We start from the raw sequence: 57671 nt of genomic DNA on the forward strand, positions 1-57671 counted from the left end.
ATTGTACCATCGGGAGTGATGAAGTTGGCTACTTTCCCAGATGCGACTAGTTCCACCAGAGTTGCGGGTACTTCGTCGCCTGTGAGTTCGTGCAAACCCAGGATTGTGCCATAAAAATAGCGCGAGGCTTGCATATCTTTGACGTTGAGGGCAATGTGATGTACTCTACGCAGACTTCCTGGCGCAATCACACTGTTCAGGGATTGGGTGCTAGATAGCATAATCAACAAAATCTCAATATTTAGATAGAAGTTGAACTTTTTTTTAAAGTTTACTATTGCTAATAAAAATTTATCATGGCTTTTGATTATTCTTTAGACTTTAAAAATATTGATTTTCGCCAACATCCTGAACTCTATCGTGTTGGGAAGGGTGAGCAGGGTGTACTTTTAGTAGAACCATACAAATCAGAAATTCTTCCTTACTGGCGCTTCAAAACTCCTGAGATTGCTAGAGAGTCGAGTGAGAAAATTTACGAGCTTTTTCTTGATTATTTAGAGAAAGATGATTTTGTCGGCGCAGATATGGCACGGAAATTTATCCAAATGGGCTATACTCGCTCTCGCCGTTATGCTAATCATAAAAGCGGCAGGAAGTATAAACAGAATTCGGAAGATTCAGGTTCCAAAAAAGAGATTCTTCCTTATGAAGTAGACCCAGTTAAAGCGGAATCAGCAGCAATATTTAAAGCTAAGTGGGTAGAAGCAAAGACAAACGAGAAATATCAAGAGCTTTTAGCCAAACATAAACAGATGTATGAAGTAGATTAGTAACTTTCGTAGGGTACGTTACCTTGCTAACGCACCCTCCAAGATATTTTTGGTACGTTAGCAACAGGTAACGCACCTTACCAAACAGCTAATGAGTCTTTTATACTCGTGAACGAGTCTTTTATACTCGTGAATGAGTATAAAAGACTCGCTGACGAGTCTTTTATGCTCGTGAATGAGTATTTTATACTCGCCGACGAGTCTTTTATACTCGTGAATGAGTCTTTGATACTCGCTGACGAGTCTTTTATACTCGTGAATGAGTATTTTATACTCGCCGACGAGTCTTTTATACTCGTGAACGAGTCTTTGATACTCGCTGACGAGTCTTTTATACTCGTGAACGAATCTAGAGGACTGATTTCAGAAACTTTTTACATTGTCGGTGATTAATTAAGAGTAATGCGATCGCATTTCCTCACTCAGCAATCCAATAATAATCACAGTTGCCTAAGCGATCGCATCAGGTAGAGTAATATTGAAGGACTGCATAAGCTGGTTAGATTGTGAGCGAGTAATTTAAGATTAACGCGATCGCATCCTTTCTCTGGGCAATAATTGTTTATCGCCATACCTGAATCAGCATTAAATCGAAATGATAGTCATACGTCCACACGGGTAACTTCATTTCCTCTGACAAAATAGCAGTGACAGCATCGCAGAGGGTAATCCGTTGATCTGGAAAATTTGCAGCTTTTTCCACTGCTGCTGTATATTGCTCCTCTGAAGGATTAACGAAATTAACTGCTTCTCCACACTCTCTAGCAAAGCTAATCGCTTGTTCAGCTCCAAGACGATATAGCAAAAGATTATATGTTTCCAGGTAAACAGGAAAGGGAACTAGGATTATTAAATTTTCTGTATTGATCCGTTTTAGTTCAGCTTGTGAACGCTCATGATATTGGTCGTCTACATCTACAGCAGCGTACAAAGGCCCAGTGTCAGCAAATACGGCTCTCAAGGTGTGTTTGCTGGTAATGACTGTAAAAATGCTTGTTCAGCTAGAATTTTATCGTGATTTACCGATGCATCTTTAAATCCGCTTCCCTTTGGTGCAGGAGTAAGAGATAGACCTTGCTTTCGTGAAACCAAATAGCCGCGTTGGCAAAGGAAATCTTCTAAAGCAATTTCTGCAACGACATTCGCGGGTATGGAAACTTCCTGATCTTTGATATAGGCATTGAGAGCATTAGCGATCGCATCTGGCAGAGTAATATTGAAGGACTGCATAAGCTGGTTACATTGTGAGCGATTAATTTAAGATTAACGCGATCGCATCTCCCCTTCACCAAACCAACAAAAATCATACTGTGCAACAATAGCTGTAGCTTAGTCGGAGTAAAAACTTATGGACTGGCGACAGTACATTTATTCAGACCCCGAAATTCTGCTGGGTAAGCCGACTGTGAAAGGAACTCGTTTATCTGTAGAGTTCTTGTTGGGTTTGTTTGCTGTGGGATGGACAGAACAACAAGTGCTAGAAAACTATCCTACTCTTACCTCAGAAGCACTAAAGGCAGTATTCGTTTTTACGGCAGAGTGATTTGAAAAACGCTGTTGCCTGTGCGCGGCTCACAGTGGGAAAATCTTCTAGAAAGTCATCAAGGCGATCGCCTGCTTCGAGATAATCAATCAATGTTTGTACTGGTACGCGAGTTCTATAGAAAACGGGTGTACCAGAAAGGATGTCGGGAGAAGTTTGTATTAGTTCAGATTCCATATCGCATCTGGCAGTGTGATATTGAAGGATTGCATAAGCTGGTTACATTGTCGCCAATTAATTTCAGAGTAACGCGGCGATCGCATTTCCCCTTATTCCTCCACCTCAAATTGACTACAGTCAAACAACCACCCATCGCCGACAATCTCCTCTAGGCGTTGATTGAGTCGCGGGAGGAAATATTCTGGATCGTTGAGCCGTTGCTGGACATACCAATTATCAAATGCTTCCTGCGTCTCAATTCCTTGGGCATTTGCCGCACCTAATATAATTTTGAAACTATCCTCCTGAAGTTCCTCTAACTGGGGATGACTTTCACCTCGGTAGCTGCAAAAGAACATTGCCGTTGCTCCTAACACAGCTTCTAGTTCATCTCCTTGAGGCACTCTATTATATAAAACACCGATTAACTGAATGGTATCTACTAAAGGTGCTTGAATTCTCAGCGTCAACCAGATTGCTTGAGCTAGGTAAACCAAACCGTTGCTTTCATCTGCTACGCCTATATAACGGAGAACTGTAGCCATCTGCCCATAAGCCTTAACCTGTGCAAATAATTCAATTGCTTGCAGATTTAACTCTATTTGTCTGGGTATATCTCTACTTTTACCAGCAACACAACCCATATTCGCCAGATTCTCAGCGTAATTCAAAAGTCTGCTGTTGACTGAGGGCGAAGGTGAAGTTTAGGGGCATGGCTGACAGCAATAGTTTCCACAGTAACCTTCACCGTATTATCACCTTTTTCCCGAAATTATCGCCGATATTCGTCGCCGCAATCGCCGATAAGCTGGTATAAATCGCGTGATTGGCGAGATACTGCATTGATGCGATCGCGATCGTCTTCATCTAAACTAAAACTAAATACTTTGGTGTTATCTTCTATATGTTCAGATACTCCAAGTCTGGCACCAACTATCACACCGCCCACAGTTGGCCGATCTAAAATGTAACGCACTGCCACATTTGAAATGCTGACTCCATGCTTATTAGCAATTTCCTTCAGGATAGCCAGCAACTCTTGAAATAATCGCCAACCACCCCAAGCATCGATCATATTTTTATATTTTTTCAAACTAGCAGTGGACAAATCAAATCCTCGCGGTTCTGGTTTACCCAAATAGTTTTCTGATAACAAACCGCCGCACAGCGTACCATAAGTAAAAAGCTTTATGTTATGCTGCTGACAAAACTCCACCATATTAACTTCAGGACGGCGGTCAACCAGGGAAAATTGCACTTGGTTAGAAACAATTTTGATACCTACTTCAGTAATAAGCTTCAAGTTTTCCGTGTCAAAATTAGTTAAACCTAAATGCTTAATTTTACCCTCAGTCTGAAGCTCTGCCATATATTTGAGGGCATCCAGGTAATTTTTATCCTGATATTCCCACCAGTGGAATTGCATCAAATCTAACGATTGCACATTCATCCTTCTCAAGGAAATATCAATATTTTCCTCGACCAGTTTCTTGGTCATTTTGCCTGGACGAGGTACCCATTTCGTAAAAGCTTGTACTTGAGATAAAGCATCTTTCCCACGAGTATCAATTAGTTGGCAACGAAACTCACCAATAAAGTCTTCCGCAGGGCCATAATGATCTGCTAAATCCCAAGTAGTAAAACCTGCATCTAAATATTTGAACATAGTCTCAATAGCGGCTTGGGGATTGATCTGCCCGTGTGCGCCGGAGACTTGCCACATCCCATTTAATATGCGGCAGATGTTCAAATCGGGGGTAAATTGGAGACGACTAGCTGCGGGTAAGTTCATTTTCAATTTATGAGTGAGGAGTTATAAGTTAGGAGTTAAGAGTTAGGAGTGAGAAGAGTTAATAATTAGTGAGTTGACAAGGGGGTTTTACAGCCTTTTTAACTGTTCTATTTTATTATGAATGATTTAAGACTGCCAGAGCTAATAACAGCTAAAGTCTTAACTTCTAACTCCCCACTTCCAACTCCTAACTTTTTAACGCCAGCCTTTTTCAGCTTGTTCGAGAACGTAAGCAGCAACGTCTTGAATTTGCTGTTCGGTGAGACGCTCTTTGTAGGCTGACATATTATTTTTACCATTGGTAACTATAGATGTAATTGCCTCTATTGAATCCATACCATACTTTTTCAGGGCTGACTTTTTGAGATTTTTACCTCGCCTGATGATATTGCTACCGTTGATATGACAACCAGCACAATGAACGCTAAATATTTGTTCGCCGTTAACTGTGTCTGCTGCACTAACAGGCAAAGTAAAAGTACTGATTAATAACAAAAACGTTACTAATACTAATGTAAGTAGTTTCTTCCAATTAATTTCTCCAGATTTGAACATACTAGTTGTAGGCATAAGTATCAAAATCAATATTAGAGGGATTCAAAGTCAGTTGTAAATCCAGCAAAATTTGCACAATCTTCTTGAAAGGCTTCTGCATCGCTCACATCTTCAATTTTATAAGACATGATGCGCGTACCATTTGGCATTTTTTTGGAACTAATTAATTCACCTTGATATTTCGCTGCGATCGCTTTAAAATCAACACCATAGATTTTCCAGGCATCATCCGAACAAGTAATATTTACTTGCCACATATTTCACTTCCAATTACTACCACTAAATATTCATCATCTCACAAAGGGGCAACATCTTACACATCACCTCTTTGGGACTGCAATTTTATATCTAAAGGAAGTACCAAGTCAGTTTGGGCTACGCCATAATATGGATGTAGGAACATTAAGAGAAAATATTATCCCAATTAGTTAAATTATCCGAGTTGAAAATGCCTAACAATATCAAACAACAAATTCAAGCCGACTTGCAACAAGCAAAAGAAACTGGACAATTAAGAACTGAGCGGATTCGAGAAATTGTGAAATCCGCAGTTTCTCAAGTAGCTTCTGAGTTTAAACAAGGTTCTACTGAAGTTCGTAGCATTGTGAAAGATGCTGTTTCTGCTGTAATTGAAAACTTCCAAGAAAAAGGCAGCGAACTCAAAGATGAAGTGACAGCTTCCATAGAAGGAGCGTTGGAAGGGATTAATAGCAAAAGACACGAAAGTATTGCTCAAACTCAGACAGATATCAAGCGCCTACAGGCTCAACTTGACGGTGAAGAAGAACAACTCCAACAAGAGGTTGATGTAATTCTGGCAGAAATTGAAGAGACGGGTAAGGAAAAACCTGCAAGTACCAAAACTGCGATTGATTCTGCTGTCAATGCTATTAAAGATAGTGAAGAAGTCGGATTGTTAAAGAAACGTTACGCGCAACTGCAAGCGCAGCTAGCCATTGTCCGAGCTAATATGGCTGCACGCTATGGTGGGCGGAATATGGAAGTTCAAGATTATCTAGACGAGGCGAAACACTGGTATGATAAAGCTCGTCCCCAAGCAGAATCGATGGCTGTACAGGTAGAACAGAAGCGATCGCAGTTAGAAGAGCAATTAGGTGAAGCTGGTACATCTTTAGCAAGAAAAGAGCGCCAAATAAAACAAACGTTGAGGCAGTTACTCTTAACGGCGGCTGACTTGTTCAAAGATAAGCAACCTGCTGATAAAGAACGCGAGACTATTCATAAATAGACTGCTTTGGTATTTAATTGACTTAGAAAAAATAGGGTGGTAAATTCTCACCCTATTTTTTGTTGAAATAGCATTTTTCATTAGACTTATCACATGAATTAAAGTCCCTCTCCCAAGCTTGGAAGAGGGACTTTAAAATTGACTCCCCCTTCTCCCAATTTGGGAGAAGGTGTTAGGGGATGCTCCCTTTAATATTGCGTATTAGTAAATACGCCCTTCTTGATTAAGTTGTTCGTCATGCTTGGCTATAACCCAAATTGCATGAATACTACCAGGAAGCCAACCTAAAACTGTGAGCAAAATATTAATAATCAGCGTCGGGCCAACTCCAACTGTCAAGAAAACACCTAAAGGAGGAACTAACAAACCTAGAAGAAAACGAACTAATTTCATGATTTTACAACTTTGTGATTTTGTTTAATTACATTCATTTGAGGATGCCGAATTAGGAAATCCACCTTCGGAGATTTTATGTAGGTGAGAAACGTGATTTAACTGGCGTTTCTATTCGTTCTAAACTTATCTAGAAGAAGGTAATTCAGCTTGATTCTTTACATCACCACTGCTGGTTAAAAGGTTTCTTTCAACAAAGTAGTTGTTAATAAAGGTGTTCGCAAAAGTTAAAATTACTGGCCCAAGCAAGAAACCAATAATTCCGCGAACTGCGAACCCAGGAACTAGCACTGCTGCTAACCAGAAACATAAACCGTTGACAACGAGCGAAAATGCTCCAAATGAGAGAAAGTTAAGTGGTAGAGAAAGGGCAGACAGAACTGGTTTAACTGAACCGTTAATTAGACCAATTACTAAAGCAGCAATTATAGCGGCGGGGAAATTAGCAATATTAACGCCTGGAACAACGATATCAACAATCAACAAGCTCAAAGCTGTAGCTAGCGCGGTTAAAAATGGAGTCAACATTGTTTTTACCTAATAACTAGAGATTTTTTTTGCGACTTCTTATATCATCTTTAACTATTTACTAGGGTTTCACCTCCCTTGCAAGATAGAATTTCTTTCTACCATTAGGCCTATCGTTGAGAAAAATATAGCGGTTTTAAATATATTTAATGGGTTTTAATGGGCGCATCTGTACGCCTATACATTAGACATAGGAGTAAAGACATAGCAGTACTACCTCTCTATAAGGATTGTGGATAACACATATTAATTTCTGAAGATGTCTAACATATTGCAATGTTTTAAAGGGTGCGTTAAACAAACTTAACACACCCTAGAAATTTAAGATTAATTTAATGTCACAAGGCAAAAATCACTCAGGTTTTCCCGACTCAGGCTTATAGTAAAGGGCTGATTTATATAAGACTTGTTCTTGATGGGTTTCTAAAGTGCAATCAGACAAAGGGTAAGTTACACAAGTAACAACATAACCAGCCTGTATTTCACTTGGACGCAGAAATTTTTGCTCGCTTTGATCGATTTCACCACTAATAAGTTTAGCAATACACGCAGAACATTCGCCTTGTTTACACCCAGATGGTAAGCGGATACCAGCTTCTTCCGCCATATCTAGAATATATTGATCGTCTGGTACTGGAATGGTGCGATCTAATCCAAGTGTAGGATTGATAAATCGAACTTGATAAACTGCCATCTGCTGTTTCTAATTATTGTTTAACTGCTTTCATCGACAAACTAATCCGTTTGAGTTTCTCGTTGATTTCTAACACCTGCACTTTCACTACTTGTCCAACTTTGACAATTTTATTGGGATCGTCTACAAATCTATCAGCAAGTTGGGATATATGCACCAAGCCATCTTGATGTACGCCGATATCGACAAAAGCACCGAAGTTGGCGACGTTCGTCACGATTCCCTCTAGTTCCATTCCCACCTTTAAATCCCTGATTTCGTTAATTCCTTCTTTGAAGGTGGCATACTTAAACTCAGCCCGAGGATCTCTACCTGGTTTTTCAAGTTCGCTGAGGATGTCGCGCAGTGTGGGTTCGCCGACGCTATCGGTAACGTATTTTTTCAGGTTGGTCTTTTTGAGTTTTTCGGCAATTTGTGTTACCTGATTTAATGGCACATTTAGATCGGATGCGATCGCTTCTACTACAGAATAACTCTCTGGATGCACTGCTGTATTATCCAAAGGGTTATCACCGCCGCGAATCCGCAGAAAACCCGCCGCTTGTTCAAAAGCTTTTGGCCCCAACTTCGGAACTTTCAACAATTGTCGGCGATTTTTAAAGGCTCCATGCTGGTTGCGATGAGCGACAATATTATTAGCAACTGTTGCCGTAATCCCAGAGACGGAAGTTAATAGTTCTTTGGATGCGGTGTTTAAGTCTACGCCGACGTAGTTAACGCAGCTTTCTACAGTGTCATCCAATTTCTTTTTCAACAATTTCTGATCGACATCGTGTTGATATTGTCCCACACCAATAGATTTGGGATCGATTTTCACTAGTTCTGCTAAGGGGTCTTGCAAACGGCGACCGATACTAATTGCACCGCGCACGGTAACATCTAAATCGGGAAACTCTTCTAGCGCCACAATACTAGCAGAATATATAGATGCGCCAGATTCATTCACCATCACCTTAACTGGTTTGCGTTCTATATTTTGCAATACTTGCGTGACAAACTCCTCTGTCTCGCGGGACGCTGTACCGTTACCAATGGCGATTAACTCAATCTTGTATTTTTCAATTAAATTTTTGACAGTTTGTGCAGCTTTGAGTCGCTGTTCAGCCGCTTGATGGGGAAAAACCGCTTGGTATTCCAAAAATTTTCCCGTTTGGTCGAGGACAGCAACTTTACACCCAGTTCTAAATCCGGGGTCTATCGCCAGGGTTGGTTTCATCCCTGCTGGTGCAGATAGCAGTAACTCCCGCAGATTAGTTTCAAATGTCTTAATTGATTCTATGTCTGCATAAACTTTTTTCTCAGCAATAACCTCTCCCATAAGAGAGACTTTCATCAAGCGGTTGAATGCATCTTTCAGCATCGCCTGATAAAAATCTCGAATTGTCCGGACTTTGGCTTTGATTTCTTTCGACTCAAGATAGTAAAGTACCGCATCCTCATCGAAAGCAATTTCAAAGCTTAATATTTTTTCAGTTTCACCCCGACACAACGCCAGCATATTGTGTGGTGCAATATTTTTTACCTTAATTTGATAGTTACGGTACATCTCAAATTTGGTTGTACCTTCAGGATAATCATCTTTGATGCGAGAGACAAATACCCCTTCTTCTAAAAGATAGTCGCGGATATATGCGCGTAACTCAGCTTTTTCAGCTACTTCTTCCGCCAAAATATCAGCAGCACCTTTGAGTGCTTCTTCTGCTGTTTTTACTCCCTGCGTTTGTGAAATATACTTAGCCGCTTCTGACTCCAAGGATGCAATTGCAGCATTTTTGATATTTAACGACTTGATGAATTCCGCCAGTGGTTCGAGTCCTTTTTCTCTGGCGATAGTGGCGCGGGTGCGGCGTTTTGGGCGATAGGGTAGATATAAATCCTCAAGTTCGGTTTTTTGTAAGCAGGATGAGATTTTGGCTTTGAGTTCGTCTGTAAGTTTACCTTGTTGGGCGATCGCACTTAAAATAACCGATTTTCGTTCTTCTAGTTCTGTTAAATAAGTATAGCGATCGGCCAGTTCGCGTAGTTGCACTTCATTCATCTCATCGGTGCGTTCTTTGCGGTAACGTGCAATAAAGGGAATTGTTGCACCCTCCGCCAAAAGTTCCAGCGCGTTTTGCACCTGATGGGATTTGAGGTTGATTTCAGTTGCCAGTATTTGAGGAATGTTCAGCATTAGGTGTCTAAAATGAAAATGCTACTTCTAAAGGTAATATGCTAGATCCTTATCCTGGCGCAAGTCCAAAGTTTTAAGCTAATTTACCAGATGATTGTTCGCAAGAGTGTAATTGGCCAAATAGACAAAACCCAGCTACGCAAGTTTTATAACCCTTCCAATTTGCGTAGATGAATGAGAATTTGTCTAGCACAACCCAGCTTGGCTAAGTCACGAGAAGGACAAAAGTAGCATCACCCACAGGAATTGTCTGTTACTAAACACCACGCAATCTCGCGTAGCATCTCGTACCAAATTTTAAATATTGCTACGCACACTCGAACACAGAATAAGAGTTGTCAAGCTTTTGGCGCTTCATCTATTGCAATAATTATTCCAATTGGCATAAAATACAACCTTGCATAATCTTGATTTTCTATAATATTTATTTCGCTCGACTGTTGTAGCCAAAACCTTATTGGATGTAAGATTAACCACACTTCCAAAAAATTTGTTCTAAAAACACTACAACCTTTAGTTCAGAGGTTAGTAAAATGCTTTTGTTTTTCTTGATACCACTATGTACTGCTTTAGCTACAGGCTACTTGTTCAAAAAGAGTACTGATGAAATAGCATATCTTGCAGGTGTATTCGCAGCGATTAGCTTGATCTTAAGTTTAATATTAGCACCTTGGCAGATTCAGTTTGGACTATTAATCATTGTCTTCGTCATTACCAACAGACTTTTGGAAAATAATGAGTCCAAACAATAGGAAAACAACCTAGAGAAACCTCTATCCAACCAAGAAAACTTAGCGTTGTTTCTCTTTATACCATTATGTACTGTTTGAGCTACTGCCTACTTGTTCAAAAAGAGTACCAATGAAATTGCCTACTTTGGAGCTATTAGCTTGATTTTACCTCAAGGATTAATATCTTGGCACCAGTTTGGATTGTTAATCATTATTACCAACAGACTTTGATGAAAATAGTCAGTCCAAATAATAAAAAAAACCTCTACCCAGCGAAGGAAAATTGGCAGACTACTAACTCTATCTGAAATATGTGAATTTAGATGAATATTTTGTAAATAGATAAAAAATAATTCCAACCTCAATTGTCATCTAAAAATTCAGGTTGTAATTTAGTATAACGTTGTGCGATCCGGTCACCGCAAGTAGTCTTGTTCAAGTTTGAATTTTCCTTGGGTCAACTTTTGGCTTTTTAGCTTTGCATTTATCGAGTCTAATACTAACTCTTTAGTTATAGAACTTTAATACCATAAATTACTTCATAAATGTACAAATTTCCCAGGCAATAATTCCTAATAGAGGAAGATTTTTATTTTATGAAGTTTTTGTTTAAGTGTATTTGTCAGTAGATAAATTTTTGATAAAGTACAGCGATAAATTTGCAACATGCTTTTCTCATGGTATTCTAGTAAGTAATTACATGTAACAATAAATTTGGAGGAAAAAGCCTATTTAAATAAAATCACGTGGAAAAGTCAAGCCAACCTAATATTAGATGGTGTAGAAATATCTCAAATTCAATGCAATCTCAATTGAAAGTTGATTAGCCAACTTCAGTTTGCATTAGTTGTTTTGTAAAAAAGCTCCGTTTGGACATCCAGTAAAATTCCCGATAAATCTGTAAAGCGTATTACTGTAGTGTAGGTTGATTTATCTCTCTATTATTTACGCAGCTAGTCAGACTTGTATTAATTCTTGTGTTCCCATGCCCAAAAAGAGCACGTATACATACTCCATTTGAGTAAAAACCATTACTTTTATAAATCGGCTTAATTGCCAGCCAAGATTACAGATATGTCTGTGAGCCGGGATAAATTTTATCATATGTCAGTACATTAATCCACTTTTTTGGAGCAAATAGAGAATATTTCTCAATCCAGCTAGGTTTTATAGCTTGAGAATATCAATAGTATCTTCAAAAGATTTCTACAGCAGGATACCACTGATAGAAAGTTAATGAATGGATTAATCAAAAATTCTGGTAATCCATTTTGATTTAGGTGCATCTGTTAAATATGTGGGTGGAATCAGAGTTCAACATCAGCGATGTCTACGACTGGCTACATCTACGCACACTGCAAACTTTGTGTATGTTATGTATAGAGAATTTGTGACAAACTTCTCAAATTTCTCTATGTCTGCATCCACTATTAGATTATCGCGATCGCGCTGAAAATAGTGTTAAGCAAACCTGGGTAGCACAGAAAATATCTGTAATTCACAGTTAGGCAAACTCTAAATTGATTGTGCTAATTGCCAAGCAATAAACTGGTTTGGTTGGGAGTATAATCCAGTCAAGCAATTAAGCGTGTTTTACTAGCAATCATATCGAACGCCGCCATGATACAGCAACCATCCTGGAATATTGCATAGTATTTAGTTTTTAACTCTAAGGCATGAGCTTCAAAGATCATTTTGATATCAATCACTTCAACATAGCCTTTTAATTTTGTTGTCTTTACTGAAGTGTTGCCGAGATATGAAACGTTTAAAACAACTGGTTGTTTACTATCCGGTTCATACCTACTATCTTGATTAAGGCAAAGTACTATGAAATCCATGTCGCAAGGTTCAAACTTTAAAATAATCCCTTATATTATTTTATTTGTAAGTATTTTACTTAGTATCTGTGGACAACTGCTAATGAAAAATGCCATGATTTATACAAATGAAGGAGTATTTACTTGGGATTTTCTTCAAAAATTATCATTAGCTATTACTGTCTATTGTTTAGGTATAGTAAATTGGATATTGGCTCTGCGATCTGTAAAATTGAGTATTGCTTATCCACTGACAAGTTTAAATTATGTCGGGATACTTTTCGGCTCATACTACTTTTTTAATGAGGTGATTACGTTAACTCGAATAGTAGGAGTCATCACTATATTCTTGGGTGTTCTTTTAGTAGTTAACCCCATAAAAAAGCTCAAATTTAGATAATTACTTGAAAAGTTAAAAATGAGTATTTTTACTTGGCTAAATTTAATGCTTGTTGTTTTATTTGGAACAACTGCTCAACTCTCACTCAAGTATGGACTTTACATCTCTAACTCTAATAAAGGAGAAAGCGGCTCTCTCAAAAATCTCTTATTATCTCGTTATTTTTTAATTTGGTTTATCTGCTATACATTTATGACTATATTGTGGCTTTATGTATTGCGGACAATTCCTTTAAGTCAAGCCTTTCCAGTTTTAGGATTAATGTATGCATTTGTACCCATTGCTTCTCACTATCTTTTAAAAGAAGAGGTTATGTTTAGCCAATGGTTAGGGATTTCCGTTATTATAACTGGCGTAATTCTAGTTGTACATTAATCTTTTATGATTCAGATTATTAATATTAACAGTTTCCGAACATCATCCTCTAAAACATTTTCACAAAATCTAAATTTAATTTATGAATATAGGTATCGTTGGCGGAGGCATCACTGGGCTAGTATTAGCTCAACGTCTTTCACATCAAGGACATCAAGTCACTGTCTTTGATAGTAATAAGCAGCTTGGTGGACTTACTACCTATCATGATTACGGATTATTTACCTGGGATCGCTTTTATCACGTTATCCTACCTTCTGATACTCACTTAATAAATTTTCTTAGAGATATTGGTCTTGGAGATAAACTACGTTGGCATCGAAGTTTAACAGGCTTTTATGACAATAAAAAGTTTTATTCTATTAGTAATAGTATAGAATTCCTGCGTTTTCCTCTATTTGGACTTATAGGTAAAATCAGATTAGCCTTTACTCTTTTATATGGTTCGCGCCTTAATAACTGGCGGCGCTTAGAGAAGATTTTAGTTGAAGATTGGCTATTGAAACTTGGTGGTAAAAACACATACGAAAAGCTCTGGAAACCTTTGCTTTTATCCAAATTAGGAGAAAACTATAAGCGAATATCAGCAGTTTTTATTTGGGCTTATATCAAAAGACTATTTTCAGCGCGCGATTCTTCATTAAATAAAGAACAACTCGGTTATGTATCAGGCGGTTATAAAACTGTTTTTGACCATATAGAAAAATTAATTTACGCGGCTGGAGGTCATATCCACAAAGGTGTTGCGGTTGAATATATCGCACCTCATCCAGGGGGTGGAATGTGGGTAGAATATCAGGGGAAAAAAGAGCATTTTGATAAAGTCATCTTTACTGGGCCAGTTAATATCTTGCAACAGGTTGCTGCAAGGGAATTGGTGAAGGTTTCAGACACTAGTAAAACAGTAGAATACCTGGGTGTAATCTGCATGGTACTGATTACTCGTAAGCCTCTAGTTCCTTATTACGTAGTGAATATTGCCGATAAAAATATTCCTTTTACTGGAGTTATCGGTATGAGTAACTTAGTTTCTTTACAAGAGACAGCAGGGTATCACATTACATTCCTACCAAAATATATCCTTTCCACTGACCCGTTGTTAAAACAACCAGATGACGAATTACGTCCAATATTTTTCCAAGGTATACGTTTAATGTTCCCCGAACTCAAAGCAGATGACATTGTAGCGGCACATATTAATCGAGCGATTAAAGTACAGCCACTACAAGTTTTAAATTATTCCAGCCTTGTTCCCAAAGTGAGTACTGAAAACGATGATTTTTTCGTCGTCAATACCTCACAGTTGGTTAATGATAGCGTTAACAACAACGCAGTAGTTCGACAAGTCGATGAATTTCTCAAAAAATCAGCATTCCTGAATTCTTGAAATTTGAGCAATCACACTTTATTTTAAAAATCACACGAGGTCTTTATGAGTCTTTTTGTTCTTTTACCCGCATATAACGAGCAAGAATCAATTCGACCCTTGTTCAAAAAGTTTCAAACATTGCAGCAAATCTTTAATATAGAGATAGAACTGATTCTTGTTGATGATGGCAGTAGCGATAGAACTGCTCAGACTGCAATAGATGAATCTCAATCACTAGGTATATTACTAAAATTAGTCCAACATCCCAAAAATGCTGGTTTAGGTCAAGCAATTAAAACAGGTTTTACGACTTTCTTGGAAATTTCCAATGAAGGTGATTTTTTAGCTGCGATGGATTGTGATAATACTCAACCACCAGAGCTACTAATAAAAATGTATGACACTATGATAGCTGGTAGCTATGATATTGCGATCGCGTCTAGATATCGCAAAGGTTCTAAAGTCATAGGCTTATCAAAATTTAGAGAGCTGCTGAGTTACGGAGCCAGCTGGCTTTTCAGAATTGCCGCTCGTGTACCAGGCGTAAAAGACTACACTTGTGGTTACAGACTGTATAACCGTACTTTCCTCAGTAAACTGGATATGTATTATGGGGACAATCTATTCACTGAAAGTGGATTTGCTTGCATGATAGATTTACTGCTGAAAGCCAAAGCCCTCAAACCAAAAATCGTAGAAATTCCAATGGTTTTGAGATACGATGAAAAACCGACTGCTAGCAAAATGAAAATTCTTAAAACTATTACTCGAACACTAAAACTCTTGTTTAAGAATCTAGCCTCAACACAGCCAACTTCTAATTTAGGTCAGACTTTCAAACAGCAAGAAACAGTTAGAATTCCACTAAGAATGGCAAACCGTAAATAAACCTGAGAAGAAAAGTCTGGATTCTTTACTTGAGAAGAGTGTCAGTAAATATATAAATAGAATTGTATTTTATTCTACACTGATACAAAAGCGGAGCTTTGCTTGCTCCGCTTTTGTATTCTGACTTCTGAATTTTTCGTCAAATAGCTCTAAATTTCTAGTCTGTGGGCGGATTTGCCAAGGCGTTGTTAAAGGGGAGGGAAATCCACACGTTTTTCTAGCAACTGTGGCTTTTACTCATTTGTTAGACTGAACACACTAGGATTTTTCAGTCAAATCTCTGAACTACGCCAGCAGACGAGGCTACCCATGCTTACAAGTACGCTACTTCTCTCGAATCAACTTCCTACTCTTCAATATTCCTCCACACCAGAGCGTTTCGATGAAACCTGGGAAGCCCCCCTGGCTACCCTTCTGGGACTAGGACGCGCCGCTGGTGCTGACTTCATTGAATTATTTTTAGAGCGTCGCAACTATATTAGTTCTCTTGCAGAAGATGACGCTATCACGAGTATTTCACCCAGTCTGTCTACAGGCGCAGGAGTTAGGGTATTTCGTGGCAAAGCTGACTGCTACGTTAGCACTAATGACCTTTCGTTTTCCGGTTTGAAAGCAGCCTTAGAAAAAGGTCTTTCTATCTTAGGATTACAACTACCCACTGCTAAAGCTTTCATCCCCGAAATCAACCTAGAATTACTTAGAGATTACGCTACCAAAAGAGGTAAAGATGCATGGCTACCAGTGTGTAGCTCCATCCGAGAAATGGGAGAAATCCTCCTAGATGGTACAGCCCACCTGAAGCAAAAAGCTAGCCACGTCCAATCGCGCCGTGCTAGCTATTTCCGGGATTGGCAAGAAGTTTTAATCGCTGCTAGTGACGGGACTTTTGCCCGTGATATTCGCCTCACCCAATCAGTCGGATTTAACCTGTTGTGTGCTGATGGTGCTAATCGTACCTCAATTGGCGATCGCGCGGGTAATACTAGTGATGCCAACTTCTTGAGAACTTGGGATTCTCAACAAGCCGCCGAGAAAATAGCAGAATCGGCTGGAAAAATGCTCTACGCAGATTACGTGGAGTCGGGTACTTATCCCATCATTATGGCCAATCACTTTGGCGGCGTAATTTTCCACGAAGCTTGCGGACACCTGCTAGAAACCACTCAAATTGAACGTAATACCACACCCTTTGCTGACAAAAAAGGCGAAAAAATTGCCCACGAAAGTTTGACAGCCTGGGATGAAGGGCGCTCTGAAAATGCCTTCGGAACAATTGACATGGATGACGAAGGTATGCCTGCTCAAAGAACCCTTTTAATTGAAAAAGGCGTTCTGAAAAACTTTTTAGCAGATAGAACAGGTTCTGCACGCACCGGACACCCCAGAACTGGAAGTGGACGCCGCCAAAATTATACCTATGCCGCTGCTAGCCGGATGCGTAATACTTATATTGATTCTGGCGAATATAGCAATGATGAATTATTTGCCTCTGTTGATAAAGGTATTTACTGTAAAAAGATGGGTGGTGGTAGCGTTGGTGCTACAGGTCAATTTAACTTTAGTGTTGATGAAGCTTATTTAATTGAAAATGGCAAAATCACCAAACCACTGAAGGGAGCAATTCTCATCGGTGAAGCTAAGGAAATTATGAATAAAATTTCCATGTGTTCCCAAGATTTGGAGATTGCACCAGGCTTTTGTGGCTCAGTCAGTGGCAGTATTTACACCACAGTCGGACAACCCCACATCAAGGTTGATTCTATTACCGTTGGTGGAAGATAAGAATTTTAGATTTAGATTTTGGATTTTGAATATTGTAATTCAAAATCCAAAATGCTCAAGTTACCTGATTGTTCCGTTAGTTCAATCTAAAATCTAAAATCCAAAATTGCTTGAGTATTCCTTCAGTCAGAACTGTATGAGAGAAGTACAAGCAATAACATCCAAAATCTAATTATTCAAAATAGAATCGCTTCCAATCCAAAATCTAAAATCCAAAATCCCAAATTGACTATGCCGAATATCAATGAAATTGCAAATTCTGCTAAGGATAATGCTGATAAACTTGGCATTAAAAAATTTGACATTTATGGCTCAACAGTAGATGACACTAGCGTGCAAGTAGACCAAGGTGAGCCGAAACAAGTTAAAGCTTCAAACCGCTCTGGTGTTACTGTTCGTGTTTGGAATGAAGATAATACAATGGGTGTGACCAGCACCACAGATGTAGACCCCAAGGGACTGGAATTAGCTTTGAAAACTGCTTACGAAGCCAGTTTCTTTGGTGTTAAAGAGAATGTTCCTGATTTTAGTCCAGAGGCGACTGTTCCGATTCCAAGTAAAACCCTGCATAAAGCACCTCAAGCACCTGTTGCTGAACTTATAGAAAAATTGTTGGTAGCTGAAAAAGAATTATTGGCAGCTCACCCAGCAATTAAAGGTGTACCTTATAATGGTTTGTCTCAAAGAGATATTGACAGATTTTATCTCAATAGCGACGGTGCAGTAAGAACTGAATCTCACTCTTTGGCATCAGTTTATCTTTATAGTAAAACTGAGGAAGATGGGAAGAAACCGCGCAGTGCAGGCGCTTATAGAATCAACCAAAGTTTAGATAATCTAGATATTAATGGTTGCATTAAAGAAACTGCCGATAAAACTATCAGTCACTTGAATTATGAAAAAATCAAAACTGGTAAATATCGAGTTGTTTTCTCACCGGAAGCTTTCTTAAGTCTGTTGGGTGCTTTTTCTAACTTATTCAATGCCCAAAGTATTTTAGACAATCAAAGTCTATCTACACCTGATGATTTAGGTAAGGAAATTGCTTCTCCTCTGCTTTCAGTTTATGATGATGCACTGCACCCAGCTAACGTAGGCGCGGAAAGTTTTGATGGCGAAGGAACTCCTACTCGTCAAATTTCGCTGATTGAAAATGGCGTTTTAACAGGATTTATCCATAGTGCAGGCACCGCTAAAAGGTTAAATGCCCAGCCAACGGGTAATGCTAGTATTGGTGCAAAAGTCAGCGTCAGCCCCAATTTTTATCACGTATTTTCAACAGCAACTCCTGAGCAAGAATTGAGCTTAGAAACTGCTGAAAATGTGATTTTTATCGATGATTTACAAGCTCTCCATGCTGGAGTTAAATCCTTGCAAGGTTCCTTTTCTTTGCCGTTTGATGGTTGGCTAGTTAATAAGGGAGTGAGGACGAGTATTGAGTCAGCAACTGTTGCTGGTGATTTCTTGGAACTTTTGAAGTCAATTATTTATGTAGAAAAAGAGCCAGAGTTAACGCCAGGTGGGGTTTGCCCGAAAATCTGGGTTAATGAACTATCGATTACCGGCGAATAAAACTTAGTAAGTGCAGAGTTAAGAGTTAAACTCTTAACTCATCACTTGGAAATCATGACTAACCATTAGTATTCACCACCAATGCTAATGGCAGTATTAAATACATCAGCACCACTTAAGTCAACACCAGCTAAAACAGCGCCATCTACATCACTATTATATAAACGGGAATTACTCAAATTCACGTTGGTAAGATTGGCATTATTTAACATCGTATCGCTAACAAATGCTTGTGTGAGATTAGCAGACTTTAAATTAGCTCCAGTTAAATCTGCACCTTCTAAGTTAGCACCTTGGAGATTAGCTCCTTTTAAATTTGCATTTCTCAAGTCAACACCGATTAGATGAGCGCCTTTAAGGTTAGCTCCTGCTAGATTGCATCCCGAGCATTCTCTAGTTTCTAACAAGCGGCGGACAGGGGCGGAATTTTCTGCTTTGACGGGAATGGGAGCAGCTAAGGATAGCGTGCTGAGTAAGGCTGCTGCCGTCAAAAAAATTCGTTTCATAATTTACCTCGGACACTTCTAGAAGTCATTGAATTCTGAACTTCTACGACACCAGTGTGCCAAGATTAGAGAATTCTGTCCTCATGCGATCGGAGGAATATATAATTTCGATGAGACTAGGTATTCTTCCGTTAGGTAGTCCGATGGGAGTAAATTTCAAACTGAAATTATATTAAGCTTTGCCGCTACCTAATAGGTACAACAATGCCATCCGAACAGCGACACCGCTGGTAACTTGTGATTGAATGAGACTAAATTCTGGGTCATCCATCAATTCAGAACTAATTTCAACACCACGGTTGACTGGGCCTGGATGCAAAACTTTGACATTCGGTTTACAAAGTTGCAGTTTTGTGCGTGTAATGCCAAACAGTTGGTGATATTCTCGCAAACTTGGCAGCAAATGAGCCGTCATCCGTTCCTTTTGCAGACGTAAAGTCATGACAAAATCTGCATTCTGCAAAGCTGGTTCTAGCTGCCAATGTAGAAATAGTTGGGGATTGGGAGAATAATTTCTCCCTTCTACTTCCTCCGAGATAAACTCGGCAAAGAATTTAGGTAAGAGCGTTGGCGGTGCTGCCAGATGCACTTCGGCACCACTAGCAATTAAACTCCAAATATTCGATCGCGCCACACGAGAATGGAGAATATCGCCAATAATGGCAATCTTTTTCCCCTTTAAAAGTTCCAGTCGCGGATGATCTGGGTCAATTAGAGTAGTTATGGTAAATAAATCTAGCAGTGCTTGGGAAGGATGTTCATGTTGACCATCACCAGCATTGAGGACGCTAACTCGTACACCGAGGCGATCCATTTCAGATGCGATCGCATTTGGTACTCCTGCCTCTCGATGGCGGACTACCATAATATCAGTTCCCATCGCCAAATAGGTTTTCGCCGTGTCGAGAATTGTTTCTCCCTTAGTCATAGAAGATGTGGCGGCGGCGAAGTTCAGCGTATCCGCACTTAAACGTTTGGCTGCTAGTTCAAAACTGCTGCGGGTGCGGGTAGACGATTCAAAAAATAAATTCGCCACCACTTGTCCCTGCAAAGTTGGCACTTTCTTTGTCCGCCGTGATAGCACCTCTTGAAAACTGGCAGCAGTTTGCAAAACTGTATCGTATTCGGCGGTAGTAAAGTCAGCCAGGGAAAGAATGTGATGACGATTCCAGGTAGTAGTAGGCATATTTGGGGACTGGGGGCTGGGGACTGGGGACTGGGGACTGGGGGAGATGATGGAGACAAGAGGACAGGGGGGACAAGGAGGACAAGAGGACAAGGGGACAAGGGGACAAGGGGGAATTATTGAACAAGTCTCCCCCCTCTTCCTTGTCTACCTTGTCTCTTCTCCATGCCCCATGCCCAATCCCCAATCCCCAGTCCCCAATCCCCAATCCCCAATCCTTTCAAGTTGGTAAATGGAAAACGTTTAAAGCTAGAGAAATTAAGCTGAGGAATGTTAAAAACCCAATTGTATCTAGCATTGTAGTCACTAACGGGCCACTAACCAAGGCAGGGTCAAGCTTCAGTCGTTTCAAAGCCATTGGTAGTAAAGTGCCGAGTGTAACAGCCACAATTGTATTAGTTGCCATTACCATTCCGGCAATTAAAGCCACCCATCGCTCTTGAGGTCGCGCCCAAATCAAGGAAAGCAGGATCATCGTTGTGGCTAAAGCCAGAGCTGTACCTAAACCAGCTAGAAGTTCCTTGCGAAGAATTTTTAAGGTATCTTTGGGTGTTACCTCTCCCACTCCCAAGCCACGAATTGTTACCGTTAATGATTGAATACCGACAGTACCACCAGTGTTAGAAAAAATCGGCATGATCACTGCTAGAACTGGCACTGCGGCAATTACAGATTGAAAAGGCGCGATCGCACTGGCTGCACCAATATACAGAGCCATGATCCCCAATAGCCAAGGTAAGCGATTGCGAATGGTGAGTAAGGGAGAGGATAAAGCAGCTTCATCACCACTCACACCCGCCAGTTTTTGAATATCTTCTGTGGCTTCCTCTTCCAAAATATCCATGACATCATCAATGGTGACAATGCCCACCAATCGGTCTTCTCGGTCAACCACGGGGATCGCGATTAAGTCGTAGCGCTGCATAATTCGCGCTACTTCTTCTTGAGGGGTTTCAGTTTTAACTTTAATAACGCGATCGCTAGCAATATCTTTAATGAAAACATCGGGAAAAGTAAACAGCAATTGCCGCAGTGAAACTACTCTCACCAGCGTCCGGTTATCATCTGTGACGTAGGCGTAGTAAATCGTCTCCTTGTCTTCATCCTGACGGCGGATTTTACTCAGAGCTTCACCTACAGTTAATCCTTGGCGCAAGCGGACATATTCGGTTGTCATCACCCGCCCAGCCGTACCTTCTGGATAGCCGAGAATCGTTGCTGTTGCTTGCCTTTCTTCTAGACTGAGTTGTTGTAATAACCGTTTGATTACTCCAGCCGGTAGTTCATCAAACAATTCTGCCCGTTCGTCGGGACTCATCGCTTCTACAAGTTGCACTACCTGGACATCATGCAGAGAATTAATTAGTTCTTCCTGCACCTCTGTCGGCAGATATTCAAATACATCAATTGCCTGAGCTTTGTTGAGTAAACGGAATGCGATCGCCCGTTGTTGTTCGGGCAATTGTGTAATGTAGTCTCCCACATCCACAGGTTGCAAGCGATTTAAATCCCATTTCAACTGGTTTAAATCGGTAGTATCAGTCAACAAATCACGAATATCTTCTGTGAGCATGATATATATCTCCTAAGTCTCCCCCGCGCTGGGAGACTTCCTCACCACAGCTCAGAGGAGGTTGATACTGCCATCTTGTGGACTATGGTCCATAAAATTTCAACAAATCAATATCGATAGCTAAATTAAAGCATTGCTAGTCATCATCCTAACCCGGAACAGCGCTCTCCGGTAGATACAGAGAAAATTTTATATCTTTAGTAGCTTTTTTAGTAACTTTATGTGCATTTTTGAGCTTGCTACCCTGATTTTTGAGGAATTATTCTCTAATCAGAGTAAGCTTTTCCACCGATCTAATCTGTGAAAACTGGCGATCGCGAATAAATAAGTATACGGATGACTAAAAAAAGGGGAGTTGTCTCTAAACAAGTCATTAGAAAACTTCTGCTCATTAACAAATGCTTGAGGTTCAGTAATCTAAATTGAGATACTCTTACTTGAGTGTCGTTAACTAATTACTAAATCATAAATAGCTTCTAGCTTGGCAGTTTGCTTGCGAATATCAAAATTTTCGCAAATAAACTCTCGTCCTTTTTTACCCATACTTTTAGCTAAAGCCCGATCGGACAAAAGAATATCTAATTTTTCCGCGAGAGAGCGATCGTCTTTTTCATCAACTAAAAAGCCAGTTTCTCCATCTAAAATAGCATCGGGGATAGCGCTATGCCAGGTAGAAGCTATTGGTAAACCAGAAGCGGCGGCTTCCAATATTGAAAGCGGTAAACCTTCACTATCACCGTTTTTTGCTGTTTGACTGGGTAGAGAAAATATTTCTGCATTTCTCATAGTTTTTTGAATCACTTCATAAGGTTTTGCCCCCATAAAGTTGACTCTATTACTAATACCAAGCTCATCTGCTAGACTTTTAAAGTTTTCAGTCATTGTGCCATTTCCAATTTGGATAACTGACACATCTGGATGTTTATTGGCAATCCGGGCAAAGGCTTTTAATAGGGTATCAATTCCTTTTTTTTCAGTATGTCTGCCTACACATAAAATATATCTTTCATCTTTTGATTCACTGGCTGGGGCAAATTTCTCTAAATCTATACCACTATTTAGTTTAATAATTTTATCTTCAGGATAACCATATTCAATCATCTTTTTATACAAAAAACTAGAAAAAGCGATAAATTTAGATGCTTTTTGTTTTAATTCTTCTTCATGCAAAAGAAATTGATAAAATGCTGGATTACCTGACAGCCACATAGATCGACGTGAAACTGTGATATCAAAGCCGTAAAATGTGACGAGGAAAGGAATATTTAATTTTTCTGCCAATCGCATTGCATAAATACCATCTGGCCCAAAATGTCCGTGAATTAATTTTAGATTTTTTAGTTCAGCTTCTTTGCCAAACATATTTGGTGAAGCAGAAATTATATGAAATAATTGCTTAATCTTCCATTGGTCATTATTACTAATAGCAATATTGTCAAAAGGAATTTCTGCCAATAGTTTACAAGTCAGAAATAACGGTTTGTATGTTTGTAAATTATGGGCTTGTTCTCCGATAAAAGTTTCTGATACTCTTGGATAAGCTCGACGATACATTCCAACTGTTTTCATTGTGTTACTCCTATTTATTTAAGATTAATATTTCTTTTTCCCAAAAACGAACAAAATGTTAAGTAAAAAGCTTTTAATTTATTTATATATTTACGCTATTGATTCTATCTGCTGCTATTTTGGATAAAATAGTAATTACCTGATTTATTCAGAACAGCAATAACAATTGTTAGTTTTTTCAAGCTATACTAGTCTAAATCAGGGCTTCAATTATTTATGTTAGTCAGTGAAATAATAAGTTTTCCTGAAACTATTATTTAGTAAATATCTTAGGGTCTAATAAAGCAAACTAGGATATTTATTTATGTTAACAAACTGATTAATTTTTTATGACTTAAGCATTGACAGGGAAGGCAAAATAGCAACTATGCTTTTCAAGGCTTCTAGGTAGATTTTTGCGATGTCTGGGTTTTTGCTAGTCTACGCAAATAATAAAATATACTTTGTAAAAAACTGAAGTCGTGATGTAAATCCACAAAATGATTTATTTGTAAAGTGCATAAACCCTATTTTTATCAAACTTGATTGGGTTGAGGATAGCCTCCCTGTGTTGACTGCAATTATTTGCTGAATGAATATTTAACACAAACACATCAATCTTAAAACAGATTTACATTAAAATTATATTTATTTAATAAAGATTTTTGTTCAAAAATGATTTAGTTTAGATCGGCATAAGCATAACCTCAAAGTAGTGATTTAGTTTAGACTACCATAAGCTCATCCTTCGGAGTTAGGCACTCTTGATTTTTTAATCTCATCCCAGCACTGAATAACTCTTGAGAGTTCCTCTTTCTAAGACTTATTTGGAGGGATTTTTTCACCCACGCAGAGATCGAGATTTCTAAAGAAGATTTACGTTTCCCTATGCTCTAAGGTACATAATCCCATCTCAATGTCCCATTCTCCATAGCCCAAGTGCAAGAAATCCATTCCTTTAAAGGGTGAAATTTTGCAACTAGTTCTAAACCCAACCATGAAAACATCTACCGAATTGCTAACTCGTCTGGACTATTATTACCAGCAAATCAAAACGATTATCCTGACTCGCCAAAATCCGATTACTGGTTTACTACCTGCAAGCACAGCGATTACAGCCCACGGCGATTATACAGATGCCTGGGTGCGAGACAACGTTTACAGCATTTTGGCAGTTTGGGGTTTAGGACTTGCATACCGCAAGATTGACGACGACAAAGGACGCACTTATGAACTAGAACACAGTGTCATCAAACTGATGCGTGGGTTGTTATTTTCGATGATGCGACAGGCTCATAAAGTAGAGACATTTAAACATACTCAGTCGCTACTAGATGGACTACACGCCAAATATAATACCGCGACTGGTGACATTGTTGTTGGGGATAACGAATGGGGACATTTGCAACTTGATGCCACATCTATATTTTTGTTGATGTTAGGGCAAATGACGGCTGCGGGATTGCCAATAATTTATACAATTGATGAAGTTAATTTTGTCCAAAATTTAGTTTACTACATTGGACGAGCTTACCGCACGCCAGATTACGGTATTTGGGAACGCGGTAATAAAATTAATCGTGGAAATGCTGAATTAAATGCTAGTTCCGTAGGCATGGCAAAAGCTGCTTTAGAAGCTATCAACGGACTGGATTTGTTTGGTGTGCGTGGTAGTCAAGCATCGGTAATTCATGTGTTACCAGATGAAATTGCCCGCGCCCGAATTACCCTAGAATCCTTATTACCGAGAGAATCTGGTTCTAAAGAAATTGATGCGGCGCTGTTGAGTATTATTAGTTATCCTGCCTTTGCAGTGGAAGATTTGGAGTTACGCGATCGCACCTTAAACGATATTATCAATAAACTCGCAGGTAAATACGGCTGCAAACGCTTTCTGCGTGATGGACACCAAACGGTTTTAGAAGATAATCAACGTTTACACTACGAACCGTGGGAACTCAAGCAATTTGAGCATATTGAATGCGAATGGCCGTTATTTTTCACTTATTTAGTTCTAGATGGATTATTTCGCGGCGATCAAGAACAAGTTAAAAAATACCAAAATCTTTTAGAATCATTACTTATAGAACAAAATGGTTTGCGTTTACTGCCAGAACTTTATTATATTTCCGCAGAAAACATAGAGGCAGAAAAATTAGCACCTCAAACGCAACCACGTTTGCCCAATGAAAATATTCCCTTAGTATGGGCGCAGAGTTTATACTTCCTCAGTCAAATGTTGAGTGAAGGTTTAATCGCAGTTGGTGATATCGACCCTTTGGGAAGACATTTGTGTGTAGGAAAACAGCGCGATGCATTGGTACAAATTGCCTTGTTAGCAGAAGATGAAGATTTACAAACAAAACTAGAAGTTCACGGAATTGAAGCGCAAACGCCTACTCAAGTAGAACCGATTCAAGTGAGAAAAGCTGGAGAATTTTCAGCTATTTATACCCAAATTGGACGTAACGATAAACTTGGTTTAACTGGGCGTCCAGTGCGGCGGCTGCGGAGTTTGACAACATCTAGAATCTTTCGGATTAGCGGTGAAACAATTGTATTTTTGCCTTCATTTTCAGACTCTCAACAGTTTTACTTAACCCTTGATTACCATTTTTTACTGGATCAAATTAGAAGCGAACTAGCTTACATTCAAAAATATTGGAGCGATTTAGGTCGTCCTACCTTAACTTTAATGTTGACGCACACCATGTTAGAAAGTGGTTCTGAAGCATTACTAGAACTGATGCAAGAACTCAAAGATGGTGTTTGTAACGGCGTGCAGGTGAAATTAGGGCGGCTAAATCAGCTAATGTTAACAGCCGGAATCCAAAGAATTGATTTTCTACCAAATGCAGAATTCGCGCGATCGCCAGTGAAAAATGCTAGCCCACGTTGCTATTATTTAGCTTATCATCCTGAGAAAAACTGGCGCTTAGGACATACCCAAGAATTTCAAATGGAGTACGAAACTAACTTGGGGTTATTGCTTTCTTACTTGCGTTCATCAGAGAATATTTACGAGCAAATCGAGTTATTGCAAACATTAACTCGCTTGCAGGGAATGAAATTTGATACGGGGTATGGCGGCCCAGGATATCCTGTCACCGTAGGCGATTTACTAGATGAAGTTTACACCAAAGCCGGAGATTTAAGCATTTGGGCAGTAGTGCGTCGGGCTGCGGGGTTGCGCCAAATGGTTGATATCAGCCTATCAGATGCAGTCACAAGTATTTTGGTGCGGGGTAAGCAAATTGCTGTGGGTAAAGCTTACAGTGAAGCGTCCTTGATTAGCGTACCCATGTCTCACGATGAAATTGCCGATAAAATTAATCATTTTTGTCGTGAAGATATCCGCGATCGCGTCCTTACTCAAGAGATTTTAATCTATGTTGGTATCTTAATTCGCTCAGAACCCGAACTATTCCAAGGACTACTAACGCTGAGAGTCGGCTATCTGATCTTATTAATCACCAGCGAACTAGCGCGGGAATTGCATGTCACTCAAGATGAAGCTTACGATCGCTTAATGCAACTTTCACCCTTTGAAGTTAAAGTACGCTTGCGTCAGGTATTAACTGGATATACTGGTATGAGTAACCTGTTGCGCCAGCAAGAATCACTCCATGTCAAACAAAAAGAAAGTGATATTGCTTGGGTGGTATTACCAGGAATCGCCGAAGGGATAGAAGTTCCGCCAGGTGGTTGGCGGCGGTTTCGCCAAGCCGAGGGTGCGACGGGGCGCGTACCAAAAGAATTTTTTAAACAAGTTTGGCTATTAATGCAACATTGCAAGGGTCTAGTAATTGGCGATAAACTAGAGCGGCGCAATCGTTTAGATAGTGAGATAATGTTGTCGGAAATGACAGCCGGGGAAAGAAATTTTGCTCTCTTGGTTGAGCATTTGCTGAATAAAATCGAAGCCCCAGAATATCGCCAAGTTAATATTGAAGCATTAATTGAATTAGGAGCGATCGCTGCCAATAATCCTAAGCTGCAAATTGAAGAATATATCGTGTTGGATGTGTTAATTGGCCATGCAGTGCGGTTAGCGTGGTTAGAGAATCATAGTCAACGTAGCGATCGCTATGATGAGGATAAGGCGAGTGCGTGGCGATCGTTTTACAATACCTCTCCTAGAGATTGCGCTAGTTATATTTTGAAGGCTTTCCGTTTCTTAACGGAATTTGTGAAAGATTTTTAAACGCAAAGGATCGCAAAGGGAAGCGCAGAGGTACGCAGAGGATCAGAGAGAATGAGTTGAGTGGGGTGATTATTGGGTGTGCGATGAGGGTGCATACTGCTTTGGGGCCTGGTTTATTGGAGTCGGCTTATGAAGAGTGCTTGGATTATGAGTTGAAGAAAGCCGGATTGAATGTTGGTAAGCAAATTCCATTGCCCTTAGTTTATCAAGATGTGCAATTGGAATGTGTTTATCGATTAGATTTGATTGTCGAAAACCAAGTAATTGTAGAGATTAAATCTGTAGAATCCTTCCACCCAATTCACTCCGTTCAACTCCTAACCTATCTCAAACTAGCAAACTGCAAACTAGGTCTTCTCCTCAACTTTAACGTCCTCCACCTCAAAGAAGGTATTAAACGCGTAGCTAACAACCTCTAACTCCCCCTCTTTGCGTTCCTCTGCGCTTCCCTTCGCGTTCCTTTGCGTTAAAAAAATATCCCCTACCTAAGACGCCAAAAGCAGAGAAAGCAGGGGTTTATTCAACTTTATTTTGTTGTTAAAACTACTTAACAGAAACAGCATCAACATCAATGGTGCTTCCACTAGAGCTAGAGGTAGAACCCTCTGGAGTATTAGGTACTTCAGTACCCACCTCACCCTTACGAGCTTTCCAGCCTTCAATTACTAGCCCAGACACCTCACCAACTAGCAGAGTCAAGAGGAAAACATCATCAATCTGTCCCGCAACTGGTATAAAATCTGGGAGAACATCAAATGGGCTGACCAAATAAACCAACGTTCCTAAAATTACCCACCAACGATATTTGGGGTTACGAAGTACGCTGCGATACCAGGTATAAAGTGATTGGATCGAAAATTTCATATTTTGAACCTCCAGTTATCATTTATTTTGACAAATTATTCTAAAAATTCACGGTGCGAATAACCGTCCTAGTTAGTTGGGAAGATGCTACTAGTAATCTGTCAACAAAGACAAATACAGTATTTGGTGCTGATATCTGCTGCTCTAGCCATAAGAGATATGCCTATATACTGATTTTACTTTATTAAAGATTTTATAAATTGCTCGGTATAGTCTTAAACTTCTGTGCAGATCCCAAGGAATAATCTTCTAATTTAAAATCAGCAAAAGGCTTCTTTTCTAACCTATTCCGTAGAGCCTCGTCAAGAATGACACCTGATGATTCTCTTTTAACACCAATAATTATCACACTTGTTTGATATGTCGTTAAATCCCGATTTGCCTGACAATCACTTCGTTGAAATTGACCCAAATTCAATAAGCGATAAATTTTGACACTTGGTGTATTAATAAATAATTTTTTTACTAAAAGTTGTATTTGTTTAGAACGTTCTAAAGCCACACGTTCTTGAATTAATCTATCACCTTTACAAGAAGCCGTGCCGACAGAGATAATTTCATTGGGAGCTTCCATTATATTCTCTATACCTTCTTGTTCTAAATTCAACTTTAAAAGGTCAACGCTAATAATTTCATCATTGGATTTAAGTTGAAAGTTGCTACCTAAAAGCCATTTATATTTTAGTGATAAAACCGCTATATTAAATTCCGCTATCCTTCCCTGACTATCCTTCCCTTCTTGATAAGAAAAGTAATCGATATTACCTTTTTTTTCTGGATATTGTCTGTAATAGGATGTGTCAGGTAAATCTGATTTGCGTGTGGCTAAAGTTACTATACTGAGTAATCCTAATATTACTAATAAAACTGCAAAAAATGTCAATAGCGGCACTTTTTGCGACTGCTGATTTTGAGGTAATGAATTGCTATTAATATCTACAGTTAAATGCTCAAGTTTAGAAGATTCTAAAATATTATTATTTGTCGGAGTCGTGTCTGTTAATTGAGTTTCTATTTCTTCTAAGGAATGCAAAATTTCTTGAGTACTGGCAGGACGTTTTTCTATATCTGATGCTGTTAGCCAATCAATTAAATTCAATAGTAAGGGTGAAATATGGGTCGCATGATTTTGCCAGTGCAACAAATTTTGCTGGACATCATACATCTCCAAAGGATGATATCCTGTCAGCAAAAATACAAAAGTGCGTCCCAAAGCAAAGAAATCTGACTGCGGTACTGCTTGACCATTCATTTGTTCTGGGGCGCTGTAGCCAGATGACATAAGTGCTGTCATCTTGTCGCCATTGCTTAGTTGGTCTTGGTAGGTTTTATTAATTTCATTGGCGGTACCAAAATCAATCAGTACTAGATTCCCCCAACCCTCCTCAAGGGGGGATCTAATCATAATGTTAGATGGCTTAATATCTCGATGTAGGTACTGTTTGCTATGTACTACATCTAAAATTTCTATCAACTGTCTTAACCAGTCTGTGGCTTGTTCTTGAGATATGGGGCTATTTTGCTGTAGCCACTGTTCTAAGTTGTAGCCATCGATTTTTTCCATTGCAATGCAATGCAACACTAAACCATTTCGGGTTTGATACTGAAAGTAACTATCTTCTTTGGGAATTCCGGGATGCTTGAATTGTCCCAACACCGTTACTTCTTGCTGAAATAATTCTACTGCTTGGGCGTTGTCTGATAAATCTTCTTTGAGTATTTTGATAATTTTGGGGGTATCTTGCTCGTATGCCTCATAAACTTTACTAAAACCTGTTTTGTCACTCAACAGGCACGTCACCCGGTAACGCCCTAGCAATTCTAGATGGGAACCACAACTTTGACAAAAGCGATTTTGATGATTATTCGGGTGATTTGGTTTAGGGCAAACAGGGTTGATACAAAGGCTCATGACAGGGGAGTGTGGAGTGGAGAAGCGGGGGAGCAGGGGACCAAGGGAGCAGGGGACCAAGGGAGCAGGGGACCAAGGGAGCAGAGGAGAAATTGCAGTAAGTTTTCCCCTCTGCACCTCTGCCTCTTATGCCCAATACTTCTCTACGAGAGGCTGCGCCAACGGCTTCTCTACGAGACGCTGTTCGCGTTCGCGGCAGTTGAGCGCAGTCGAAACTCAGTACAAGTGCCCAATTCCTAATGCACAATTCCCCTAGACATTGCTCCTATTAATTCTTCTGTTGCTGTATGACTAATCCCGTCTAAATAATCATGAGATTTTTGATCTATGTTCTGCCAAGAAAGCTGCCACAGTTTGGTTAAATGCCTCTGGTTGTGTCAAAAACGGCCAATGATTGCCGGGAACTTGGCAGATACGTAAGTTTTGAAGATAAGTTTTGTAGGGTTGAATTTGCCAATTTTGACGGTTCAGTCCTTGTTTTGGCTGGACGAATAGGGCAGGGGTGTCAAGGGGAATTGTAAAACCTGGCACTTGCATTACTGCCTCAAAAATTCCGTCGCGGGCGGCTATGGTAAATTTGCTGCCCCAACTTCCATCGGGTTTTTGTTCTATTCCTGCTTGGAAGACTTGCTCTTGTAAAGAAGTCCATCCTTGATATTGCTTTAATTGCCGTGCTTGTTGTTCGGCTTCTTCGTGGCTGGGAAAAGGCCCCATGCTTTTAAGAAAAGGCAAGAAGCGATATAACATTGGGAAAGTTACCCTGAAAAAACTGGGCATTTTCCAGATAAAAATCGGATCGACGAGAATTATACTCCGTACACGCTTTGGGTTTTGTCTTGCCCAGATGACGGCTAATTTACCTGTCCACGAGTGACTTACAATATGGGCAAAAGTCCATCCAAGACTATCCATGAGTGCTTCAAGGTCTGCGATCGCACTCTCAAAGCTATAATCTATCTCTGGTTTACTACTTTGGCCATGTCCGCGCATATCTGGCGCAACTATGTGGTAATCCGCCGCCAAGTAATCTCCTAAACTAGACCACACTAGAGCATGATCGCCTAAGCCATGTAACAGCAGTAAAGGTTCTTGACCTTGATTCCATTCTAAATAAGAAAGTTGGATATCAGGCTTTGATAAAGTTTGACGTACAGCCATCATTGCACATCCAGGCTTAGATAGTTTTGCGTTTATATGGTACTGCGAAAGATGGGGAGCAGCACTTCGGCTACGCTCAGTGACCGAGGAGCAGGGGAGCAGGGGAGACAAGGGGACAAGGGGACAAGGGGACAAGGGGGAATTATTGAACAAGTCTTTTCCTTTTTTCTTGTCTACCTTGTCTCTTCCCCATGCCCCATGCCCCATGCCCAATGCCCAATGCCCAATGCCCAATGCCCAATGCCCAATTCAATTGTTATCATTTACCACTTTATGACTCTGAGGATTGTACCAATTGACACGAAATAATGAGGCTAATGAATGCCAAGATCAATAAAAGGATGCCCCAAGGATATTAAAAGTACTATGCCAGAATTACACCAATCAATTGCCCAGCATTATCACGAACGAACTAAATACAACCCTGATACTCTCGCCTCTAAAAACCAGCGATTAGACTGGACTAAACAGCCAGTACCCTTTAAAGAGTACAAAATTGGCTCTACTTTTGATCTCAAACCCTATATCCAAGAAAAAACAGAGGCATTTGCTAATAACCCAGATACTCAGTGGTGGCAAAGACTTTCACGGCTATTGTTTCGTAGTTATGGATTGACAGCAAGAATGCCTTCTATGGGTAGTGCAGTGTATTTACGCGCTGCTCCCAGTGCAGGCGGACTATACCCTGCCGAGGTGTATGTGGTTTCGCGTGGTACATCGTTATTACCGCCTGGTCTATATAACTACCAGTGTCGAACTCATTCTCTCATGCATTATTGGGAAAGTGATGTTTGGCAAACTTTGCAAGCAGCTTGTTTCTGGCATCCTTCTTTAGAAAATACCCAATTGGCAATTATTGTAACTGCGGTATTCTATCGTTCTGCGTGGCGCTATGAAGATCGGGCTTACCGTCGGATTTTTCTGGATACGGGACATCTGTTGGGTAATATCGAGTTAGCTGGTGCGGTTACTGATTATCGCCCCCATTTAATCGGCGGCTTTGTCGATGAATCGGTTAACGATCTGCTTTATATCGATCCGCAACAAGAAGGTGCGATCGCTGTCTTACCTCTGGCAGACTTGTTAGATGTTAATCAAAATTTACCATTGGGATGTACTGCTTTACCTTCGGCTACTGAAACCAGTTATCCTCAAATCCCTGATGGCGAACTACTAACATATTTCCATCAACATACCCAGATCCAATCAGGTGTAACTGGTAATCTTAATCTACCAACTATTAAACAAGAAAAATCTTTAGAGGATAAATACAATTTTCCTTTCTGTTTAAAAATTCCCACCACCACTGCACCTATAAATTGGGGACAAAAACTATCAGAACTGGAAACCACTATGTATAAGCGACGCTCTACCCGCGCTTACAATGGTGATGATTTAAGCTTCGATGAATTGAAAAGTTTACTCGATTTCACTTACCAACCGCAAAATTACATCGACCAAAGTTTAGATATTTCTCCAGACTACTTCGATCTAAATTTAATCGAAACATTCATTGCTGTTTGCGGAGTCAAAGGACTGGAGGCGGGTTGTTACTATTACGCGCCCAAAGCCCAAGAATTACGCCAAATCCGGTTTAAAAACTTTCGGCGAGAATTACATTTTCTCTGTTTGGGACAAGAATTAGGACGGGATGCGGCAGCGGTATTATTTCACACAGCCGATTTGAAAGCTGCGATCGCACAGTATGGCGATCGCGTTTACCGTTACTTACACATGGATGCCGGTCATTTGGGACAACGCCTGAATTTAGCAGCAATGCACCTGAATGTCGGCGTCAGTGGTATCGGTGGATTCTTTGACGACCAAGTAAATGAAGTTTTAGGCATTCCTGCTGATGAAGCTGTTCTATATATCACTACATTGGGACGCCCAAGATAACAATAATCCCAGAGACGCTGAGAATCTAGAAAGTTTATTTTCTGTCCTTTACGTCTCTGTGCAAGCTTACGGGGCTAGAACTTGGGCTAGGATGCAAGATAAAAGAAGCCTCATCGCCCTTTGTCCTTGTAGGTAGTACTGGTGCTTGTTAGGACTTAGTGTAAATAATTAGGCAACTAATTCGTAGGAATCTTTTATATCTATCCATATAATCGAATATAAAAACTGCTATGACGGCGAATAGTCCGTCCAGATTCTTTAATTCCACCGATATATTTTTGGAGACCTATACATTTAATTTATAGCAAGGGACTGGGGACTGGTGACTGGGGATTGGGTGAAAAGTCTTGTTGTGTCTAAGTTTTATCATCTGTTAATGTCCTAACCACGAAGGCTTGTGCTATAACGTGAGTTCGACGGCTCTAAAAACCCCACTTCCATTCCTCTCCCCCACAGGGAGAGAGGCTTTGAAACCCTAATTTTTTCGTTGTCAACTAAAAATATTTCTGCCCCTCTGTGCCTCAAAGAGGGGTTGGGGAGAGGTTCATCGAACTCACGTTAATTTATGGTTGGGGTCTAAATACCCATCCATGACGTAATTCAGAATTGCGTTAGCGAGTCTGCGTACTCTGTAAGAGTTGCAAGCTACGCTTTTAGCGTCTCGTAGAGAGCGTCATTGCGAATGGGATTTTGGTAAATCCGGGTAATTTAGATTTTAGTCAGTTTTTCCTGAATGAATGTCCTGTTTTGCCTCTCGACTAGCTGTAGATGTGATCAGAAACGGATTATTAGGGAGAATTCTTTGAGCATCGAAAACGACGGTCGCGGCAGTGGCAGGTAATGTTATGGCTTTTGTATTAGTTATAGATAGCGTCGGCGCAGCCCAACCTAGTCATCGCTATAGACTGGTGAAGCTCCGATATTAAGCTGGTGTTATGTTGAATGGGGCAAGAGTGATAAAAAAGGGTTAATGTCTCTTACCTGCTCCCAGATATAGCTCACCCACTTTCGGGTCATTCAACAATTCTTCACCAGGGCCGGAGATCGCATCACGTCCTGATTCTAATACATATCCACGATTAGCCATCTCTAAAGCTTTACGGGCATTTTGTTCAACTAATACGATCGCAGTACCTGCCTGATTAATTTGTTTAATCTGCTCGAACACTTGTGTCACCAAAATCGGCGACAAAGCAGCAGATGGCTCATCTAAAATCAGCAAACCAGGTTCCAACATCAAAGCTTTGCCCATCGCTAGCATCTGGCGTTCTCCTCCAGAGAGAGTACCAGCACGTTGACGACGGCGATCGCTTAATCTCGGAAACATAGTAAATATTTTATCTTTAATTGGTTTCAGGGGAGTGTTAAGCACAAAAGCACCCATCTCCAAATTCTCTTCAACACTTAGAGAAGGGAAAACATTGGCGATTTGCGGTACGTAGCACATTCCTCGTTGGACAATTTGATTGGACTTTAGCCCCACGATATTTTCACCTTTGAAAGTAATTGTGCCTGTGTGGGGGATCAAAAGCCCAAAAATTGCTTTTGCCAAAGTAGATTTACCTGCACCGTTGGGGCCAATCACTGTCACCAATTCTCCTGGTGCAACCTGAAAATTCACACCTTGCAGGATATCTACATCTTTGATGTATCCGGCGCGAACATTTTGAACTTCTAATAAATAGTCATTAGTCATTGGTCATTTGTCATTGGTCATTGGTCAACAGTCAAGTCAAACATAACTATTGACTATTGACTGTTGACTATGGACTATTGTGGGGTTTTTTGCAACTCTGGTCGTTCTTCTGGAAGAATCGCCCCTTCTACAGGGCAAACTTGGAGACAGATGCCACAGTCGATGCAAGTGGCAAAGTCAATCCAGTACCAATCAGTTCCCTTGGTGTTTTTGCCTGGGCCATCATGAATACAAGCTACTGGACAAGCATCTACGCAGTCAGCTACGCCTTCACAGACTTCTGTAACAATTGTATGCGGCATGTTCTCGATTCCCTCTTTTCTGTATCGGCTATTTCTAGCCTAGCAGGGGAGGGGGGAGCAGGGGGGCAGGGGGGCAGGGGAGACAAGGAGACAAGGGGACAAGGAGATAAACAAAACTCCTAACTCTTAACTCTTTAACTCCTAACTCCTAACTCCTAACTCAGCACTCAGCACTCAGCACTCAGCACTCCTAATGCCCCATGCCCAATCCCCCACTCACTTAATGCAATGGTTCTATTTTTGGTGAACCATCAGCTTTGATCCAGGCAATTTGGGCAATGCGGCGATCGCTTGCATATTGGCGAATTGCCTCTGCATCTCTTCCTCCTAAGTCAATTTCTACTCGCACCAAATCAGTAGAATCTCTGAGTTTTTGCGCGTAGACAAAGGCGGCGGCGTTAGCGCTAGCTGTCTCTGGTGCTACCAACCAGTCAGTCGCTGGAGTTTCCTGTGGTAATTGCTGGGTAGACAACAGAACTTGGTATAAATCTTCGATACTTAGTCCAAAACCAATTCCGGGAATGTTTTCTCCTTGAGGATGATATAGCCCCAAAAGCTGGTCATAGCGACCACCACGCCCTAAAACTCTGGTTTGGGATTCAGTATCGTTGACAACTTCAAAGACGATACCAGTATAGTAATCTATGGTTTGGATCAGGCTGAGGTCGAGGATTAAGGGAAATTTTTTCTCTGATTCTAGTAATTCTACTAGGGATTTGAGGTTATTCACTGCCTCTCGCTGTTCTTCATCTAAATCCAGACTACTAACTTTTTGCAGCACGTCTGCACTTGATCCACGCAAATCCATGATGATTTGGGCGCGATCGCGCAGTTTGTCACTTAGGGGTAAATTATCTATGGTGATGCGGTCAAGATGAGCGATCGCACTGCGAACTCGATCCTGTAAATTAGCAGGAAAGGCACTCAGGAGCGATCGGGTAATTCCCGCTTCACCCAAAATTAAATGCCATCCCTGCAAACCCAGTGCTGCTAAACAATCTGCTACTAACAGCAGGACTTCCGCATTCGCCAGCAATCCACCAGCACCTAACAACTCCACCCCAGCTTGATAAAACTCTTGCTGGCGATTATGCCTACTTTCCCAAGTGCGACGAAACACATTGGCGTTGTAATACAACCGTTGGGGATAAGTCACACCAGCCATCCGAGTCACAACAGTACGAGCAATAGATGCTGTTAATTCTGGACGTAGCCCCAATTCATCATCTTCACCGTTTTGTTGTAGTTGAATCACCATTTGACGCTGGATTGCTTCCCCCGCCATCAGGGTATCCATCCGCTCCAAAGTCGAGGTGATAATCCTGTGATATCCCCAGCGATGAAACACCTGCTGTAACCGATCTTCAATCCAGCGTTTTTTCTCCACATCCAAGGGCAATAAATCCCTGGCTCCCGCTGCTGGTTGATACACCATTATTTTTTCTTCCCACCAAACAAACCACCGAACAAACCACTACCAGATTTATCTGGTTGCTTATCTCCATTATTGGGGGATGAAGTCACCTTCTGATCGCTAGGTTGTTGTCCTAAAGCCTTATCTATTTTAGGTTTCCATTGCAGAGCCGTTTCGTCACTGGGGTCTAATTTGAGAGCGTTGTCAAAGTGGATTTTGGCCATTTTTAGCTGATTTTGCTTCAAATACACCATTGCAATTAAGCTATGACAGCGACTATTCTTTGGTTCTAGCTTCAGGGCCTCTTGTAACTCTACTTTGGCTGGGGCAAATTGGTTTTTGTCAATCAAAGATTGAGCGCGACGAATATACTGTTCTACAATCAAGTCTTCTTTTGGTGGTGCTGGTGCTGGTGCTGCTGCTGGTGGTGTATTTTTTGGTGTGTTTGGCTGAAGTGTACTTGATTGGACTTTGGGTTGAGCAGGGGGCAGTGTGGCGGATGCTTTACCCGCACTCCGCATTAAATACACTAAATTCAACTCACTAGCTTGGGCAATGACTTGCAGTGCTTGTTCTAAAGAATCATATTGAGTTTGGGCTAGTTTTGCGATCGCAGTTTTATAAAAATGATCGATATTAGCCGCCTCAACTAACTGTTTAGCCAAGTCAGTATTTAGAGTTACCGAAGTCGACTCTTGTACCAGACGCTTGCCAATTTGCGACAAAATTAGAATATATTCAGTGCGAGTGCGATCGCCAGAGAGTTTTTCGTAAGCCGGGTTAACCAGCTTTGATAACAATTCGTTACCGAGATGTTTTTGAGCAGCAGTTTCAGTAAGACTACTGTCTGGGTGCAAACGGCGGGCGACTTGGAGATAGCGTTTGCGAATCTCTTTAACATCGGCATCAACTGGAACGCACAGCACTGCGTGATGATCTATGAAATCATATTTAAATAGTCCACGATCTATTTTGAAAGACATATAGAGTTTTTGCACCAAAGGAGCAGTTAGATTGCTTTTAGTGTACCCAAAGTCGTAGAGAAAGCCCCCATCTGCTACACCCAAGCTGACAGTGGTGGAACCCGTAAAAGTTCGTGACTGAGGGAGTCGTGAATATAACTATTTGTAGCAAGAATTCTACCAGACTCAATTTTGACAGTAGTGCCATCGTAGGCGGTGATTTTGCCTCCGGCTTCTTGTACCAAAATTATCCCAGCAGCAATATCCCAAGGAGAAAGTCCCCGTTCCCAGTAACCATCGACACGTCCACAGGCAACATACGCCAAATCTAGCGATGCCGAACCGCTACGCCTAACTCCTTGGGTAAGATGGGTAAGATGAGTAAATTCTGCGTAGTTGTTATCAGAGGTTTCGCGGCGATCGTAAGCAAATCCTGTTACTAGTAGGCTTTTACTCAGTTCAGATGTTACTGAAACCTCGATCGGCTGACGGTTACGCGTTGCTCCTAAGCCAGCAGCAGCCCGGAATAGCTCATTGTGAAATGGGTCATAAATTACACCAACTTGGGGAACGCCATTAATTAACAGCCCGATGGAAACGGCGAAGAATGGGTATTGATGAGCGTAGTTGGTTGTGCCATCAAGAGGATCTATTGCCCAGAGGTACTCATTCTGTTGATTACCTAATTTCCCTGATTCTTCAGCGAGGATCGAGTGCTGGGGAAAGTGGCCACGCAAAATTTCTAAAATCAACTCTTCTGAAGCTTTATCAGCAGCCGTGACTAAATCACCAGGGCGTCCTTTTTCAATAATTGCATCTTCTAACTTACCCAAGTAACCTTGCAAAATAGCACCAGCAGCCAAGGCCGCTTCTGTAGCAATATCTAGAAAAATTTGTAAATTTGTCATTTGTCATTGGTCATTTGTCATTGGTCATTTATTATTGGGCATGGGGCATTGGTTTATTTCCCTCTAGTTCCTAGTTCCTAGTCCCCAATCCCCAGTCCCCAGTCCCCAGTCCTCAAAGATTTTGGCGGCGAAACTCGGCGGGAGTGAGGCGCATGGGTTTTTCTGGGTTCCAGATTCCTTGCCCCATGAGTCTAGCCCATTGTTGGGCACGTTCTAAACGCAGGTCATATTTGTGGTTAGGCGATCGCCCTACAAACATTGCATTCCCTTGTTTGACTAATTCTTCATTCAATAACACCTTATTTTTCCACACATAAGCTAGAGTTCGCCCGATTTTGTCTTTTGCTTCTAAATCAAACTCCAGCGTTACCGATTGTTCTACACCACCAATTAGATTTTCTAACTGTTCTTTTGCTGCTTCCCCCCAAGGGCGTTGTCGCAAATCTGGTGCATCAACACCCACTAACCGCACTTGGGAAATCAAATTTGGTTGTTCAGCCATGCCCAAAACTTCCAAACTTTGCCCACTAACTACCCGTGCTACTTTTACCTGGGCTTCATTGTTCGGCAGCTGGTTTTTGCCTTGGCAACTCACCAAGAGCAATAAACAAGCCAAAATGGCTATTTTTCGTAACCAGTCACCAAAATTTACAGGGATCAGAAATTCGGTGATTTTGAATTGTTTATCGAGACAGAATTCTGAATTCTGACTCCTGAATTCTGAATTCTTCTTCATTCCTCATCTAAGGGTAAACCCGCTTTAACTCTCCCCTTAGCAAAGTAGCGGCCAAACTGGAGTTCATAGACTTCATCTTCGTCTTGCGTCTCCACTTCCAAGTCAGAACGGGGGTAACTCACACACAACAAGGCATAACCTTGCTGACGTAAATCTGGCGACAAGCCGATCGCTTCTGGTTGGTAAATTTCTCCTGATAACACTCTCACAGCACAAGCAGTGCAAGCCCCGTTGCGACAGGAAAACGGTAGTTCTACCCCTTGTTTTTCGCCAGTGTGCAGGATGTAGCGGTCTTCTGGCACTTGTAGGGTGTGTGTTTTGCCAGTGGCGCGATCGCGAACTTTTATTGTGTATGTACGGGACATCTGGATTTGCGTTTTCGGATTAGGACTATCAGATTTAATCTAAAATATCTTTCTTATCTTTGCATTTTCTGGGATTTTATAGTACGATCGTAACTTGTGACACCTGGAGAGGTGGCCGAGTGGTTTAAGGCGCAGACCTGGAAAGTCTGTTTAGGGAAACTTAACGGGGGTTCGAATCCCCCCCTCTCCGTTTTCAAAGCTTAGTCTAAATATATAGTTTGTAATATAGCCAAATATATTTAAAACTAAAAAAATTAAATATGATTTGCAAAAATCTTTGCAACATCAATGAATTATCTGTAGAGGCATACAGATGTACGCCCCTAATAGGTATTTCGTGAAATGGTATAACACCAAAAATATTAAATGTTAAGGCACCTCAATGGGAATCAAAGCATTTTCTGGCAAATAGTTGGAAAAACGCCCTTCATCTGCAAGCACCAAAATCAGACGCAGAGGATAATCTGGTGGAACTTGCAAATCTGCCCACGGTACTGCCAACTCTAAACAACTATTTATTGCTACTTGAGCGCGACTGAAACGGGGATGCCATTGATGATTGTCTCCCGCTTCCCGAAACTGAATCGATTGCGTCAGCAAGTTAACTTCTAAAAGATGGTGGAAATGGTAATTAAGTGGGGCTGCATCTGGTACATCTGCCAAGGGAATTGGGCTGTTAACCATTGTTTTTTCTGGATAGAACCACAACAAATTCAATTCTGTTGGCAAATCCCGTCCTGGTGCAGCGCCACTTTTAAAGTCTAGCCGCAAATAGAAATTTAAGTGATCTACCCCATACCAAAGTCGCTGGATAACACTGCTGTTATGCATCGTCCCCCGCGCCCCGCCGATTTCTATGCGTCCAGCTTTGTCCCAATCTTGTTCGTCACCCTTACCATCAATGACGGGGTGAATAAACCCTTGTGGGGTGTGGTTTGCTTGTGCTGCATGGATTTCCACTGGTTGCTTGAGATAGGGCGGTATAGGTTCATTTAATGCCTTGTAAATGCCAAACAGATGTTCTCGAAACAACCGATCAAAAATGGCATCCTGATTTGAGGAGTGTCCTGCACCAAACCACCAAAACCAGTCGGAACCCTCTGCGGCATACAATGCTTCCCATGCTTCGGGGTTATTTTCTTCCGTCGCTTCGGGATGACTTGCAAGCATAATTCTCGCTTCTGTCAAGTAATCCCATGCACGATTTTTGGCGGGATCGCCGATCCAAGTGGTGAAACTGCCATCTACCCAAGAACCGCTATGTAGTTGCCCTCCGGGAATAGTGGCTGTGGCTGGAAATTCTTCCAGAAATTCGGAGACAGTAACGAGTTTGAGGTGGGGTTCATCGCTCAAACTTTGATATAAAGCTTCTAAGAATGGTTTGCCATCTTGGGAATAAAATTCCCAGCAATTTTCTCCATCTAAGGCGATGGTAACTAGCCAAGGTTGTTCGCTATGACTATCTCTTTGCTTTTTAGCGATCGCTTGCAAATGTCCCACTAAATCTGCTGCTGCCTTTTTTGCAGGCATTGCACCATAAGTAAAACCAATCAAGTCTGATAATCTGTGGTCGCGAAACACAATTGACAAGTCACCCTCGGCGGTTTGCAGGCGATAGGGTCGATACAACAATTCTGGTTGCTCCACATTCCCCGCCCCATCCCGATGAAAAAGGTGTTTCAGCGTCCACCCTAAGACGGCTTCATCTGAGCATATCCACTTATATCCTTGGTTAATAATATCTAGAAGTATTGCTGGACTTACTGATTGTTCTGAAGGCCATAAACCACGAGGTATCTGCCCAAAGCGGTCTTTATATAAGTCCCAAGCTTTCCGCAAGTGGCGGGGGATATCTTCTGCCCATTGAAAGCGTTGCTTCGGTAGTGTCATATTGGGCACAGCTACCCGACCGGAGTTAGTATCAGCTAGCAACGGTAAAATCGGGTGAGTATAAGGCGTGGTGGTAACTTCTAGCTGCCCCGCTTCCTGCATTTTCCGATGTTGGGGGATAATCCGGCTCAAGATTTCTCGCTGTTTGGAATAAATGCGCTGGCGATCGCTTAAAGTAAAATTCCGTCCCTGTTTTAACCAAGCAGCAATTTCCGGGTCATCCCAAAACAGCGGATCGATCCAAGCCAAATTGTGCCAAGCTAGCAAATCACCATAATCTGGCAATTCCCAATTTGCTAAACACCAAGCTTGCCCCTTATCCTGCCTTTGCTGGTACAACTCGGCATAGCGGGGATGCGGATCGATCAGGGTATGGTGATTAGCATCAAAAAAGTGTTGGATAATAAATTCGCGCTGTTGCTGGGTAAGTTGCTCATCCGGTGTCAAACTGGCTGTGAGATAAGGGTCAAAAGCAGTGCCAGCAATATAATCTTCGAGTTGCAATATCAGCGATGGAACTAAATTTACCGTTTGGTGTAACTTAGGATACCGCTCTAAAAGCAATACTAAATCCAGATAATCTTTAGTTCCATGCAAACGTACCCAGGGAAGACGGTACTGCTGACTCGAAGATAGCGAAACGCCGCTGCCAGGAGATTTGTACAGCGGCTGATGTTGATGCCAGATAAAAGCGATGTAGAGAGGATGGGACATAGAAATAGTTAGGAGTTAAGAATAAGGAGTTAGGAGTTGATTCAAACTCATAACTCCTAACTTCTAACTCCTAACTTTTACACCACTTGCTCAATTTCTGCAATTTCGGGAATCATTTCCTTGAGGCGGCGCTCAATACCCATTCTCAGGGTCATTGCAGAACTGGGGCAAGAACCACACGCACCTTGCAGGCGCAGTTTTACAACAGGCCCATCGAGTTCTACTAGTTCCACATTGCCGCCATCAGACATGAGATAAGGGCGCATTTCATCTAAGACTGTTTCAACGTTGTCAATTGTGAGTTCCATAGTTTAGACCTGCTAAGTTAATGATGGACATTGGGGATGGGGGATTGGGCATGGGGCATGGGGCATTAATGATCTCTGTGCCAGATGCGCGGTTACTCATTAACCATTATCCAAAATTTTATTTTTCAGCTTTGTTAAATCGATCCTAAATCTAATTGCCGCTAGATTGTCAGGTGTCAGTTTTTAATAACTTTTGACTAAACCACTGCTGATTTTAGCAACTTGATATTAGATTAGCTGAACAATTTATCGTGCAAGCCCTCCTACTCTACTTTAGCGGTTAAAGTCCTGAAGAGAACGCCAGGAGGTGACGGATAAGGAAGGTTTTTTCCCAATCCCCATGCCCAATATGGTTATTAAATAATAATTACTAAAAAACTTTCAAGTTTAAAACTCAAAACCCAGTACTGGTAATCTTCCAAATGACTAATGACCAATGACCAATGACTAATGACTAATGACTAACATTCAGCACTACTTGTTGAGTCGCTATCATTAGACGAAACCATGACTGGTTGTTGATATAGTGGCACGGTGAATGTGACTGTTGAGCCAAGTCCTTCGCCCAAACTATAAAAATGTACCTCGCCACCCATAGCCTCCACTAGCTTTTGGGATATTGCCAGTCCCAAACCTGTGCCGCCGTACTGGCGAGTCCGGGAGCCATCCACCTGAGAGAATAATTGAAACAATTTATCTTGTTTATCTAAGGAAACACCAATACCAGTGTCTGCCACACGTACTCTCACCATGCCAGGAAATTGCTGCTCTTGAAAGTTCACCTGAAAATTCGCCTTTTTGAGTACTAAATCAGCGCTGACAGTGACGCCACCCTCATGAGTAAATTTAATGGCATTACCTACCAAATTGAGCATCACTTGTAGTAAGCGTTGGTAGTTGCTTTGGACAATGATTTCATCAGAGGTAGCAGGCATTTGCATCTGAAAGCTGAGGTTTCTCATTTCTGCTTGGGGACGCATGAAACCTTCTACATGACTGAATAGCTCATCTAGCTTGACTGGAGCGTAAGCTAGCTCCATTTTACCAGCTTCGATTTTGGCAATGTCCAAAATATCGTTGATGATATTCAGCAGATGTATCGATAAGTGGTGAGCTTCTGCTAAAAACTGATTTTGTTCTTCTGGATCGTCTGCCATCCCTTCCAAAATCAGCTTCAAAAAGCCAATCATACCGTTAAGGGGGGTACGAATTTCATGGGATACATTAGCTAGAAACTCACTTTTGAGGCGGGAAGCTTCTTCGGCTTTTTGACGCGCTATTTCTAATTCTTCATATAAAGTAGCATGAGCGATCGCAGTTCCCAATTGATCTGCTGCTTCTTTTGCCAGTTCTAATTCCGATTCTGTTAATGTATAGCATTCATCCTGCCAATTCAAGGCAACCAATCCATTGGCTTGGTCTTGATAGCAAGTCGCAACTACTAAAGTTTTCTGCCGCCCAGACTCTTTGTATCCAGGCACTTCCATCGTAACTGGTTCTAGGGTTGCCAAGGCTTGAGCAAAGGCAGGCTCAGAAGCTATATCTATATCCAAGCCAAGCATTGATTTGAGTTCTGGCTGGCGATATTCAGCCTTCACCTGCACTTTTGAGCTTGAGGGCTGATAAGGACAAATAATGCAGCGTTCTAGCCGCAGTGCTTTCCCCAAACTGTCAACTGTTTGCTGCCAAATAATATCTAAATCTAATGTCCGGCGAATATTTCTGGTAATGCGATTTACCAATTTTTGGTGTTGCTGCGATCGCAAAGCCAACTCTATTTGTGTGGGCGTTTTTGATGCCACGCGCGCTTGTTTTTTGTTGAGTGTCGCTTGTACTAAGCGTCCCATCACTAAAACGGTAGTGGCAGTGGTTCCCAAACTCGGCATAATCGGACTGATCGCTAAGTCCAACTCAAATAATTCTTTCTGATAGCTAAACCAACATTGAAACCTTTCTGGCACCAAACTTGTCAAAATTCGGTGCAATCGTTCCAAATAACTAACCTTATCCACTGGGGCAAAGGTTTGAGTCTGGTTCAGCTCGTCAACTATTTTTTCAGTATTTAACCCCAGGAGTTCGCTGTACTGCCAACAAAAGGTCAGATAGCGCCCTGCCCCATCTTGCGTATAAACTAACTCGGCTCCTAGAGTTGGTAATGAGCCATCAGTCTTACTGGTAATAGATTCCAGATTTTGGGAAAATACATTTGACAATTGGGAATTGGCAGTAATAGTCATTAATTGAGTTGGATAGACAAAGGGTATCCGACCGTAATTTTACTAAAGCCGCTGAAATTTATACATAAATTTTTACAGCTTTTTTGTGTTTGATGGGGTATTTTTTATTGTTCTGAAAACCAGATTGGCAAACTTTACTTTTTTTAACTTGCATTGACAGTTAAATAATGGCAATGGCGTTAATCGTTCCATTCACCGCGAGGAGGAACAGGAGTACGCACAGGCGTGCGCGTTAGTTCGTCATCTCTGAGGAGTTCACCCCGTAACCACTGGCGAATCGCCACCTCAATTACTTTACTTGGGTCATTGGTGAGATGCTGAATTTGCTCTAGTAACTCGGAGTCTAGGCGGACAGCAATTTCTACCTTATCGGCTGGTGTATTTTCCGCTTTGGTAGTTTTCTCTCTCATATTCATAGGTTTATATACTCTGAATTCTTTGAATTGGTTTTGTCTAAAGCTTTGTAAAGTAGTTATATTCATTATTTGGGCTAATTCGCTGAAAAATTTTCAAGGGCACAGTTCAATAATTCCCTGAAATAGCACCAAAGTAACAGCTTTAAGTTTTAAATCGCATTTTTCATATAACTGACTAGACAATGGCTTTATAAATTTTGCTGATAAATCAGCGATTACGGGCAATTAGCAGTCGCAATTGCCCACGCTCCCGACACGATCCCTAGATGTACTTATTTACATTTATTGTACGCTCCTAACTGTTGAATACTAGCAGCGACAAATAGACCTTCATAATATTCTTAAATGTCCACCTATTTAGATCGAAAGTTCAAGATGGGGTGAAGAGGGGACTGGGGATTGGGGACTGGGAACTGGGAAATAATTTTTCTACTATCCAATCCCCAGTCCCCAGTCCCCAAAACCCAATACCCAATACCCAGTCCCCAGTCCCCAGTAAAAGCAGCGTCTTGGCAAAGAAAGCATTAAAATACATTAAGTAAATTGCCCTTTTAACTTTGGTTGCTGCTAAGGCAAAGATAGTATATGACTGACGTTCCCGCAGTTCGCATTCGCAATTTTTGTATTATTGCTCACATCGACCACGGGAAATCAACCCTCGCCGATCGCTTGCTACAAGCTACTGGCACTGTTGAAGACCGACAGATGAAGGAACAGTTTCTCGACAATATGGATTTGGAACGGGAGCGCGGCATTACGATTAAGCTGCAAGCTGCCCGGATGAACTACACAGCTAAGGATGGTCAGCAGTATGTGCTGAACTTGATTGATACTCCGGGGCATGTGGATTTCTCTTATGAAGTCTCCCGCTCTCTTGTTGCTTGCGAAGGAGCGCTATTGGTAGTAGATGCGTCCCAAGGTGTGGAGGCGCAAACTTTGGCTAATGTATATTTAGCGTTAGAGAATAACCTGGAAATTATCCCGGTTTTGAATAAAATTGATTTGCCGGGGGCTGAACCAGAACGGGTAATTGGCGAAATTGAAGAAATTATCGGTCTAGATTGCAGTGGGGCGATTCTAGCTTCTGCTAAAGAAGGAATTGGGATTGATGAGATTTTAGAAGCAGTTGTCGAGCGGATACCGCCACCGCCCAATACGATAAATGAACGCTTACGAGCGTTAATTTTTGATAGCTATTACGACAGTTACCGGGGAGTAATTGTGTATTTCCGGGTGATGGATGGCACCGTGAAAAAAGGCGATCGCATCCATTTAATGGCATCGGGTAAAGAATTTGAAATTGATGAGTTAGGCGTTCTTTCTCCCACTCAAAAGCAAGTTGATGAACTGCACGCTGGGGAAGTAGGCTATTTGGGAGCGGCAATTAAAGCTGTAGCTGATGCACGGGTAGGAGACACAATTACCCTCAGTAAAGCGAAAGCTGAGGCACCCTTACCAGGTTACGCAGAAGCGAACCCGATGGTTTTTTGCGGGATGTTCCCCATTGATGCCGATCAATTTGAAGATTTGCGGGAAGCCTTGGAAAAGCTGGAACTCAACGATGCAGCGCTGCATTACGAACCAGAAACTTCGAGCGCGATGGGGTTTGGCTTCCGTTGCGGTTTCTTGGGTTTGCTGCACATGGAAATTGTCCAGGAACGTCTAGAGCGAGAGTATAACCTAGATTTAATCATTACAGCCCCCTCGGTGGTTTATAAGGTGATTACCATCAAAGGTGAGGAACTGTACATCGATAATCCTAGCCGTTTACCTTCTCCCAACGATCGCGAAAAAATTGAAGAACCCTACGTCCAAGTAGAAATGATTACCCCGGAAACTTATGTTGGCACCTTGATGGAGTTGTCACAAAATCGTCGGGGCATCTTCAAAGATATGAAATATCTCGCCCAAGGACGAACCACCCTTACTTATGAGCTACCTTTGGCGGAAGTTGTAACTGACTTTTTCGATCAGATGAAATCGCGATCGCGCGGTTACGCCAGTATGGAATATCACATCATTGGCTACCGTGAAAATCCTTTGGTGAAGCTGGATATCATGATTAACGGCGATCCCGTCGATTCCTTGGCGATGATTGTGCATCGAGATAAAGCTTACAACGTCGGTCGGGCAATGGCCGAAAAACTCAAGGAACTAATTCCCCGCCATCAATTCAAAGTGCCAATTCAGGCATCTATTGGCAGTAAAGTTATTGCCAGCGAACACATCCCTGCTTTGCGCAAAGATGTGTTAGCCAAATGCTACGGTGGTGACATCAGTCGCAAGAAAAAACTTTTGCAGAAGCAAGCAAAAGGTAAAAAGCGGATGAAATCTGTAGGTACTGTAGATGTACCCCAGGAAGCCTTTATGGCAGTACTGCGCTTGGATCAAAGCTAATTTAAGAGTGTTTATTCAAAAACAATTGGCTGCTTGCGCCTACATCTCAACCGGAAAAAACATACAGCAGAATTCAGGAGAAAAATACCCTCAATACGCTTCGGTTAAAGGGGAAAGGGTAAAGGGGAAAGGTTTTGAATACATCCTTTACCCGCAAACCCATTCCCCAGACCACAAGGAAAGTGAAAAATTCCAGCATCTTTTCAGAAATAGTGGTAACTTGCTGTTGGTATATTTTCTAAGGTAGTGGTAAATATATAGTGATAGCAGAAACTGAAACCCTTGCTAGATAAGGACTGACAAGAGAAAAATCACTACTTTTATACCACTACCCAAAATATCATGAGTCGCAAGCAGGCCCAAGAAAAACTCTCTGAGGCAGAGCGAAAATATCGCACTCTAGTAGAACAAATTCCGGGCGTTGTATATATCTCACCGATTAATACCACTGCAAATGAAGCCTATATTAGTCCGCAACTGCAACAATTATTGGGCATTGCTCCCGAAGATTGGAATTCTGGTTTATTCAATAGTTGGTTAGATTACACTCATCCAAACGATCGCGATCGCCTTTGGCAAGCTGTAAACACTACAATCGCTACCGGAGAGCCTTTGAGGATTGAGTATCGGATGATTAGGCGCGATGGCAGAACAATTTGGGTACGAAACCAAGCCAATCTCGTTTTTTGTGCCGATGGACAAACTCAGCTACTTCAGGGTTTAGTATTGGATATTAGCGATGTCTATGACGAACTTTGTTTACGCAAACAAGCACAAGAGAGCGAAGAACTTTATCGTACCATCCTCGAAGACCAAACAGAATTGATTGCTAGAGGCTTACCAGATGGCACTTTTACCTTTATTAATGAAGCTTACTGTCGATTTTTTGGACTAGAGCGAGACAAAGTTATCGGTCAGCACTACAAACCTGTTGTGTTTGAGGAAGACCAAGAACGTGTTTTTAGTCTGGTAAATTCCATTAGCTTAGAAAATCCCGTTATCACAATTGAAAATCGCGTTGTAGCTTGCCAAGGAGTGCGGTGGACGCAGTGGATTGTTCGAGGGATATTTGATGACCAAGGTGCGATTGTAGAACTTCAATCTGTTGGACGAGATATTACCGATCGCAAACTGGTAGAACAAGCTTTAAGTGAAAATGAACAAAAATTCCGGGCGATTTTCAATCAAACCATTCAGTTTATCGGATTGCTTCAGCCGAATGGAATTGTATTAGAAGCCAACCAAACAGCACTAGACTTTGCTGGGATTAATCGAGAAGAAGTAGTTGGCAAGCCTTTTTGGGAAGCAAAGTGGTGGACAATTTCTCTAAATACTCAAGAGCAATTAAAAACTGCGATCGCAGCTGCTGCTAAGGGTGAATCTATCCGTTATGAAGTTGAGATTTTAGGTCGAGATCGTCAAGCGATCGCGATTGATTTCTCACTGCGTCCTATACTCGATCGAACCGGGCATATTACCCTACTGATCTTTGAAGGACGAGATATTACTGAATATAAAGTCGCGCTTCAGGAACGCCACAAAGCTGAAGAGGCATTGCGCTCCAGTCAAGACTTTCTGCAAAAGGTTGCTAATACCATACCGCATATTTTGTATTTGTTTGACCTCTTACAAGGAACAAGTATCTATCTTAATCAGAAAAGTGTGGCTATTTTAGGCTACTCTCCAGAGGAATTTTGTAACGCAGATCCGCAGTGGCTAATGAATTGCTTTCATCCAGACGATCGATACCTCTGCTATGACATACCGAATCGCTTTGTCAACCTGAACGACAATGAAGTACTTTCCACTGAATACCGATTCCGACACAAAAATGGAGAGTGGCGTTGGCTAAATACACGAGAAGTCGTATTTGCCAGAGATGCTAACGGCACTCCAACGCAGATTCTTGGCTCGGTAGAAGACATCAGCACTCGTAAAGAAGCTGAAGTGATGTTGCGACAGCAAGCAGAGGGAGAACGGTTAATTACTGAAGTCACTCAACAGATTCGGCAATCACTGAATTTGGAGGAGGTTCTGAATACAACAGTAAATAGTATTCGCCAGTGTTTAGGTTCAGATTCCGTAGCTATCTATCAGTTACAATCTGACGGAAGTGGGAATTTTGCGGCAAAATCAGTGGGTGATGACTATCCTCAGAGATTAGAACTGACAATGCATCCATTTTCGCTCAAACAAGATTTTAGCGACTATTACCAAGGATTACCTAAAGTTTTCCATAACATTCAGGAATCTAATTTTTCAGCCGAGGTTTTTGAGTTATTACAACTCTATCAAGTTAAAGCGGCTATAATAGTGCCGATTTTAAATGAACAGCATCTGTGGGGTTTACTCATTGTTCACCAGTGTATCGCACCTCGTTATTGGCAAGCGTTTGAAGTGAATTTGTTGCAGCAATTGGCTAGTCAAGTAGCGATCGCTATTCATCAATCAGTACTTTACCAGCAAGTGCAAGCTGCCAATGAAGAATTACAAAGATTAGCTACTTTAGATGGTTTGACTCAAATAGCCAATCGCCGCCGATTCGATCAATATCTGGAAGCTGAGTGGCAGCGACTCAAACGCGAGCAACTTTCACTGTCTTTAATTTTGTTAGATGTCGATTTTTTTAAACTCTACAATGACACTTATGGTCATTTAGGAGGGGATGATTGTTTGCGACAATTAGCAAGTGCCCTCAAAAATATTGTTAAGCGTCCAGCCGATTTAGTCGCTCGTTACGGTGGAGAAGAATTTGCTATCATTCTGCCTAATACAGAGATTCAAGGAGCAATTTATGTAGCGCAAACTATTCGACAAGCAGTGCGCGACTTAGCCATTCCCCATGCTCAATCTCGCGTGTGCGATCGTGTTACCGTTAGTCTAGGTGTTGTGAGCATTGTGCCAAATTCTGAAATTTCGCCGACAGACTTGATTAATGCAGCAGACAAGGCACTTTATGTAGCCAAACAGCAAGGACGCGATCGAGTTCATGCCGTTTGCGTCGTTACCCCTTCTTGACAAGTGAGTTCCGAAGGGGAGGCTCAATTGTTCTGATTACGAATTATTACTATACCTTGCTTTCTCTCCTTAGCCTACACAGTTGATAATCTTTAACAAAATCACTGTTAAAAAATCTAAAAATTTTAGTAAAAGTACTCACTGCATTCGCCAGACTTGTATTTTTAGGTAAATGTAGTTTGTTAGATATTTATAAAGTGTTGGGGAGTCTAGTAGATGAAGATACTGGTACTGAGTTGGGAGTTTCCACCAAGGATTATTGGGGGAATTGCGCGCCATGTGGCGGAGTTGTACCCGGAGCTGGTAAAGCTAGGACATGAAATTCACCTGATTACAGCTGAGTTTGGTCACGCATCGATGTATGAGGTTGTTGAAGGAGTAAAGATACATCGAGTGCCAGTGGCATACAGTAACGACTTTTTCCACTGGGTAGTGAATCTCAACTTGAGTATGGGAGATCACGGTGGTAAATTGATTTTAGAAGAAGGGCCCTTTGATTTAATTCATGCCCATGATTGGTTAGTCGGAGATGCTGCGATCGCTCTCAAGCATAATTTTAAAATACCACTAATTGCCACAATTCATGCTACTGAATACGGACGCTATAACGGGATTCACACAGAAATTCAAGGTTATATAAATGGCAAAGAAACCTTGCTAGCTTACAATGCGTGGCGGATTATTGTTTGTAGCGACTATATGCGCCAAGAAGTAGAACGATCGCTCTACAGTCCTTGGGACAAAATTGATGTCATTTATAACGGTATCCGAGCCGAAAAGAAAAAGCATCACATCGATTTTCATGCTCTGGATTTTCGCCGTCAATTTGCCGCAGACGAAGAGAAAATAGTTTATTATCTTGGTCGTATGACCTACGAAAAAGGTGTACCTATATTACTTAATGCCGCACCCAAAATCCTTTCAGAAATGGGAGGTAACGTGAAATTTGTAATCGTTGGTGGCGGCAATACTGACCATCTCAAGCGCCAAGCCTGGGATTTAGGAATTTGGCATCATTGCTATTTTACCGGTTTTCTCTCCGATGAATACTTAGATAAATTTCAAACTGTCGCTGACTGTGCGGTTTTTCCGAGTCTTTACGAACCCTTTGGAATTGTGGCTTTAGAAAGCTTTGCTTCTCGCGTACCTGTAGTAGTTTCTGATACTGGTGGTTTTCCAGAAGTAGTGCAACATACCAAAACAGGCATTGTCACTTGGGTGAACAATCCCGATTCTTTAGCTTGGGGAATTTTGGAAGTGCTGAAAAATCCAGGTTATCGTCAATGGCTGGTGGATAATGCTTATGAAGATTTAGAGCGCCGCTTTAGCTGGCCAAAATTAGCCAAACAAACTGAGCAAGTATATCAGCAAGTTGTGCAAGAGCGATCGCAAATATCGTGGTAATATAGCTCCCCGATTTCTTTAAGAAGTTGGGGAGCTAAAATTTTATTTGAACTTGCATAAATCCTTAATCAACCTTTGATAAGTTTATAGCTGGTACTGCTGCAATTTCTGGAGTAGTGCAAATTTAATCTGGTTTTAGATATTACAGCATAGTTCAAGTTGGTAAGGTACACAAGCTAAATCTGTTACCCAGGTATAAAGCATGTTTTACTCCTGAACTATGCTGTATTTTTGGAATTCCGAAATCAGTAATATCATGTCCGCTTGATTGCTTATTAAACTCGAAGAACCCCACCCCGCCAAAGCTGTGCTTTGTCTCCCCTCCCCGCAGGCGGGGAGGGGTTGGGGGTGGGGTTCTTTTATTATGGGTAATTTGGCGGACATGATATAACACGAGAAAAAGCTAATTCATCAAGGATGACTATATGAAACTGCTTCCTTTGGATAAACTAGGAGCTAGAGAAGCCAACGGTATTGTTGATTTTGGACTATTTCTACCTTGGGTTTCTCAAAAGGATGGAAATCGGCTAATAATTAAAATTATCCACGAAAAAGATCAATTTCTCCAAGATATTCAACCCTTAGAATTTGAACTCAAGCATTCTATCGACTCAGAGTATGGTGATTATTGGTCAACTCAAATAGATATCAAAACTCAATCAAAACCCAGTGCCAAATCTGCATGGGGAGAACCAGGTAGATATGTTTACCGCTATTGCTTACAAAATCCCAATCGGGGAGAAATAGATTGGATTATTGACCCTTTTGCCAGAGAATTTGGTGTAGGTAAATTATCCGCTTTCACACTCGGCTATCAACAATATGAGTGGAGCCAGAAGGAAAAAACCTGGAAAACTCCAAATTTAAAAGATATTGTTCTCTACGAATTGATGATTGATGAATTCGGCGGCAATATTGATGGAACAATTGAAAAACTCGCCTATCTAGCAGATTTGGGAGTTAATTGTCTGGAAATTATGCCACTTTCCAATGTAGCCTTAACAGTAGATTGGGGGTTTTTACCAATTGGCTATTTTGGTGTGGATGAAAGATTTGGTAAAAGAAAAGATTTACAAGGTTTAATTGATGCGGCACACCAAAACAACATTGCTGTAATTGTAGATGCCGTTTATGGTCACACTGGTGATAGTTTTCCATACTCTTATGTTTACAGAAAACTAGGGTATCGTGAGAATCCTTTTATGGGGACATTTGCTAAAGATTATTTTGGCGAAAGTACAGACTATAATCGCAAGTTTACCCAAGACTTTTTCTATACAGTCAATTATCACTGGCTAGATGTTTATCATGTCGATGGTTTTCGCTATGACTGTGTACCCAATTACTGGGATGGTTCTACAGGAGTTGGTTACGCTAATTTAGTTTTTAACACTTACAAAACAGTCAAACAAAAGAGACAAACTGGCGAGTATTGGCAGAGATTCTTTAACAATGATACAAACGATGACACGATCAATTTGATTCAGTGTGCTGAACAATTAGAAGGACCAAAGGAGATTCTCGAACAAACTTATACCAACTCTACCTGGCAAAATGAAACTTTTGGTGCAGCTGAAAGTGTAGCTCGTGGAAATAAAGGTGATTTAGCTAATCTTGGCTTTAAACTTGGTCTGGATGGCTATCCTTCAGAGATTACAAACAATGGTGACAAAATCGCTAAAACAGCGCTGCAATATATCGAAAATCATGACCACTCCCGTTTTGTTTGTAACTTTGGTAAGAATCCCCGCGATAATGATTTATTACAAGAAGGCGATCGTAACTTATGGTATAAAGTCCAGCCTTACCTAATTGGGATTTTCACTGGTAAAGGGATTCCGCTACTGTGGCAAGGTCAGGAATTTGGTGAAAACTATTTCCTGCCAGAACAAGGTTTTGGTAGAGTGATGTTGCTTCGACCTGTACGATGGGATTATTTTTATGACCCCATTGGTAAGAGCGTACTTTCCTTAGTACGTAAGTTGATTAAACTGCGTAGTCAGCAACCGCAGTTTACGGAAGGCGAACATTTCTTTTATAACGATTATGACCGCTATCATTCCAAAAATGTGCTGCTATTCTCGCGCAAACATGGTAACAAGTTTAGCCTAGTAGCACTTAACTTTAGCGATCGCGATCGAGATGTACCCTTCTGGTTCCCAATTGCTGGCAATTATCAAGAAGAACTAAATGGTAAAAACAATTTAATCGGCGTTCCCAGTTATTCAGAATATTGGGTAACTATTCCCAGTAACTACGGAAGCATCTGGACAGTGACAACCAATACCTAATTTATTTTAGGTTCGATCTGGCCAGAATTAAACGCTACAAGCAATGTAGAGATTTTTGTACAGTAACGCAGAGAATTAACGATCGCTCTGCGTTATTTTGCGTTAACAAACAGTACAAGACCTGTACGCTGGAAATTCTACCCGATCTAGTGCCACAGTTAAACTAGTGCGCGTCTAAACTGCACATTTTTCGTTAAGACTGTCCTAAGTCAATTGGTTATTCACAACAACTGATAAATGACTAATGACAAAGGACAAATTTCACGAAAAAATAAGCAATTAAAATGCGTCACAGCCTAGCAATAATTGCAGTTTGCTCTAGAAGTTTAGTATGACAAAGGCATTCCCAAGCATAGCAAGGCGCTTGAAAAGTACAGGAATCAAGTTGTTGAAGATGGGAACCTTCCTAATAACCCGTTTTATTGCAAGCTGGAAACGCTTCTTCCTGGGTGATACTGTTGATGTTTACCCCTCCACTCCCTCCTTTGATGTCCGTCCCTCCTTAGCGGGCCCAGTTCTGAGTTTGGGTGGGGGAGGCCCCGATGTCGATGATGCTATCCAGTGGATGATTAACCAAGTTAGGGGAGGTAGTAACTCCGGCACTAAAGTTAATGTTGTAGTTCTCCGCACGAATGGTAATCACGATTACAATCGGCTAATTTATGCCATGAAGGGCGTAAATTTTGTGGAAACTCTTCTGGTTAGGGATAGACAAGAGGCAAACAAAGCTGAGATTTATGAAAAAATCCGAAATGCTGATGTAGTTTTCTTTGCTGGCGGGGATCAATGTCAATATATCCGCAACTGGAAAGATACCAAGCTTGAGGCTGCTGTTAAGTCAGTTTATCTTAAGGGAGGTGGTATTGGTGGCACTAGTGCAGGTGCAATGATCCAAAGCGATTGTGTCTATGATGCTTGCGCTTCTTCCGAAAAAGGCATTGAAACTAGAGATGCACTTGAAGATCCCTACCGAGACATTACTTTTACTTACAATTTTTTCAATTGGAGTAATTTGAAGGGAACTATCGTAGATACACACTTTGACAGACGGGAAAGAATGGGTCGAATTATGACTTTCATTGCCCGTCAAATTAAGGATGGTGTATCTAGCAGTGTTTTAGGTATAGCGGTTAGTGAAAGTACGTCGGTTCTTGTGGATAAAAACGGTTTGGTGAAAGTTATGGGTAGGGGTGCAGCATACTTTGTACTTGGCAATCATCTGCCAGAAGTATGCGAACCCCGAAAGCCTTTGACCTTTTCCAATTACAAAATTTGGAAAATCCGCAGTGGCGACACCTTCAACTTAAGAAATAGACCAACTTCTGGGTACTATCTCAGGAGTGTCAAAAGGGGACGCATTGATTCAAATCCCTATTGAGTGGGAGGGCTGATTCAGCCTATTTCAAACAGGATTTGTCAAAATGGTTAGCGAGAAAATTGTAAGTAAGCTGTTACGCATTTAATTTGTATATTTACTCGTGAGAGTTGTCATTGGTCATTGGTCATTAGTCATTTGTATTTCAAAGGACAGATGACCAATTGACTTAGGACAGTCTGAATGCAAAAATGTACAATCTAGACGCGCATCAATTTAATCGTGAGAGTTGTCATTGGTCATTTTCCTTTTTCTCTTTAACCGAACTGTATTGCCCCAACCCTTCCCCGATGCTTTGGACAGAGAAGGGTTTGCCTTAGCAAATGCGGGGTGGAGTTCTTTATTTTTGATTTATGCAAGAGGTCTAATTTTTAATTGTTATAACTCTTAATTTTTACTACATTCTAATTTTGAAAATAGCTTCCACCAGCTTTTAGCTGACTTGTGTCAGAGAAGTTAAATAAAAGTAATTTTAGAAAAGAATTTCACAGAATTTGAGCTTCGGTTTTGCTCGGCTCAACTTAGCATATATAAGATTTTGAAAGTAATTTCGGGCAATATTAAGCGCTGATAGGTTGTTCAGATTCAATTAACTGATTATTCGGTACATCAAATCTAATAGTACTAGCTGCCCAGTCTTTAAAATCGGGTGCTAGCCAGACTAGCTTACGCAGAATTTCATCATTGACCCACAATACCAAGGGAAACTGAAACTGTTTCCGAAACTCATCTCGCATGATATTGGTACTAATAATCAGTTGGTTAATTGCCACTACAGATTCTAAGCCTCGTACCATCAAAGCTTCGGGTTGAGTAGTACCAATTTCACTTGTAATAGCTGTGTATAATTTGTCATCAGTAGGGGAGAGCAAAATTTCGTGGATATCTGCTGATGAAAATTCTGTTAGCAAATTCAACACTTGCTGCTGCTTTTGAACACAGTTACAACAAGCCAATAACAGTGAAAACTGTCCGCCAGAAACCATCATCGCCCTTGCCAGTCTCTTAGTAGCTGCTGTGCTGCTAACTGTTCCGTTTTCTGAATTGGTTAAGCCGATCATGAAAAACACCCTTCTTTTGATTTTCAAGCATATTCAGTGATTCTACCCTATTAATTTTTATTCAAAAGTGTTAATTGGGTAACTTTGATGACTTTTTTCTGTAATATTAAGCATTATATAACGAACAAGCAGATGGTGCATTATCTCATGTTCACAATTTAGGGAGAATGTAAAGAAAATATCAACACAAGGTCTGCAACAGGGGACACGCGAAGAATTAACAATTGCATTATCACTGGATTTTCATAGATTTTTGCCTCTGCTAACAATTAAGTAATTTTTTTAATTTTATAGTAAAAAAAATATTCAGTAAAAGTCTAACAGTAAATGTTAGCAAGTGGCAAAAGTTATAACAGTTTTCAAATGCACCCCTACTTAAACATTAGGTTTTCCATGTCACCCTTCTTTTGCGATCGCCCTATAACTTTGCTTCACGCTAACACCAGTTATCAACAGCAGTAAACCCCCTACAGCAAGAGTTAACCGCGTCACAGGGTCTTTTCAATCAGCCATTTGGGGAGGGATATTGAGTCG

General features: G+C 41.0%; 52 protein-coding genes and 1 tRNA gene (1 of these 53 only partly in view). 20 read left to right on the top strand and 33 right to left on the bottom strand.

Annotated elements, in window-relative coordinates:
• Window positions 1-221: the 5' portion of a VOC family protein gene (locus RM049_RS13920; protein WP_322688187.1), read on the bottom strand. It extends 247 nt beyond the left edge of the window; the window shows 221 of its 468 coding nt (coding positions 1-221); it begins with the start codon at window positions 219-221; its stop codon lies beyond the left edge, outside the window.
• Between the two features lie 75 nt (window positions 222-296).
• Between RM049_RS13920 and RM049_RS13925 the strand changes: the two genes are divergently transcribed.
• Window positions 297-770 (top strand): DUF4385 domain-containing protein, encoded by a 474-nt coding sequence (locus RM049_RS13925; protein ID WP_322669487.1) that lies wholly within the window; start codon window positions 297-299, stop codon window positions 768-770.
• A gap of 440 nt (window positions 771-1210) precedes the next feature.
• Here the strand turns inward: RM049_RS13925 and RM049_RS13930 are convergent, their stop codons facing one another.
• Genes RM049_RS13930 through RM049_RS13940 form a run of 3 tightly spaced genes read right to left on the bottom strand, consistent with a single transcriptional unit; the run spans window position 1211 to window position 2000 of the window.
• Entirely contained in the window at window positions 1211-1342 is a 132-nt protein-coding gene (locus RM049_RS13930) for a hypothetical protein (protein WP_322704570.1), read from the bottom strand.
• A complete protein-coding gene (locus tag RM049_RS13935) occupies window positions 1333-1731 on the bottom strand; it encodes a type II toxin-antitoxin system VapC family toxin (RefSeq protein ID WP_322669488.1) in 399 nt (132 codons plus the stop codon). The genes RM049_RS13930 and RM049_RS13935 overlap by 10 nt, the downstream gene beginning before the upstream one ends.
• Entirely contained in the window at window positions 1728-2000 is a 273-nt protein-coding gene (locus RM049_RS13940) for a hypothetical protein (protein WP_322669489.1), read from the bottom strand. The genes RM049_RS13935 and RM049_RS13940 overlap by 4 nt, the downstream gene beginning before the upstream one ends.
• 118 nt (window positions 2001-2118) lie before the next feature.
• Between RM049_RS13940 and RM049_RS13945 the strand changes: the two genes are divergently transcribed.
• The gene (locus RM049_RS13945) at window positions 2119-2313 is read left to right on the top strand and encodes a DUF433 domain-containing protein (RefSeq protein WP_322704571.1); all 195 of its coding nucleotides are present in this window, start codon (window positions 2119-2121) and stop codon (window positions 2311-2313) included.
• On the opposite strand, the gene RM049_RS13950 is transcribed toward RM049_RS13945, so the two are convergent.
• The 5 genes from RM049_RS13950 to RM049_RS13970 form a co-directional block, all read right to left on the bottom strand.
• Entirely contained in the window at window positions 2281-2490 is a 210-nt protein-coding gene (locus tag RM049_RS13950) for a DUF433 domain-containing protein (protein ID WP_322704572.1), read from the bottom strand. The genes RM049_RS13945 and RM049_RS13950 overlap by 33 nt on opposite strands.
• Before the next feature lie 92 nt (window positions 2491-2582).
• On the bottom strand, window positions 2583-3143 hold the full coding sequence (locus RM049_RS13955) for a hypothetical protein (protein ID WP_322704573.1): 561 nt from the start codon (window positions 3141-3143) through the stop codon (window positions 2583-2585).
• Between the two features lie 101 nt (window positions 3144-3244).
• Entirely contained in the window at window positions 3245-4264 is a 1020-nt protein-coding gene (locus tag RM049_RS13960) for an aldo/keto reductase (protein ID WP_322704574.1), read from the bottom strand.
• Between the two features lie 195 nt (window positions 4265-4459).
• Complete coding sequence (petJ, locus tag RM049_RS13965; RefSeq protein WP_322704575.1) at window positions 4460-4834, bottom strand: cytochrome c6 PetJ; 375 nt, start codon at window positions 4832-4834, stop codon at window positions 4460-4462.
• Window positions 4835-4851: 17 nt separating this feature from the next.
• Window positions 4852-5076, bottom strand: coding sequence for a hypothetical protein (locus RM049_RS13970; RefSeq protein ID WP_322669496.1), 225 nt, complete (start codon window positions 5074-5076; stop codon window positions 4852-4854).
• A 191-nt stretch (window positions 5077-5267) separates the two neighbouring features.
• On the opposite strand from RM049_RS13970, the gene RM049_RS13975 reads away from it, so the two are divergent.
• Entirely contained in the window at window positions 5268-6068 is an 801-nt protein-coding gene (locus tag RM049_RS13975; protein WP_322669497.1) for a histidine kinase, read from the top strand.
• Window positions 6069-6269: 201 nt separating this feature from the next.
• Here RM049_RS13975 and RM049_RS13980 read toward each other — a convergent pair whose 3' ends face one another.
• From RM049_RS13980 to RM049_RS13995, 4 genes are all read right to left on the bottom strand, one after another.
• The gene (locus RM049_RS13980; RefSeq protein WP_322669498.1) at window positions 6270-6461 is read right to left on the bottom strand and encodes a YqaE/Pmp3 family membrane protein; all 192 of its coding nucleotides are present in this window, start codon (window positions 6459-6461) and stop codon (window positions 6270-6272) included.
• A 126-nt stretch (window positions 6462-6587) separates the two neighbouring features.
• Window positions 6588-6989, bottom strand: coding sequence for a phage holin family protein (locus RM049_RS13985; protein WP_322669499.1), 402 nt, complete (start codon window positions 6987-6989; stop codon window positions 6588-6590).
• A gap of 352 nt (window positions 6990-7341) precedes the next feature.
• Complete coding sequence (locus tag RM049_RS13990; protein WP_322669500.1) at window positions 7342-7683, bottom strand: 2Fe-2S iron-sulfur cluster-binding protein; 342 nt, start codon at window positions 7681-7683, stop codon at window positions 7342-7344.
• 13 nt (window positions 7684-7696) lie between these two features.
• Window positions 7697-9856, bottom strand: a complete 2160-nt coding sequence (locus RM049_RS13995) for a Tex family protein (protein WP_322704576.1) — start codon at window positions 9854-9856, stop codon at window positions 7697-7699.
• A 533-nt stretch (window positions 9857-10389) separates the two neighbouring features.
• Between RM049_RS13995 and RM049_RS14000 the strand changes: the two genes are divergently transcribed.
• Window positions 10390-10608, top strand: coding sequence for a hypothetical protein (locus RM049_RS14000; RefSeq protein WP_322682562.1), 219 nt, complete (start codon window positions 10390-10392; stop codon window positions 10606-10608).
• Window positions 10609-12161: 1553 nt separating this feature from the next.
• Here the strand turns inward: RM049_RS14000 and RM049_RS14005 are convergent.
• On the bottom strand, window positions 12162-12428 hold the full coding sequence (locus RM049_RS14005; protein ID WP_322682561.1) for a hypothetical protein: 267 nt from the start codon (window positions 12426-12428) through the stop codon (window positions 12162-12164).
• Here RM049_RS14005 and RM049_RS14010 point away from each other — a divergent pair.
• The 6 genes from RM049_RS14010 to RM049_RS14035 all read left to right on the top strand — a co-directional run bounded on the left by RM049_RS14010 (window position 12427) and on the right by RM049_RS14035 (window position 18793).
• Window positions 12427-12807, top strand: coding sequence for an EamA family transporter (locus tag RM049_RS14010; protein WP_322669850.1), 381 nt, complete (start codon window positions 12427-12429; stop codon window positions 12805-12807). The genes RM049_RS14005 and RM049_RS14010 overlap by 2 nt on opposite strands.
• 18 nt (window positions 12808-12825) lie before the next feature.
• Window positions 12826-13182 carry an EamA family transporter gene (locus RM049_RS14015; protein WP_292784161.1) on the top strand — a complete coding sequence of 119 codons (357 nt, stop codon included), beginning with the start codon at window positions 12826-12828 and terminating at the stop codon, window positions 13180-13182.
• Between the two features lie 82 nt (window positions 13183-13264).
• Complete coding sequence (locus RM049_RS14020; protein WP_322704577.1) at window positions 13265-14569, top strand: NAD(P)/FAD-dependent oxidoreductase; 1305 nt, start codon at window positions 13265-13267, stop codon at window positions 14567-14569.
• 45 nt (window positions 14570-14614) lie between these two features.
• Window positions 14615-15439 (top strand): glycosyltransferase family 2 protein, encoded by an 825-nt coding sequence (locus RM049_RS14025; RefSeq protein WP_322669505.1) that lies wholly within the window; start codon window positions 14615-14617, stop codon window positions 15437-15439.
• A 309-nt stretch (window positions 15440-15748) separates the two neighbouring features.
• On the top strand, window positions 15749-17221 hold the full coding sequence (locus RM049_RS14030) for a TldD/PmbA family protein (protein WP_322704578.1): 1473 nt from the start codon (window positions 15749-15751) through the stop codon (window positions 17219-17221).
• A 231-nt stretch (window positions 17222-17452) separates the two neighbouring features.
• Window positions 17453-18793 carry a TldD/PmbA family protein gene (locus RM049_RS14035; RefSeq protein WP_322704579.1) on the top strand — a complete coding sequence of 447 codons (1341 nt, stop codon included), beginning with the start codon at window positions 17453-17455 and terminating at the stop codon, window positions 18791-18793.
• 65 nt (window positions 18794-18858) lie between these two features.
• Here RM049_RS14035 and RM049_RS14040 read toward each other — a convergent pair whose 3' ends face one another.
• The 4 genes from RM049_RS14040 to RM049_RS14055 all read right to left on the bottom strand — a co-directional run bounded on the left by RM049_RS14040 (window position 18859) and on the right by RM049_RS14055 (window position 23627).
• Complete coding sequence (locus RM049_RS14040) at window positions 18859-19299, bottom strand: pentapeptide repeat-containing protein (RefSeq protein WP_322704580.1); 441 nt, start codon at window positions 19297-19299, stop codon at window positions 18859-18861.
• A gap of 172 nt (window positions 19300-19471) precedes the next feature.
• Window positions 19472-20485, bottom strand: coding sequence for an aspartate carbamoyltransferase catalytic subunit (locus tag RM049_RS14045; protein ID WP_322704581.1), 1014 nt, complete (start codon window positions 20483-20485; stop codon window positions 19472-19474).
• 220 nt (window positions 20486-20705) lie between these two features.
• Complete coding sequence (gene mgtE, locus RM049_RS14050; RefSeq protein ID WP_322701541.1) at window positions 20706-22058, bottom strand: magnesium transporter; 1353 nt, start codon at window positions 22056-22058, stop codon at window positions 20706-20708.
• A gap of 447 nt (window positions 22059-22505) precedes the next feature.
• Window positions 22506-23627: a glycosyltransferase gene (locus RM049_RS14055; protein ID WP_322704582.1), complete on the bottom strand. Its 1122-nt coding sequence runs from the start codon at window positions 23625-23627 to the stop codon at window positions 22506-22508.
• 976 nt (window positions 23628-24603) lie between these two features.
• On the opposite strand from RM049_RS14055, the gene RM049_RS14060 reads away from it, so the two are divergent.
• Window positions 24604-27810: a glycoside hydrolase family 15 protein gene (locus RM049_RS14060; RefSeq protein WP_322704583.1), complete on the top strand. Its 3207-nt coding sequence runs from the start codon at window positions 24604-24606 to the stop codon at window positions 27808-27810.
• A 41-nt stretch (window positions 27811-27851) separates the two neighbouring features.
• Window positions 27852-28229, top strand: a complete 378-nt coding sequence (locus tag RM049_RS14065; protein ID WP_194047259.1) for a GxxExxY protein — start codon at window positions 27852-27854, stop codon at window positions 28227-28229.
• A 124-nt stretch (window positions 28230-28353) separates the two neighbouring features.
• Here the strand turns inward: RM049_RS14065 and RM049_RS14070 are convergent, their stop codons facing one another.
• From RM049_RS14070 to RM049_RS14080, 3 genes are all read right to left on the bottom strand, one after another.
• On the bottom strand, window positions 28354-28674 hold the full coding sequence (locus RM049_RS14070; RefSeq protein ID WP_322669513.1) for a YkvA family protein: 321 nt from the start codon (window positions 28672-28674) through the stop codon (window positions 28354-28356).
• 193 nt (window positions 28675-28867) lie between these two features.
• Window positions 28868-30586 (bottom strand): serine/threonine-protein kinase, encoded by a 1719-nt coding sequence (locus tag RM049_RS14075; protein WP_322704584.1) that lies wholly within the window; start codon window positions 30584-30586, stop codon window positions 28868-28870.
• A gap of 309 nt (window positions 30587-30895) precedes the next feature.
• Window positions 30896-31744, bottom strand: coding sequence for an alpha/beta hydrolase (locus RM049_RS14080; protein WP_322704625.1), 849 nt, complete (start codon window positions 31742-31744; stop codon window positions 30896-30898).
• Between the two features lie 36 nt (window positions 31745-31780).
• On the opposite strand from RM049_RS14080, the gene RM049_RS14085 reads away from it, so the two are divergent.
• Together RM049_RS14085 and RM049_RS14090 are read left to right on the top strand one after the other, a co-directional pair.
• Window positions 31781-32053, top strand: a complete 273-nt coding sequence (locus tag RM049_RS14085; protein WP_322704585.1) for a hypothetical protein — start codon at window positions 31781-31783, stop codon at window positions 32051-32053.
• Window positions 32054-32110: 57 nt separating this feature from the next.
• A complete protein-coding gene (locus tag RM049_RS14090) occupies window positions 32111-33643 on the top strand; it encodes a SagB/ThcOx family dehydrogenase (RefSeq protein ID WP_322669852.1) in 1533 nt (510 codons plus the stop codon).
• Window positions 33644-34610: 967 nt separating this feature from the next.
• On the opposite strand, the gene RM049_RS14100 is transcribed toward RM049_RS14090, so the two are convergent.
• The 7 genes from RM049_RS14100 to RM049_RS14130 all read right to left on the bottom strand — a co-directional run bounded on the left by RM049_RS14100 (window position 34611) and on the right by RM049_RS14130 (window position 40026).
• A complete protein-coding gene (locus tag RM049_RS14100) occupies window positions 34611-35339 on the bottom strand; it encodes an ABC transporter ATP-binding protein (protein WP_322669515.1) in 729 nt (242 codons plus the stop codon).
• Window positions 35340-35413: 74 nt separating this feature from the next.
• Complete coding sequence (locus RM049_RS14105) at window positions 35414-35641, bottom strand: ferredoxin family protein (protein ID WP_322660386.1); 228 nt, start codon at window positions 35639-35641, stop codon at window positions 35414-35416.
• A gap of 220 nt (window positions 35642-35861) precedes the next feature.
• Entirely contained in the window at window positions 35862-37076 is a 1215-nt protein-coding gene (locus tag RM049_RS14110) for an ATP phosphoribosyltransferase regulatory subunit (RefSeq protein ID WP_322701981.1), read from the bottom strand.
• Entirely contained in the window at window positions 37076-38038 is a 963-nt protein-coding gene (locus RM049_RS14115; RefSeq protein ID WP_322704586.1) for a J domain-containing protein, read from the bottom strand. The genes RM049_RS14110 and RM049_RS14115 overlap by 1 nt, the downstream gene beginning before the upstream one ends.
• Window positions 38039-38112: 74 nt before the next feature.
• The gene (locus RM049_RS14120; protein ID WP_322704587.1) at window positions 38113-38925 is read right to left on the bottom strand and encodes an inositol monophosphatase family protein; all 813 of its coding nucleotides are present in this window, start codon (window positions 38923-38925) and stop codon (window positions 38113-38115) included.
• 112 nt (window positions 38926-39037) lie between these two features.
• Window positions 39038-39661 (bottom strand): thermonuclease family protein, encoded by a 624-nt coding sequence (locus RM049_RS14125; RefSeq protein ID WP_322704588.1) that lies wholly within the window; start codon window positions 39659-39661, stop codon window positions 39038-39040.
• Entirely contained in the window at window positions 39658-40026 is a 369-nt protein-coding gene (locus RM049_RS14130; RefSeq protein ID WP_322704589.1) for a 2Fe-2S iron-sulfur cluster-binding protein, read from the bottom strand. The genes RM049_RS14125 and RM049_RS14130 overlap by 4 nt, the downstream gene beginning before the upstream one ends.
• A gap of 105 nt (window positions 40027-40131) precedes the next feature.
• Between RM049_RS14130 and RM049_RS14135 the strand changes: the two genes are divergently transcribed.
• Window positions 40132-40216: transfer RNA gene (locus RM049_RS14135), tRNA-Ser, on the top strand.
• 179 nt (window positions 40217-40395) lie between these two features.
• Here the strand turns inward: RM049_RS14135 and RM049_RS14140 are convergent.
• The 4 genes from RM049_RS14140 to RM049_RS14155 all read right to left on the bottom strand — a co-directional run bounded on the left by RM049_RS14140 (window position 40396) and on the right by RM049_RS14155 (window position 45591).
• The gene (locus RM049_RS14140) at window positions 40396-42630 is read right to left on the bottom strand and encodes a glycoside hydrolase (protein ID WP_322704590.1); all 2235 of its coding nucleotides are present in this window, start codon (window positions 42628-42630) and stop codon (window positions 40396-40398) included.
• A gap of 77 nt (window positions 42631-42707) precedes the next feature.
• Window positions 42708-42938, bottom strand: coding sequence for a NifU family protein (locus RM049_RS14145; RefSeq protein ID WP_012408256.1), 231 nt, complete (start codon window positions 42936-42938; stop codon window positions 42708-42710).
• 461 nt (window positions 42939-43399) lie between these two features.
• On the bottom strand, window positions 43400-45175 hold the full coding sequence (locus RM049_RS14150; protein WP_322704591.1) for a sensor histidine kinase: 1776 nt from the start codon (window positions 45173-45175) through the stop codon (window positions 43400-43402).
• A gap of 179 nt (window positions 45176-45354) precedes the next feature.
• Window positions 45355-45591: a hypothetical protein gene (locus RM049_RS14155; RefSeq protein ID WP_094353260.1), complete on the bottom strand. Its 237-nt coding sequence runs from the start codon at window positions 45589-45591 to the stop codon at window positions 45355-45357.
• Window positions 45592-46176: 585 nt separating this feature from the next.
• Between RM049_RS14155 and lepA the strand changes: the two genes are divergently transcribed.
• The 5 genes from lepA (at window position 46177) to RM049_RS14180 (ending at window position 56079) form a co-directional block, all read left to right on the top strand.
• The gene (gene lepA, locus RM049_RS14160) at window positions 46177-47988 is read left to right on the top strand and encodes a translation elongation factor 4 (RefSeq protein ID WP_322704592.1); all 1812 of its coding nucleotides are present in this window, start codon (window positions 46177-46179) and stop codon (window positions 47986-47988) included.
• Between the two features lie 342 nt (window positions 47989-48330).
• On the top strand, window positions 48331-51006 hold the full coding sequence (locus RM049_RS14165; RefSeq protein ID WP_322704593.1) for a PAS domain S-box protein: 2676 nt from the start codon (window positions 48331-48333) through the stop codon (window positions 51004-51006).
• A gap of 216 nt (window positions 51007-51222) precedes the next feature.
• Window positions 51223-52410 carry a glycosyltransferase family 4 protein gene (locus tag RM049_RS14170; RefSeq protein ID WP_322704594.1) on the top strand — a complete coding sequence of 396 codons (1188 nt, stop codon included), beginning with the start codon at window positions 51223-51225 and terminating at the stop codon, window positions 52408-52410.
• Window positions 52411-52835: 425 nt separating this feature from the next.
• Window positions 52836-54701 (top strand): alpha-amylase family glycosyl hydrolase, encoded by a 1866-nt coding sequence (locus tag RM049_RS14175; RefSeq protein WP_322704595.1) that lies wholly within the window; start codon window positions 52836-52838, stop codon window positions 54699-54701.
• A gap of 331 nt (window positions 54702-55032) precedes the next feature.
• Window positions 55033-56079 carry a cyanophycinase gene (locus RM049_RS14180; protein ID WP_322704596.1) on the top strand — a complete coding sequence of 349 codons (1047 nt, stop codon included), beginning with the start codon at window positions 55033-55035 and terminating at the stop codon, window positions 56077-56079.
• 557 nt (window positions 56080-56636) lie between these two features.
• Here RM049_RS14180 and RM049_RS14185 read toward each other — a convergent pair.
• Window positions 56637-57137, bottom strand: a complete 501-nt coding sequence (locus RM049_RS14185; protein ID WP_322669527.1) for a hypothetical protein — start codon at window positions 57135-57137, stop codon at window positions 56637-56639.
• Window positions 57138-57671: the final 534 nt, after the last annotated feature.

It is taken from the genome of Nostoc sp. DedQUE04 (genome assembly GCF_034530995.1).
Classification (GTDB): Bacteria; Cyanobacteriota; Cyanobacteriia; order Cyanobacteriales; family Nostocaceae; genus Nostoc.

Bases quoted from the DNA above. Each gene is read 5' to 3' on its own strand.
- RM049_RS13940 (WP_322669489.1), bottom strand. From the start codon at position 2,000: ATGCAGTCCTTCAATATTACTCTGCCAGATGCGATCGCTAATGCTCTC.
- RM049_RS13945 (WP_322704571.1), top strand. From the start codon at position 2,119: ATGGACTGGCGACAGTACATTTATTCAGACCCCGAAATTCTGCTGGGT.
- RM049_RS14075 (WP_322704584.1), bottom strand. From the start codon at position 30,586: ATGAGCCTTTGTATCAACCCTGTTTGCCCTAAACCAAATCACCCGAAT.
- mgtE (WP_322701541.1), bottom strand. From the start codon at position 22,058: ATGCTCACAGAAGATATTCGTGATTTGTTGACTGATACTACCGATTTA.
- RM049_RS14015 (WP_292784161.1), top strand. From the start codon at position 12,826: ATGAGTATTTTTACTTGGCTAAATTTAATGCTTGTTGTTTTATTTGGA.
- RM049_RS13930 (WP_322704570.1), bottom strand. From the start codon at position 1,342: ATGGCGATAAACAATTATTGCCCAGAGAAAGGATGCGATCGCGTTAAT.
- RM049_RS13925 (WP_322669487.1), top strand. From the start codon at position 297: ATGGCTTTTGATTATTCTTTAGACTTTAAAAATATTGATTTTCGCCAA.
- RM049_RS14150 (WP_322704591.1), bottom strand. From the start codon at position 45,175: ATGACTATTACTGCCAATTCCCAATTGTCAAATGTATTTTCCCAAAAT.
- RM049_RS14125 (WP_322704588.1), bottom strand. From the start codon at position 39,661: ATGAAGAAGAATTCAGAATTCAGGAGTCAGAATTCAGAATTCTGTCTC.
- RM049_RS14010 (WP_322669850.1), top strand. From the start codon at position 12,427: ATGTCGCAAGGTTCAAACTTTAAAATAATCCCTTATATTATTTTATTT.
- RM049_RS14040 (WP_322704580.1), bottom strand. From the start codon at position 19,299: ATGAAACGAATTTTTTTGACGGCAGCAGCCTTACTCAGCACGCTATCC.
- RM049_RS14115 (WP_322704586.1), bottom strand. From the start codon at position 38,038: ATGTCTTTCAAAATAGATCGTGGACTATTTAAATATGATTTCATAGAT.
- RM049_RS14185 (WP_322669527.1), bottom strand. From the start codon at position 57,137: ATGATCGGCTTAACCAATTCAGAAAACGGAACAGTTAGCAGCACAGCA.
- RM049_RS13950 (WP_322704572.1), bottom strand. From the start codon at position 2,490: ATGGAATCTGAACTAATACAAACTTCTCCCGACATCCTTTCTGGTACA.
- RM049_RS14170 (WP_322704594.1), top strand. From the start codon at position 51,223: ATGAAGATACTGGTACTGAGTTGGGAGTTTCCACCAAGGATTATTGGG.
- RM049_RS14085 (WP_322704585.1), top strand. From the start codon at position 31,781: ATGGTACTGCGAAAGATGGGGAGCAGCACTTCGGCTACGCTCAGTGAC.
- RM049_RS14080 (WP_322704625.1), bottom strand. From the start codon at position 31,744: ATGGCTGTACGTCAAACTTTATCAAAGCCTGATATCCAACTTTCTTAT.
- RM049_RS13990 (WP_322669500.1), bottom strand. From the start codon at position 7,683: ATGGCAGTTTATCAAGTTCGATTTATCAATCCTACACTTGGATTAGAT.
- RM049_RS13995 (WP_322704576.1), bottom strand. From the start codon at position 9,856: ATGCTGAACATTCCTCAAATACTGGCAACTGAAATCAACCTCAAATCC.
- RM049_RS14045 (WP_322704581.1), bottom strand. From the start codon at position 20,485: ATGCCTACTACTACCTGGAATCGTCATCACATTCTTTCCCTGGCTGAC.
- RM049_RS14130 (WP_322704589.1), bottom strand. From the start codon at position 40,026: ATGTCCCGTACATACACAATAAAAGTTCGCGATCGCGCCACTGGCAAA.
- RM049_RS14175 (WP_322704595.1), top strand. From the start codon at position 52,836: ATGAAACTGCTTCCTTTGGATAAACTAGGAGCTAGAGAAGCCAACGGT.
- RM049_RS14180 (WP_322704596.1), top strand. From the start codon at position 55,033: ATGACAAAGGCATTCCCAAGCATAGCAAGGCGCTTGAAAAGTACAGGA.
- RM049_RS13960 (WP_322704574.1), bottom strand. From the start codon at position 4,264: ATGAACTTACCCGCAGCTAGTCGTCTCCAATTTACCCCCGATTTGAAC.
- RM049_RS13970 (WP_322669496.1), bottom strand. From the start codon at position 5,076: ATGTGGCAAGTAAATATTACTTGTTCGGATGATGCCTGGAAAATCTAT.
- RM049_RS14105 (WP_322660386.1), bottom strand. From the start codon at position 35,641: ATGCCGCATACAATTGTTACAGAAGTCTGTGAAGGCGTAGCTGACTGC.
- RM049_RS13985 (WP_322669499.1), bottom strand. From the start codon at position 6,989: ATGTTGACTCCATTTTTAACCGCGCTAGCTACAGCTTTGAGCTTGTTG.
- RM049_RS14005 (WP_322682561.1), bottom strand. From the start codon at position 12,428: ATGGATTTCATAGTACTTTGCCTTAATCAAGATAGTAGGTATGAACCG.
- RM049_RS14120 (WP_322704587.1), bottom strand. From the start codon at position 38,925: ATGACAAATTTACAAATTTTTCTAGATATTGCTACAGAAGCGGCCTTG.
- RM049_RS14070 (WP_322669513.1), bottom strand. From the start codon at position 28,674: ATGAAATTTTCGATCCAATCACTTTATACCTGGTATCGCAGCGTACTT.
- RM049_RS14165 (WP_322704593.1), top strand. From the start codon at position 48,331: ATGAGTCGCAAGCAGGCCCAAGAAAAACTCTCTGAGGCAGAGCGAAAA.
- RM049_RS14110 (WP_322701981.1), bottom strand. From the start codon at position 37,076: ATGGTGTATCAACCAGCAGCGGGAGCCAGGGATTTATTGCCCTTGGAT.
- RM049_RS14025 (WP_322669505.1), top strand. From the start codon at position 14,615: ATGAGTCTTTTTGTTCTTTTACCCGCATATAACGAGCAAGAATCAATT.
- RM049_RS14055 (WP_322704582.1), bottom strand. From the start codon at position 23,627: ATGAAAACAGTTGGAATGTATCGTCGAGCTTATCCAAGAGTATCAGAA.
- RM049_RS13975 (WP_322669497.1), top strand. From the start codon at position 5,268: ATGCCTAACAATATCAAACAACAAATTCAAGCCGACTTGCAACAAGCA.
- RM049_RS14020 (WP_322704577.1), top strand. From the start codon at position 13,265: ATGAATATAGGTATCGTTGGCGGAGGCATCACTGGGCTAGTATTAGCT.
- RM049_RS14145 (WP_012408256.1), bottom strand. From the start codon at position 42,938: ATGGAACTCACAATTGACAACGTTGAAACAGTCTTAGATGAAATGCGC.
- RM049_RS14090 (WP_322669852.1), top strand. From the start codon at position 32,111: ATGCCAGAATTACACCAATCAATTGCCCAGCATTATCACGAACGAACT.
- RM049_RS14035 (WP_322704579.1), top strand. From the start codon at position 17,453: ATGCCGAATATCAATGAAATTGCAAATTCTGCTAAGGATAATGCTGAT.
- RM049_RS14060 (WP_322704583.1), top strand. From the start codon at position 24,604: ATGAAAACATCTACCGAATTGCTAACTCGTCTGGACTATTATTACCAG.
- RM049_RS14030 (WP_322704578.1), top strand. From the start codon at position 15,749: ATGCTTACAAGTACGCTACTTCTCTCGAATCAACTTCCTACTCTTCAA.
- RM049_RS14000 (WP_322682562.1), top strand. From the start codon at position 10,390: ATGCTTTTGTTTTTCTTGATACCACTATGTACTGCTTTAGCTACAGGC.
- RM049_RS14155 (WP_094353260.1), bottom strand. From the start codon at position 45,591: ATGAATATGAGAGAGAAAACTACCAAAGCGGAAAATACACCAGCCGAT.
- RM049_RS13980 (WP_322669498.1), bottom strand. From the start codon at position 6,461: ATGAAATTAGTTCGTTTTCTTCTAGGTTTGTTAGTTCCTCCTTTAGGT.
- RM049_RS14140 (WP_322704590.1), bottom strand. From the start codon at position 42,630: ATGTCCCATCCTCTCTACATCGCTTTTATCTGGCATCAACATCAGCCG.
- RM049_RS14100 (WP_322669515.1), bottom strand. From the start codon at position 35,339: ATGACTAATGACTATTTATTAGAAGTTCAAAATGTTCGCGCCGGATAC.
- lepA (WP_322704592.1), top strand. From the start codon at position 46,177: ATGACTGACGTTCCCGCAGTTCGCATTCGCAATTTTTGTATTATTGCT.
- petJ (WP_322704575.1), bottom strand. From the start codon at position 4,834: ATGCCTACAACTAGTATGTTCAAATCTGGAGAAATTAATTGGAAGAAA.